This window comes from Pseudomonas sp. SDI (assembly GCF_003105155.1).
Lineage (GTDB): Bacteria > Pseudomonadota > Gammaproteobacteria > Pseudomonadales > Pseudomonadaceae > Aquipseudomonas.
Genome location: NZ_QETK01000032.1, coordinates 1 through 52,689 on the forward strand (window position 1 = coordinate 1; position 52,689 = coordinate 52,689).

The 52,689-nt window shown below is 64.7% G+C and carries 50 protein-coding genes and 1 pseudogene; 17 read left to right on the forward strand and 34 right to left on the reverse strand.

The genetic code is table 11. The features are described 5' to 3' along the window. The 4 genes from DCO48_RS18925 to DCO48_RS18940 form a co-directional block, all read right to left on the reverse strand. A partial coding sequence (locus tag DCO48_RS18925) for a protein-glutamate O-methyltransferase CheR (protein ID WP_133247621.1) occupies positions 1–872 on the reverse strand: 872 nt, incomplete at its 3' end. After that, on the reverse strand, positions 869–1,396 hold the full coding sequence (locus tag DCO48_RS18930) for a chemotaxis protein CheW (RefSeq protein ID WP_116552134.1): 528 nt from the start codon (positions 1,394–1,396) through the stop codon (positions 869–871). The genes DCO48_RS18930 and DCO48_RS18925, both read right to left, overlap by 4 nt. 7 nt (positions 1,397–1,403) lie before the next feature. Then, positions 1,404–3,026, reverse strand: coding sequence for a methyl-accepting chemotaxis protein (locus DCO48_RS18935; RefSeq protein WP_116552135.1), 1,623 nt, complete (start codon positions 3,024–3,026; stop codon positions 1,404–1,406). Positions 3,027–3,264: 238 nt separating this feature from the next. Then, positions 3,265–3,948: a tellurite resistance TerB family protein gene (locus tag DCO48_RS18940; RefSeq protein ID WP_116552136.1), complete on the reverse strand. Its 684-nt coding sequence runs from the start codon at positions 3,946–3,948 to the stop codon at positions 3,265–3,267. A 167-nt stretch (positions 3,949–4,115) separates the two neighbouring features. On the opposite strand from DCO48_RS18940, the gene DCO48_RS18945 reads away from it, so the two are divergent. The 8 genes from DCO48_RS18945 to DCO48_RS18980 all read left to right on the forward strand — a co-directional run bounded on the left by DCO48_RS18945 (position 4,116) and on the right by DCO48_RS18980 (position 14,101). Then, a complete protein-coding gene (locus DCO48_RS18945) occupies positions 4,116–5,030 on the forward strand; it encodes a LysR family transcriptional regulator (protein WP_116552137.1) in 915 nt (304 codons plus the stop codon). A gap of 89 nt (positions 5,031–5,119) precedes the next feature. Beyond that, a complete protein-coding gene (locus DCO48_RS18950) occupies positions 5,120–6,583 on the forward strand; it encodes a gamma-aminobutyraldehyde dehydrogenase (protein ID WP_116552138.1) in 1,464 nt (487 codons plus the stop codon). An 88-nt stretch (positions 6,584–6,671) separates the two neighbouring features. Next, positions 6,672–7,823 carry a putative ABC transporter substrate-binding protein YdcS gene (gene ydcS, locus DCO48_RS18955; protein ID WP_116552139.1) on the forward strand — a complete coding sequence of 384 codons (1,152 nt, stop codon included), beginning with the start codon at positions 6,672–6,674 and terminating at the stop codon, positions 7,821–7,823. 153 nt (positions 7,824–7,976) lie between these two features. Then, on the forward strand, positions 7,977–9,017 hold the full coding sequence (locus tag DCO48_RS18960) for an ABC transporter ATP-binding protein (RefSeq protein ID WP_116552140.1): 1,041 nt from the start codon (positions 7,977–7,979) through the stop codon (positions 9,015–9,017). Between the two features lies 1 nt (position 9,018). Then, positions 9,019–9,969 (forward strand): ABC transporter permease, encoded by a 951-nt coding sequence (locus DCO48_RS18965; RefSeq protein ID WP_116552141.1) that lies wholly within the window; start codon positions 9,019–9,021, stop codon positions 9,967–9,969. Continuing rightward, positions 9,959–10,765, forward strand: a complete 807-nt coding sequence (locus DCO48_RS18970; RefSeq protein ID WP_116552142.1) for an ABC transporter permease — start codon at positions 9,959–9,961, stop codon at positions 10,763–10,765. Before DCO48_RS18965 ends, DCO48_RS18970 begins: the two co-directional genes overlap by 11 nt. Positions 10,766–10,796: 31 nt before the next feature. Next, a complete protein-coding gene (locus DCO48_RS18975; protein WP_116552143.1) occupies positions 10,797–12,221 on the forward strand; it encodes a gamma-aminobutyraldehyde dehydrogenase in 1,425 nt (474 codons plus the stop codon). Positions 12,222–12,238: 17 nt separating this feature from the next. After that, a complete protein-coding gene (locus DCO48_RS18980) occupies positions 12,239–14,101 on the forward strand; it encodes an NAD(P)-binding protein (protein ID WP_116552144.1) in 1,863 nt (620 codons plus the stop codon). Between the two features lie 109 nt (positions 14,102–14,210). On the opposite strand, the gene DCO48_RS18985 is transcribed toward DCO48_RS18980, so the two are convergent. The 3 genes from DCO48_RS18985 to DCO48_RS18995 all read right to left on the reverse strand — a co-directional run bounded on the left by DCO48_RS18985 (position 14,211) and on the right by DCO48_RS18995 (position 17,782). Then, complete coding sequence (locus tag DCO48_RS18985) at positions 14,211–15,317, reverse strand: NADH:flavin oxidoreductase/NADH oxidase (protein WP_116552145.1); 1,107 nt, start codon at positions 15,315–15,317, stop codon at positions 14,211–14,213. Positions 15,318–15,423: 106 nt separating this feature from the next. Further along, complete coding sequence (gene recJ / locus DCO48_RS18990) at positions 15,424–17,133, reverse strand: single-stranded-DNA-specific exonuclease RecJ (RefSeq protein WP_116552146.1); 1,710 nt, start codon at positions 17,131–17,133, stop codon at positions 15,424–15,426. Between the two features lie 106 nt (positions 17,134–17,239). After that, positions 17,240–17,782: a YaeQ family protein gene (locus DCO48_RS18995; protein ID WP_116552147.1), complete on the reverse strand. Its 543-nt coding sequence runs from the start codon at positions 17,780–17,782 to the stop codon at positions 17,240–17,242. Positions 17,783–17,936: 154 nt separating this feature from the next. Here DCO48_RS18995 and DCO48_RS19000 point away from each other — a divergent pair, with 154 nt between their 5' ends. From DCO48_RS19000 to DCO48_RS19010, 3 genes are all read left to right on the forward strand, one after another. Beyond that, a complete protein-coding gene (locus DCO48_RS19000; protein ID WP_116552148.1) occupies positions 17,937–19,136 on the forward strand; it encodes a CaiB/BaiF CoA-transferase family protein in 1,200 nt (399 codons plus the stop codon). Between the two features lie 20 nt (positions 19,137–19,156). Beyond that, positions 19,157–20,014, forward strand: a complete 858-nt coding sequence (locus tag DCO48_RS19005; protein WP_256584101.1) for a TIGR02285 family protein — start codon at positions 19,157–19,159, stop codon at positions 20,012–20,014. Between the two features lie 261 nt (positions 20,015–20,275). Continuing rightward, a complete protein-coding gene (locus tag DCO48_RS19010; protein WP_256584102.1) occupies positions 20,276–20,938 on the forward strand; it encodes a response regulator transcription factor in 663 nt (220 codons plus the stop codon). A gap of 2 nt (positions 20,939–20,940) precedes the next feature. On the opposite strand, the gene DCO48_RS19015 is transcribed toward DCO48_RS19010, so the two are convergent. The 6 genes from DCO48_RS19015 to xerD all read right to left on the reverse strand — a co-directional run bounded on the left by DCO48_RS19015 (position 20,941) and on the right by xerD (position 30,793). Then, positions 20,941–22,161 carry an EAL domain-containing protein gene (locus DCO48_RS19015; protein WP_116552150.1) on the reverse strand — a complete coding sequence of 407 codons (1,221 nt, stop codon included), beginning with the start codon at positions 22,159–22,161 and terminating at the stop codon, positions 20,941–20,943. A gap of 88 nt (positions 22,162–22,249) precedes the next feature. Further along, positions 22,250–25,855 (reverse strand): ATP-binding protein, encoded by a 3,606-nt coding sequence (locus DCO48_RS19020; protein WP_371919527.1) that lies wholly within the window; start codon positions 25,853–25,855, stop codon positions 22,250–22,252. A 252-nt stretch (positions 25,856–26,107) separates the two neighbouring features. Then, a complete protein-coding gene (gene thrC / locus DCO48_RS19025) occupies positions 26,108–27,517 on the reverse strand; it encodes a threonine synthase (protein WP_116552151.1) in 1,410 nt (469 codons plus the stop codon). 105 nt (positions 27,518–27,622) lie between these two features. Next, positions 27,623–28,927, reverse strand: coding sequence for a homoserine dehydrogenase (locus tag DCO48_RS19030; protein WP_116552152.1), 1,305 nt, complete (start codon positions 28,925–28,927; stop codon positions 27,623–27,625). A gap of 81 nt (positions 28,928–29,008) precedes the next feature. Then, the gene (dsbC, locus tag DCO48_RS19035; RefSeq protein WP_116552153.1) at positions 29,009–29,746 is read right to left on the reverse strand and encodes a bifunctional protein-disulfide isomerase/oxidoreductase DsbC; all 738 of its coding nucleotides are present in this window, start codon (positions 29,744–29,746) and stop codon (positions 29,009–29,011) included. 150 nt (positions 29,747–29,896) lie between these two features. Continuing rightward, positions 29,897–30,793: a site-specific tyrosine recombinase XerD gene (gene xerD / locus DCO48_RS19040; RefSeq protein WP_116552154.1), complete on the reverse strand. Its 897-nt coding sequence runs from the start codon at positions 30,791–30,793 to the stop codon at positions 29,897–29,899. A gap of 68 nt (positions 30,794–30,861) precedes the next feature. Between xerD and DCO48_RS19045 the strand changes: the two genes are divergently transcribed. Next, positions 30,862–32,670 (forward strand): sodium:proton antiporter, encoded by a 1,809-nt coding sequence (locus tag DCO48_RS19045; RefSeq protein ID WP_116552155.1) that lies wholly within the window; start codon positions 30,862–30,864, stop codon positions 32,668–32,670. A gap of 45 nt (positions 32,671–32,715) precedes the next feature. On the opposite strand, the gene DCO48_RS19050 is transcribed toward DCO48_RS19045, so the two are convergent. The 6 genes from DCO48_RS19050 to ffh form a co-directional block, all read right to left on the reverse strand. Next, on the reverse strand, positions 32,716–33,123 hold the full coding sequence (locus DCO48_RS19050) for an acyl-CoA thioesterase (RefSeq protein ID WP_116552156.1): 408 nt from the start codon (positions 33,121–33,123) through the stop codon (positions 32,716–32,718). A gap of 94 nt (positions 33,124–33,217) precedes the next feature. Continuing rightward, positions 33,218–33,568, reverse strand: a complete 351-nt coding sequence (rplS, locus tag DCO48_RS19055) for a 50S ribosomal protein L19 (protein WP_010220244.1) — start codon at positions 33,566–33,568, stop codon at positions 33,218–33,220. 42 nt (positions 33,569–33,610) lie between these two features. Next, positions 33,611–34,363 (reverse strand): tRNA (guanosine(37)-N1)-methyltransferase TrmD, encoded by a 753-nt coding sequence (gene trmD, locus DCO48_RS19060; RefSeq protein WP_116552157.1) that lies wholly within the window; start codon positions 34,361–34,363, stop codon positions 33,611–33,613. Positions 34,364–34,366: 3 nt separating this feature from the next. Continuing rightward, positions 34,367–34,903 (reverse strand): ribosome maturation factor RimM, encoded by a 537-nt coding sequence (rimM, locus tag DCO48_RS19065; protein ID WP_116552158.1) that lies wholly within the window; start codon positions 34,901–34,903, stop codon positions 34,367–34,369. 5 nt (positions 34,904–34,908) lie between these two features. Further along, positions 34,909–35,160 carry a 30S ribosomal protein S16 gene (gene rpsP, locus DCO48_RS19070; RefSeq protein ID WP_116552159.1) on the reverse strand — a complete coding sequence of 84 codons (252 nt, stop codon included), beginning with the start codon at positions 35,158–35,160 and terminating at the stop codon, positions 34,909–34,911. A gap of 239 nt (positions 35,161–35,399) precedes the next feature. Then, positions 35,400–36,776, reverse strand: a complete 1,377-nt coding sequence (gene ffh, locus DCO48_RS19075) for a signal recognition particle protein (RefSeq protein WP_116552160.1) — start codon at positions 36,774–36,776, stop codon at positions 35,400–35,402. 195 nt (positions 36,777–36,971) lie between these two features. On the opposite strand from ffh, the gene DCO48_RS19080 reads away from it, so the two are divergent. The 3 genes and pseudogenes from DCO48_RS19080 to DCO48_RS23025 form a co-directional block, all read left to right on the forward strand. Next, complete coding sequence (locus tag DCO48_RS19080) at positions 36,972–37,784, forward strand: inner membrane protein YpjD (protein WP_116552161.1); 813 nt, start codon at positions 36,972–36,974, stop codon at positions 37,782–37,784. A gap of 10 nt (positions 37,785–37,794) precedes the next feature. Then, on the forward strand, positions 37,795–39,006 hold the full coding sequence (locus DCO48_RS19085; RefSeq protein WP_116552162.1) for a transporter associated domain-containing protein: 1,212 nt from the start codon (positions 37,795–37,797) through the stop codon (positions 39,004–39,006). Between the two features lie 24 nt (positions 39,007–39,030). Beyond that, positions 39,031–39,233, forward strand: a pseudogene (locus DCO48_RS23025) (MFS transporter); the annotation flags it as partial. Between the two features lie 152 nt (positions 39,234–39,385). Here DCO48_RS23025 and purT read toward each other — a convergent pair. The 5 genes from purT to DCO48_RS19115 form a co-directional block, all read right to left on the reverse strand. Next, positions 39,386–40,567 (reverse strand): formate-dependent phosphoribosylglycinamide formyltransferase, encoded by a 1,182-nt coding sequence (purT, locus tag DCO48_RS19095; protein ID WP_116552163.1) that lies wholly within the window; start codon positions 40,565–40,567, stop codon positions 39,386–39,388. 127 nt (positions 40,568–40,694) lie between these two features. Beyond that, positions 40,695–41,162 carry a VUT family protein gene (locus tag DCO48_RS19100; protein WP_116552164.1) on the reverse strand — a complete coding sequence of 156 codons (468 nt, stop codon included), beginning with the start codon at positions 41,160–41,162 and terminating at the stop codon, positions 40,695–40,697. 62 nt (positions 41,163–41,224) lie between these two features. After that, the gene (locus DCO48_RS19105; RefSeq protein WP_116552165.1) at positions 41,225–41,425 is read right to left on the reverse strand and encodes a DUF1289 domain-containing protein; all 201 of its coding nucleotides are present in this window, start codon (positions 41,423–41,425) and stop codon (positions 41,225–41,227) included. Then, positions 41,422–41,949 carry a gamma carbonic anhydrase family protein gene (locus tag DCO48_RS19110; RefSeq protein WP_116552166.1) on the reverse strand — a complete coding sequence of 176 codons (528 nt, stop codon included), beginning with the start codon at positions 41,947–41,949 and terminating at the stop codon, positions 41,422–41,424. Before DCO48_RS19110 ends, DCO48_RS19105 begins: the two co-directional genes overlap by 4 nt. Positions 41,950–41,988: 39 nt before the next feature. After that, positions 41,989–42,588, reverse strand: a complete 600-nt coding sequence (locus DCO48_RS19115) for a CoA pyrophosphatase (RefSeq protein ID WP_116552167.1) — start codon at positions 42,586–42,588, stop codon at positions 41,989–41,991. 130 nt (positions 42,589–42,718) lie between these two features. Between DCO48_RS19115 and DCO48_RS19120 the strand changes: the two genes are divergently transcribed. Beyond that, on the forward strand, positions 42,719–43,279 hold the full coding sequence (locus DCO48_RS19120) for an NUDIX hydrolase (protein WP_116552168.1): 561 nt from the start codon (positions 42,719–42,721) through the stop codon (positions 43,277–43,279). A gap of 29 nt (positions 43,280–43,308) precedes the next feature. Further along, positions 43,309–43,863, forward strand: a complete 555-nt coding sequence (locus DCO48_RS19125; protein ID WP_116552169.1) for a murein L,D-transpeptidase family protein — start codon at positions 43,309–43,311, stop codon at positions 43,861–43,863. Between the two features lie 9 nt (positions 43,864–43,872). On the opposite strand, the gene gspN is transcribed toward DCO48_RS19125, so the two are convergent. From gspN to gspD, 10 genes are read right to left on the reverse strand one after another with little or no spacing between them, the layout of a single operon-like run. Continuing rightward, positions 43,873–44,535, reverse strand: a complete 663-nt coding sequence (gene gspN, locus DCO48_RS19130; RefSeq protein WP_116552170.1) for a type II secretion system protein N — start codon at positions 44,533–44,535, stop codon at positions 43,873–43,875. After that, positions 44,532–44,918, reverse strand: coding sequence for a type II secretion system protein GspM (gene gspM, locus DCO48_RS19135; protein ID WP_256584107.1), 387 nt, complete (start codon positions 44,916–44,918; stop codon positions 44,532–44,534). Before gspM ends, gspN begins: the two co-directional genes overlap by 4 nt. After that, complete coding sequence (locus DCO48_RS19140) at positions 44,915–46,000, reverse strand: GspL/Epsl periplasmic domain-containing protein (protein WP_256584108.1); 1,086 nt, start codon at positions 45,998–46,000, stop codon at positions 44,915–44,917. The genes gspM and DCO48_RS19140 overlap by 4 nt, the downstream gene beginning before the upstream one ends. Next, positions 45,997–46,587, reverse strand: coding sequence for a prepilin-type N-terminal cleavage/methylation domain-containing protein (locus DCO48_RS19145; RefSeq protein WP_116552172.1), 591 nt, complete (start codon positions 46,585–46,587; stop codon positions 45,997–45,999). The genes DCO48_RS19140 and DCO48_RS19145 overlap by 4 nt, the downstream gene beginning before the upstream one ends. Then, positions 46,584–46,949: a type II secretion system protein GspI gene (locus DCO48_RS19150; protein ID WP_116552173.1), complete on the reverse strand. Its 366-nt coding sequence runs from the start codon at positions 46,947–46,949 to the stop codon at positions 46,584–46,586. Before DCO48_RS19150 ends, DCO48_RS19145 begins: the two co-directional genes overlap by 4 nt. Continuing rightward, complete coding sequence (gene gspH / locus DCO48_RS19155) at positions 46,946–47,383, reverse strand: type II secretion system minor pseudopilin GspH (protein ID WP_116552174.1); 438 nt, start codon at positions 47,381–47,383, stop codon at positions 46,946–46,948. The genes DCO48_RS19150 and gspH overlap by 4 nt, the downstream gene beginning before the upstream one ends. Before the next feature lie 2 nt (positions 47,384–47,385). Next, the gene (gene gspG, locus DCO48_RS19160) at positions 47,386–47,820 is read right to left on the reverse strand and encodes a type II secretion system major pseudopilin GspG (protein WP_116552175.1); all 435 of its coding nucleotides are present in this window, start codon (positions 47,818–47,820) and stop codon (positions 47,386–47,388) included. Positions 47,821–47,833: 13 nt separating this feature from the next. Then, positions 47,834–49,036 carry a type II secretion system inner membrane protein GspF gene (gspF, locus tag DCO48_RS19165; protein WP_116552176.1) on the reverse strand — a complete coding sequence of 401 codons (1,203 nt, stop codon included), beginning with the start codon at positions 49,034–49,036 and terminating at the stop codon, positions 47,834–47,836. A gap of 3 nt (positions 49,037–49,039) precedes the next feature. Then, positions 49,040–50,488 (reverse strand): GspE/PulE family protein, encoded by a 1,449-nt coding sequence (locus DCO48_RS19170; RefSeq protein WP_116552181.1) that lies wholly within the window; start codon positions 50,486–50,488, stop codon positions 49,040–49,042. Between the two features lie 5 nt (positions 50,489–50,493). Then, on the reverse strand, positions 50,494–52,455 hold the full coding sequence (gspD, locus tag DCO48_RS19175; RefSeq protein WP_116552177.1) for a type II secretion system secretin GspD: 1,962 nt from the start codon (positions 52,453–52,455) through the stop codon (positions 50,494–50,496). Positions 52,456–52,689 lie beyond the last annotated feature (234 nt).

The window sequence follows — 52,689 nt, forward strand, 5'->3', positions numbered from 1 at the left end:
TGCGGGGTACGCGGCAACGGCAGTGGCGCGGCCCAGGCCGGCAGGGTGGCTGGCGCAGGCGTGGTGACCGGTGCCGGCACATGGCGGACATAGGCAAACGACTGCGCGACCCCCAGCGGACGCATCCCCATGCGCGCCAGCAAGCTGCCTTCGGCCGGGCCGATGAACAGCACGCCACCTTCCTGGGTAAGGTGCTTCAGCACTTCGAACACCCGCTGCTGGGTAGGCACGTCGAAGTAGATCAGCAGGTTGCGACAGAAAACGAAATCGTAGCTGCCTTCACGGTTGAGCAAGGCCGGGTCGAGTATGTTGCCGGCCTGAAAGTCCACTTGTTTACGCACCCGCTCGGCCAGCCGGTGGGCGTCGCCCTCCTCGCTGAAATGCCGCTCGCGAAAAGCCAGGTCGCTGCCACGGAACGAGTTGCGCCCGTACAGGCCGGCCTCGGCACGGGCAATGGAGTTCGGGCTGATATCGATGGCGTCGACCCTGAACGCATGGCTGGCCAGTCCGGCGTCGAGCAGCGCCATGGCAATCGAATACGGCTCTTCGCCAGTCGAGCACGGCACACTGAGAATCCGCAGCGGGCGCGTCCCGGCCAGCTCGGCCAGACGTTTGAGGGCCAGGCCGACCAGCGCAGTGAACGACTCCGGGTAGCGGAAGAACCAGGTTTCCGGGACGATCACCGCCTCGATCAGCGCCTGTTGCTCGTCGCGCGATTGCTGCAGCCGCAGCCAGTAATCGTCGAGGTCGCGGGCGGCCAGCGCCGCGCAGCGCTGGCGCAGGGCACGCTCGATCATCGGCGCGCCGACCGAGGCGACGTCCAGGCCGATACGCTCCTGGAGGAACCGGAAGAAACGTTGCTCGCTGTTCATCGTTGCCCCTCGACGGCTGGCGTATCGAGCGGGAACAGCAGGTCGCGCACGGCGTCCGAGAGCAGGTCCTGCACACCGATCCACTGCATCAGCCCCAGCGCGTCCTCGCGCACCGGGCCCAGGTACGGCGCATTGCCGTTGTCGACGCCATACGGGCGAAACTCCGCCGGGTCGCAACGCAAGGTATCGCTGGCGCGTTCGAGGATCAGCCCGAGCAGCAACCCGGGGCGCGCCGGGTCGATGCGGTAATGCACCAGCACCAGCCGCGTACTGGTGCGCTCCGGGGCCGGCGTGGCAAAACTCAGCGCGCCGACATCGATCACCGGAATCAGTGCCCCGCGATGCGCCAGCACCCCGGCGACCCAGCGCGGCGCCTGCGCAATCGGCTTGAGCGGCAGGCGCGGCAGCACTTCGGCCACCTCATGGGTATCGAGGGCGAAGCGCTGTTCGCCAATGCGGAACACCAGGAACAGGCGGCCCTGGCTGGCCGCTTCCTGGCTGCGGCGTGGCTGAAGATCGTTCATCGGCGGCTCAGACTTTGAACCGCGACACGCCACCGCGCAGGCCAACGGCAACCTGGCTCAACTCGTCGATGGCAAAGCTGGCCTGACGCAGCGATTCCACCGTCTGACTGCTGGCATCGCCCAACTGCGCCAGCGCATGATTGATCTGCTCGGCGCCAGTGGCCTGGGCCTGCATGCCCTCGTTGACCATCAGCACGCGTGGCGCCAGGGCCTGCACCTGGTGAATGATCTGGGTGAGCTGCTCGCCGACCTGGGTCACCTCGAACATGCCGCGGCGCACTTCCTCGGAGAACTTGTCCATGCCCATGACCCCGGCAGAGACCGCCGACTGGATCTCGCGAACCATCTGCTCGATGTCGTAGGTGGCGACCGCAGTCTGGTCGGCCAGGCGCCGTACTTCGGTGGCGACGACGGCGAAGCCACGGCCATATTCACCGGCCTTCTCGGCTTCGATGGCGGCGTTCAGCGAGAGCAGGTTGGTCTGGTCGGCCACCTTGACGATGGTGACCACCACCTGGTTGATGTTGCCGGCCTTTTCGTTGAGGACCGCCAGCTTGTTGTTGACCAGGTCGGCCGCGCCCATGACCTGGTGCATGGTTTCCTCCATGCGCGCCAGGCCTTGCTGGCCGGAGCCGGCCAGCACCGAGGCCTGATCGGCCGCGGAGGTGACTTCGGTCATGGTTCGCACCAGGTCACGCGAGGTGGCAGCGATTTCCCGCGAGGTGGCGCCGATCTCGGTGGTGGTGGCGGCGGTTTCGGTGGCAGTCGCCTGTTGCTGCTTGGAAGTGGCGGCGATTTCGGTGACCGACGTGGTTACCTGCACCGACGAGCGCTGGGCCTGGGAGACCAGTGTGGTCAGCTCGGCCATCATGCCGTTGAAGCCGGTTTCGATGGCGTTGAACTCATCCTTGCGGTCGAGGTTCAGGCGCACACTGAGGTCGCCGCCGCTGAGTTTGTCGAGGGCATGCACGATGTGCTGCATCGGTGCGCTGATGGTGCGCATCAGCAGCAGGCCGCAGACGGTGGCGGCAATGATCGCCAGCAGCAGCGAAACGATCATGCTGACCTTGGCCGTGGAAACCGCTTCGACGATCTGGTTGGTGGCCGCGTCGGCCGACTTGCGATTGCCTTCGATCACGCTATTGAGGTGCTGGCGCCCTGCCAACCAGGCCGGCGTCAGATTTTCCTGCAACAGCTGCTGGGCCTGGGCGTAGTCCTTTTTGCGATAGGCATCCAGCACGTGGCCGACTTCGAGCAGGTACTTGTCTTCAAGCTGGCCGAAGGTGTCGAAGCTAATCTGATCCTCGTGCATGCGAATGGTGGACTGGTAGCTGGCCATGTGTTGCTTGAGACGGTCGTCGAAGCTCTTGTACAGCGCCATGTCGGCGTCGGTGAGCTCGCGATGGTTGCTCAGGCCGACAATCTGCTGGGTCAGCACGTAGCTGTCGACCCAGGCGCTGCGGATCATCGAGCTGTAGTAGACGCCGGGAATGCTGTCGGTACGGACGGCGTCCTCGCTGGACTCGATGGCGAGCAGCCGCGAATAGGCGGCGACGATCATCAACGACATGATGGCGATTATCACGGCGAAGCTCGCCAGGATCCGTTGGCGCAGTGTCCAGTTCTTCACAATCAGCCCTCAATCAGTCGATGCGACCAGGAAAAATGGGCTGATTATAGCCTACACGGCGTGCGGTTATAGGCGCTGGATCAAGGGTTGCTTGGGCAAAAGGGGCTGATTAATGGCCATTAGCCCGTAAATGTTGGCTGAAACTTTTAAAAAACATCGCGAGACGAGTCGGCTCGCCGCATCGCCGCTCTCACAGAGAGTTGCCCCCCTGTAGGAGCGGGCTCGTCCCGCGATAGCGTCAGGCCTGGCGAACCTGCTTCTCCAGCTCCAGTTTCAGCGATGGCTCCAGTCGCAGCTGCTTGGCCAGTTCATCCAGGTACGCGCGCTCCATGAAGTGCTCTTCATCCACCAGCATCACGCTGGCGATGTACATCTCCGCCGCCATCTCCGGGGTGCTTGCGGCGCGCGCTACGTCAGCCGGGTCGAGCGGTTTGTTCAACTCGGCATGCAGCCAGTGTTGCAGCTCGCGGTCGCTGGACAGCTTGACGAATTCGCCCTCGATCAACTGCCGCTCGCGCTCATCGACATGCCCGTCGGCCTTGGCCGCCGCCACCAGCGCCTTGAGGATCGCCTGGCTGTGCTGCTCGGCCTGCAGCTCGGGCACCCGGTCGAGGGTGCGCGGCTCGCCGAGCGGCGCCTTGCCCTGTTGCGCCTGCCAGTTGCCGTAGGCCTTGTAGGCCAGCACACCGAGCGCGGCCAGGCCGCCATAGGTCAGTGCCTTGCCGCCGTACTTGCGGGCCTTCTTGTTGCCCAGCAACAAGCCCATTGCCCCGGCAGCCAACGCCCCACCGCCAGCGCCAGACAGCAGGCTGCCAAGCCCGCCACCACCACTCGGCTTGGCGCCTGAGCTTTTACCGGCCTGGCTCTGCAGCAGGTCCTGGCCGGATTTGAGCAATTGATCGAGCAAGCCACGGGTGTTCATCGAGCGTCTCCAAGGGCAGGAAATGAACGCCCAGAGTACGACCGGACGACGCTCACGGCCCCAGGGATTTGCTTCCAGATGTTGCATGTGTCAGCGCAAGGCAGCCTTCGAAAAAAAAGATATACACTCAGCCTCACCAATAAAACTCATAAAAAGTCGCCTCCAGCATGATGACCCTGCGCCAGATTCGTCACTTCATCGCCGTCGCCGAAACCGGCTCGATTTCCGCCGCCGCCCAGGCCGTGTTCATTTCCCAGTCGACCCTGACCCTGGCCATCCAGCAACTGGAACAGGAAATCGGCGTAAACCTGTTCAACCGTCACGCCAAGGGCATGACCCTGACCCACCAGGGCCACCAGTTCCTGCGCCAGGCGCACTTGATCCTGGCCACGGTCGAGAATGCCAAACGCAGCCTGCAACAGAGCACCGATCAGGTCGCCGGGCAATTGACCATCGGCGTGACCAGCCTGGTTGCCGGCTATTACCTGGCCGACCTGCTCACCCGTTTCCAGCGCGCCTACCCGAACGTCGAGATCCGCGTGACCGAGGACGAACGGCCGTACATCGAGCACCTGCTGGTCAGCGGCGAAATCGATGTGGGGGTGCTGATCCTGTCCAACCTCGAAGATCGCCTGGCACTGCAAACCGAAGTGCTCACCCACTCGCCGTTCCGCCTCTGGCTGCCGGCCCAGCATCCGTTGCTGGAGCGCGACAGCATCAGCCTGGCCGAGGTGGCGCTGGAACCGCTGATCCAGCTCAACGTCGATGAAATGGAACAGAACGCCCGGCGCATCTGGGCCGGCGCCGGCCTGCAAGCGCAGATCAGCCTGCGTACCGCGTCCACCGAAGCGGTGCGTAGCCTGGTAGCGGCCGGCCTTGGCGTATCGATCCAGCCGGACATGACCTACCGGCCCTGGTCGCTGGAAGGCGACATCATCGAAGCGCGGCCACTGGCCGACCTCAGCCAGACCCTCGACGTCGGCCTGGCCTGGCGCCGCGGCACCGCCCGACCGGCGCTGGTCGACCCGTTCCTCAGCGTGGCGCGGGAACAACCCAACGGTGGACGCCGGCATTCGATTTAATCGAACGCAGCCTTCAGTATTTAGAATTTGTCGGCCCGCAACTTCGGCTCTAGTCTCAAGCAACAATAAAAACCAAGAGACTGCCCCCGATGTCCGGCACCCCGCCCTCCCCGCTGTGCACCGCCCTGCTGATCGACGGCGAACAAGTGCAAGGTCACGGCCTGGCCGAGCCGATCATCAACCCGGCCAACGGCGAAGTCCTCACGCGCATCGCCGAAGCCAGCAGCGAGCAGGTTGAAAGCGCCATCGGCGCCGCCCACCGGGCCTTCGCCAGCTGGTCGCGCACCACCCCGCAACACCGTTCGAACCTCCTGCTGGCCATCGCCGACGCGCTGCAGCAGCGCATCGATCTGCTCGCCCGCCTGGAAGCGCTGAACTGCGGCAAACCATTGCACCTGGCGCGCCAGGACGACCTGACAGCTGCCATCGACGTGTTCCGCTTCTTCGCCGGTGCGGTGCGCTGCCAGACCGGTCAGCTGGCCGGCGAATACCTGCCCGGCTACACCAGCATGGTGCGTCGCGACCCGCTCGGCGTGGTCGCCTCGATTGCGCCCTGGAACTACCCGATCATGATGGCCGCATGGAAGATCGCCCCGGCCCTGGCCGCCGGCAACACCCTGGTGTTCAAACCTTCCGAACATACCCCGCTGTCGATCCTGGCCCTCGCCCCGGTGCTGGCCGAGCTGCTGCCGCCGGGCGTGCTGAACATTATCTGCGGCGGTGGCGAAGGCGTCGGCGGGCATCTGGTGAGCCATCCGAAAGTGCGCATGGTGTCGCTGACCGGCGATATCGTCACCGGGCAGAAAATCCTCCAGGCTGCCTCGAAAACCCTCAAGCGTACTCACCTGGAACTGGGCGGCAAGGCGCCGGTGATCGTCTGCGACGATGCCGACATCGCCGCGGTGGTCGAAGGCGTGCGCAGCTACGGCTACTACAACGCCGGCCAGGACTGCACCGCCGCCTGCCGCCTCTACGCTCAGGCCGGGATCCACGACAAGTTGGTCGCCGAGCTGGGCGCGGCGGTGGCCAGCCTGCGCTTTGCCGGCAAGCGCGACGCCGACAACGAGATCGGCCCGCTGATCAGCACCCGCCAGCGCGACCGCGTGGCCAGCTTCGTCGAGCGTGCGCTAAGCCAGCCGCACATCGAACGGGTGACCGGCGCCGCCGTGCATTCCGGCCCCGGCTTCTATTACCAGCCAACCCTGCTCGCCGGTTGCAAGCAGAGCGACGAGATCGTCCAGCGCGAAGTGTTCGGCCCGGTGGTCACCGTGACCCGCTTCGACGAGTTGAGCCAGGCGGTGGACTGGGCCAACGACTCCGAATACGGCCTGGCCTCCTCGGTGTGGACACAGAACCTCGACAAGGCCATGCAGATCGCCGCGCGCCTGCAATACGGCTGCACCTGGATCAACAGCCATTTCATGCTGGTCAGCGAAATGCCCCACGGTGGCCTGAAGCGCTCGGGCTATGGCAAGGACCTGTCCAGCGATTCGCTGCAGGACTACAGCGTGGTACGCCACATCATGGCGCGCCACGGCGAGCAGCTCGGATAGACCGACGTTCCAGCACTACGCTTATAAGAAACCCGCTTCACCGCTTGCTATGACTGCCCCGACCATAATTTGAACAAGAGGGAACACCATGTTCGCGCACAAGACCGCATTGCTCAGCGCCCTGAGTACCGCCTTGCTGGCCAGCGCCGGCCTGCAAGCCGCCGAGCCACTCAAGGCCGTGGGTGCCGGCGAGGGCCAACTGGATATCGTCGCCTGGCCGGGCTACATCGAGCGAGGTGAAAGCGACAAAGCCTACGACTGGGTTACCGGCTTCGAGAAGGAAACCGGCTGCAAGGTGAGCGTGAAAACCGCCGCCACCTCCGACGAAATGGTCAGCCTGATGGCCAAGGGCGGCTACGACCTGGTGACCGCCTCCGGCGATGCCTCGCTGCGGCTGATTGCCGGCAAGCGCGTGCAGCCGATCAACACCGCGCTGATCCCGAACTGGAAGAACATCGACCCACGCCTGCAGGACGGCGCCTGGTACGTAGTCAACAAGCAGGTCTACGGCACGCCGTACCAGTGGGGGCCGAATGTACTGCTGTACAACACCAACGTGTTCAAGACCGCGCCCACCAGTTGGAACGTGGTGTTCGAGCCGCAGAACCTGCCCGACGGCAAGCCGAACAAGGGCCGCGTGCAGGCCTACGACGGCCCGATCTACATTGCCGACGCAGCGCTGTACCTGAAATCGGCCAAGCCCGAGCTGGGCATCCAGAACCCGTATGAACTCACTGAAACCCAATACAAGGCAGTGCTCGACCTGCTGCGCCAGCAACAGCCGCTGATCCACCGCTACTGGCACGACGCCACGGTGCAGATGAGCGACGTGAAGAACGAAGGTGTGGCCGCGTCCAGTTCCTGGGGCTACATGGTCAACGGGCTGAAGGCCGACAACCAGCCGGTGGCGTCCACCGTGCCGAAGGAAGGTGCGACCGGCTGGGCCGACACCACCATGCTGCACAGCGAGGCCAAGCACCCGAACTGTGCCTACAAGTGGATGGACTGGTCGTTGCAACCGAAAGTCCAGGGCGATGTGGCGGCCTGGTTCGGCTCGCTGCCGGCGGTGCCGGCGGCCTGTACCGGCAGCGAGCTGCTGGGTGCCGAGGGCTGCAAGACCAACGGCTTCGACCTGTTCGAGAAGATCGCCTTCTGGAAAACCCCGCAGGCTGAAGGCGGCAAGTTCGTGCCGTACAGCCGCTGGACCCAGGACTACATCGCGATCATGGGCGGCCGCTAGCCCCCAATCGCGGGACGAGCCCGCTCCCACATGGATTGAGGTGATCCTTGTGGGAGCGGGCTCGTCCCGCGATCCAGACACCACCGTTCACCGCTGTCAGTCGTCCAGGCCTGGGCCGCTGCGCATCCCCATGCCTATCCGGAGCATTTCACCATGACCCTTGCAGTCCAGTTCACCCAGGTCTCCCGTTTGTTCGGCGAGGTCAAAGCCGTCGACCGGGTCTCCATCGACATCCAGGACGGCGAGTTCTTCTCCATGCTCGGGCCCTCCGGCTCGGGCAAAACCACCTGCCTGCGGCTGATCGCCGGCTTCGAACAACCCAGCAGCGGCTCGATCCGCATCCACGGCGCCGAGGCCGCCGGCCTGCCGCCCTACCAGCGCGACGTCAACACGGTGTTCCAGGACTACGCACTGTTCCCGCACATGAACGTGCGCGACAACGTTGCCTACGGCCTCAAGGTCAAGGGCATCGGCAAGCAGGAGCGCCACGCCCGTGCCGAAGAGGCACTGGCCATGGTCGCCCTCGGCGGCTATGGCGAGCGCAAGCCGGTGCAACTCTCCGGCGGCCAACGCCAGCGGGTGGCGCTGGCCCGCGCGCTGGTCAACCGACCACGGGTGCTGCTGCTCGACGAGCCGCTCGGCGCCCTCGACCTGAAACTGCGCGAGCAGATGCAGAGCGAGCTGAAAAAACTCCAGCGCCAACTCGGCATCACTTTCATCTTCGTCACCCACGACCAGACCGAAGCGCTGTCGATGTCCGACCGCGTCGCGGTATTCAACCGGGGACGCATCGAGCAGGTCGATAGCCCGCGCAACCTCTACATGAAACCGGCAACCACCTTCGTCGCCGAGTTCGTCGGCACCTCCAACGTGGTCCGCGGCGAACTGGCCGCGCAACTCAATGGCAGCCAGTTGCCATTCTCGATTCGCCCGGAACATATCCGCCTCGGCGAGCAGGCCCCGGCCAGCCACGAGATCCAGGTCAGCGGCCTGCTCCACGACATCCAGTACCAGGGCAGCGCCACCCGCTACGAGCTCAAGCTGGACAACGGCCAACTGCTGGCGGTAAGCCAGGCCAACAACCAGTGGCAAGAGCACAGCCAGCCCTGGCAACCCGGCCAGCGCGTGCAGGCGCGCTGGGCCCGCGAGGCGATGACCGCGCTGCAGGAAACCGTGTTGAGCGAGGGCCGCTGAAATGAGCCTGGCCCTGGAAAAACCGGCCTTGCAGCCGATCCAATCGCCGTTGCGGCGCTTCTCCAACCTGCTTTACCGGCGGCCGAACCTGTACCTGCTGATGCTGCTGATCCCGCCACTGATCTGGTTCGGCGCGATCTACCTCGGCTCGCTGCTGAACCTGCTCTGGCAAGGCTTCTACACCTTCGACGACTTCACCATGGCGGTGACCCCGGACCTGACCCTGGCCAACTTCGCCGCGCTGTTCAACCCGTCGAACTTCGACATCATCCTGCGCACCCTGGGCATGGCCGTGGCCGTGTCGCTGGGCAGCGCCGCACTGGCGTTCCCGATTGCCTACTACATGGCGCGCTACACCAGCGGCAAGACCAAGGCGTTCTTCTACATCGCGGTGATGATGCCGATGTGGGCCAGCTACATCGTCAAGGCCTACGCCTGGACCCTGCTGCTGGCCAAGGGCGGCGTGGCCCAGTGGTTCGTCCAGCAACTGAACCTGGAGCCGCTGCTGCAATTCATCCTCGGCATTCCGGGGGTCGGCGGCAGCACCTTGTCGACCTCGCACCTGGGGCGTTTCCTGGTGTTCGTCTACATCTGGCTGCCGTTCATGATCCTGCCGATCCAGGCCTCGCTGGAGCGCCTGCCGCCGTCGCTGCTGCAAGCGTCCGCCGACCTCGGAGCGAAACCGCGACAAACCTTCATGCAGGTGATCCTGCCGCTGTCGGTGCCGGGGATCGCCGCCGGGTCGATCTTCACCTTCTCGCTGACCCTGGGCGACTTCATCGTGCCGCAACTGGTCGGCCCGCCCGGCTACTTCATCGGCAGCATGGTCTACGCCCAGCAGGGCGCGATCGGCAACATGCCGATGGCCGCCGCCTTCACCCTGGTGCCGATCGTGCTGATCGCCATCTACCTGTCCATCGTCAAACGCCTGGGGGCCTTCGATGCACTCTGAAAAAGCCTCGCTGGGCTTGCGCCTGGCTGCCTGGGGCGGGCTAGTGTTCCTGCACTTCCCGATCCTGATCATCTTCCTCTACGCCTTCAACACCGAAGACGCGGCGTTCAGCTTCCCACCGCAGGGCTTCACCCTGAAGTGGTTCAGCGTGGCCTTCTCGCGGCCCGACGTGCTCGAATCGATCAAGCTATCGCTACAGGTCGCCTGCCTGGCCACGCTGATCGCCCTGGTGCTCGGCACCCTGGCCTCGGCGGCGCTGTACCGGCGCAGCTTCTTTGGCAAGGAAGGCATCTCGCTGATGCTGATCCTGCCCATCGCCCTGCCCGGCATCATCACCGGTATCGCCCTGCTGTCGGCGTTCAAGAGCCTGGGTATCGAGCCGGGCATCTTCACCATCGTCGTCGGCCACGCCACGTTCTGCGTGGTGATCGTCTACAACAACGTCATCGCGCGCCTGCGGCGCACCTCGCACAGCCTGATCGAGGCATCGATGGACCTCGGTGCCGATGGCTGGCAGACCTTCCGCTACATCATCCTGCCCAACCTCGGCTCGGCGCTGCTGGCGGGCGGCATGCTGGCATTTGCCTTGTCGTTCGACGAGATCATCGTCACCACTTTCACCGCCGGGCATGAACGCACCCTGCCGATCTGGCTGCTCAACCAGCTCAGCCGGCCGCGCGACGTACCGGTCACCAACGTGGTCGCCATGCTGGTGATGCTGGTGACCATGCTGCCGATTCTCGGCGCCTATTACCTGACCCGCGGCGGCGAAAGCGTTGCCGGCAGCGGCAAATAATTCTCGAGGACATAGCGTGGAGGACGTAACGATGCACACCCGACTGCTGATCAATGGCCAACTGGTCGCCGGCGAAGGCGCCAGCTACGCGGTACTGAACCCGGCGCTGGGCGCCACCCTGGTGGAAATCAACGAGGCCAGCGAAGCCCAGGTGGATGCCGCCGTGCGCGCGGCCGACCTGGCCTTCGACAGTTGGTCGCAGACCACGCCGAAGGACCGCGCGACCCTGCTGCTGAAACTTGCCGACAGCATCGAGGCGCACGGCGAGGAGCTGGCCAGGCTGGAATCGGACAACTGCGGCAAACCCTACAGCGCCGCATTGAACGACGAGATCCCGGCGATTGCCGATGTGTTCCGCTTCTTTGCCGGGGCCACCCGCTGCCTGAGTGGCTCGGCCGCTGGCGAGTACCTGCCGGGGCACACCTCGATGATCCGTCGCGACCCGATTGGCGTGATCGCCTCGATTGCGCCGTGGAACTACCCTCTGATGATGGTCGCCTGGAAAATCGCCCCGGCGCTGGCCGCCGGCAACACCGTGGTGCTCAAGCCGTCCGAGCAAACCCCGCTGACCGCCCTGCGCCTGGCCGCGCTGGCCAACGAAATCTTCCCGGCCGGGGTACTGAACATCCTGTTTGGTCGCGGCCCGAGCGTCGGCTCGCCGCTGGTCAGCCACCCGAAAGTGCGCATGGTCTCGCTGACCGGCTCCATCCCCACCGGCACCAACATCATTGCCAGCACCGCCGACACGGTCAAACGCATGCACATGGAACTGGGTGGCAAGGCCCCGGTGATCATCTTCGACGACGCCGATATCGACGCAGCGGTCGACGGCATCCGCACCTTCGGCTTCTACAACGCCGGCCAGGACTGCACCGCCGCCTGCCGCATCTATGCGCACAGCGCCATCTACGATCGGTTCGTCGAGAAGCTCGGCGCAGCGGTCGCCAGCATCAAGTACGGCCTGCAGGACGACCCGGACACCGAGCTGGGTCCACTGATCACCGCCCAGCACCGCGACAAGGTCGCCGGCATGGTCGAACGGGCCATCGCCCAGCCGCATATCCGCCTGATCACTGGCGGCAAGGCGGTACCCGGCGACGGCTTCTTCTTCGAGCCGACCGTGCTCGCCGATGCCCAGCAGGATGACGAGATCGTCCGGCGCGAAGTCTTTGGCCCGGTGGTCTCAGTCACCCGCTTCGACAGCGAGGCGCAAGTGCTGGGCTGGGCCAACGATTCCGACTACGGCCTGGCCTCGTCACTCTGGACCCAGGATGTCGGCCGCGCCCACCGCCTTTCGGCACGCCTGCAATACGGCTGTACCTGGGTCAACACGCACTTTATGCTGGTCAGCGAAATGCCCCATGGCGGTCAGAAATTGTCCGGCTACGGCAAGGACATGTCGATGTACGGGCTGGAAGACTACACCTGCATTCGCCATGTGATGTTCAAGCATTGATCAGGTAAGGACACCGAATGAAGATCACGCGACGCGACTTCCTCAATGGGGTCGCCATCGGTATCGCGGCGGGGCTCACCCCGCTGCAGATTCTCCAGGCCGCCGCGCAAAACCGTGACTACCCGCCGGCGCTGACCGGCATGCGCGGCAGCCACGTCGGTGCGTTCGAGGTAGCGCACCAGATGGGCTGGGAAAAGAAAACCTTTGCCACGGATAACCTGCCGATCCACGAGCAGTACGACCTGATCGTCGTCGGCGGCGGCCTCAGCGGCTTGTCGGCGGCCTGGTTCTACCGCGAACAGCATCCCACCGCGCGCATCCTGATCATCGAGAACCATGACGACTTCGGCGGCCACGCCAAGCGCAACGAGTTCAGCGCCGACGGGCGGATGATCATCGGTTATGGCGGCAGCGAGGCCTTCCAGTCGCCGAACCACCTGTACAGTGCCGAAGTGAATGGCCTGCTGAAGAAGCTCGGGGTCGATATCAAGCGTTTCGAAACCGCCTTCGACCGCAACTTCTACCCGGACCTGGGGCTGTCGCGCGGGGTGTTCTTCGACAAGGAAACCTTCGGCGAAGACAAACTGGTGACCGGCGACCCGACGCCGATGGTTGCCGACGACATCGCCCCGGAGCGCCTCAACGCGCGCACCGTGCGCGAGTTCATCAACGACTTTCCGCTGCCGCTGGCCGACCGCCTGGCGCTGATCGACCTGCATGAAGCGCCGCGCGACTACCTCAAGGGGCAGTCGCTGGCCGACAAGACCCGGCACCTGGAAACCACCAGCTACCAGGACTTCCTGCTGCGCGACGTTGGCCTGTCGCCGACGGCGGTGAAGTACTTCCTCAGCCGCACCAACGACTTCTCGGCGTTGAGCATCGACGCGGTGCCGGCGCTGGACGCCTACAGCGTTGGCTTCCCCGGCTTTGCCGCAATGGGCCTGGAGCCGATCAGCGCAGAAGCCAAGGCGGAGATGGAAGAGCCGTACATCTATCACTTCCCGGATGGCAACGCGTCGCTGGCGCGGCTGCTGGTGCGCAGCCTGATTCCGGCGGTGGCCGGCGGGCACGGCATGGACAGTATCGTGCTGGCACCATTCGACTACAGCCAGCTGGACAAACCCGGCCAACCGGTGCGGATTCGCCTGAACAGCACGGCGGTGAGCGTGCGCAACGCCAAGGGCGGGGTGAATGTCGGCTACAGCACCAGCGGCCAGTTGGCGCAGGTGCGCGGCAAGCACTGCGTGATGGCCTGCTACAACATGATGATCCCGTACGTGCTGCGCGGCCTGCCACCGGAACAGGCGCATGCGCTGAGCCAGAACGTGAAGTTCCCGCTGGTGTACACCAAAGTCATCGTGCGCAACTGGCAGGCGTTCCAGCAGCTCGGCGTGCATGAGATCTATGCGGCGACGCTGCCGTACAGCCGGATCAAGCTGGATTATCCGGTAGACATTGGCGGCTATGAGCACCCGCGCGACCCGACACAGCCGATCTGCCTGCACATGGTTTACGTGCCGACCACGCCGAACAGCGGCATGAGCGCCCGCGACCAGGCGCGGGCCGGACGGGCGCGGTTGTATGCGGCGACGTTCGAGCAGATGGAGACGCAGATTCGCGAGCAGTTGCAGCGGATGCTCGGCCCGGGTGGCTTCGATCACCAGGAGGATATCCTGGCGATCACGGTGAACCGTTGGTCGCATGGCTATGCGTACTTCTCCAACAGCCTGTTCGACGATGCCGAACAGAGCGAGCAGTGGATGACGCTAGCGCGCAAACCGCTGGGCAAGGTCAGCATCGCCAACTCCGACGCCGGCTGGAGCGCGTATGCACATGCGGCGATCGACGAGGCATGGCGGGCGGTTGGCGAACTGAGCTGAGTTCGGCGCCCTATCGCCGGCCAGGCCCGCGCCCACAGGGTTCACACTTGCATTGCCTGTGGGAACGGGCCTGGCCGGCGATAGGGCCGCGCAGCGGGCGGCCGCAGGCTTATTCGCGCAAATCCGACTCATGGATCGGTTGTTCCCGGCTCGTCGCCCGTTGGTACTGCGCCGGCCATACCGCCTTGTATCCACCCAGATCGTCGTCGGCATGCAGCGGCCAGTACGGGTCGCGCAGCAGCTCCCGGGCCAGGAAAATGATGTCGGCCTGCGCCGTACGCAGAATATGTTCGGCCTGCGCCGGCTCGGTAATCATGCCCACCGTGCCGGTGGCAATCCCGGACTCCTCCCGCACCCGCGCGGCAAACTGCGTCTGGTAACCCGGCCCGGTCGGGATCTCGGCATGCACCGAGGTGCCGCCCGACGACACATCGATCAGATCGACACCCAGCGCACGCAAGCGCTTGGCCAGCGCCACCGTCTCGTCCGGGTTCCAGCCATCCTCTACCCAGTCGGTTGCCGACACCCGGACGAACACCGGCAACTCGTCCGGCCACACCGCCCGCACCGCTTCGCTCACCTGCAAGGTCAGCCGAATACGGTTTTCGAAGTTGCTGCCATAGTCGTCGCGCCGCTGGTTGCTCAACGGCGAAAGGAATTGATGCAACAGGTAGCCATGCGCCGCATGCACTTCGACCACCTTGAACCCGGCCTTCAAGGCCCGCCGCGCCGCCTCGACAAAAGCCTGGATCACTTCGTCGATCTGCGCCTGGGTGAGTTCCTGCGGGGCGGTGTGCTGCGGGTCGAAAGCGATCCTCGACGGCCCTACCGGCACCCAGCCACCGTCTTCCGGCTTCACGCTGCCATGCTTGCCCAGCCAGGGTCGATGGGTGCTGGCCTTGCGCCCGGCATGCGCCAGCTGAATCCCCGGCACGGCGCCCTGGGCAGTGATGAAACGGGTGATACGTTGCAACGGTGGGATCTGTGCGTCGTCCCACAGGCCAAGGTCCTGGGCGGTAATCCGCCCCTCGGCGGTGACCGCCGTCGCTTCGGTGAACACCAGGCCGGCACCCCCGACCGCGCGGCTCCCCAGGTGCACCAGGTGCCAGTCGTTGGCCAGGCCATCGACCGCCGAGTACTGGCACATTGGCGATACCGCGATACGGTTCGGCAGGGTCAGGTGACGCAGGGTGTAAGGCTCAAGCAGCAGGCTCATGAGGGCACCTCTCAGGTCGACTCCAATGGTTGACCGACCCGAGCGTTATGTCTCCCCTGGGCTCAGTGCCGGTTCCTTGAGCCTAGACCAGTTTGCCCGGCGCCGTTCAGCGTGGCTCGATGTGCGCAATCATCAACTGCACGCTTTCCTGACCACGGAACTCGTTGACGTCGAGCTTGTAGGCCAGTTCCACCCAGCGCACCGTGGGGTTCGGCCACACGTCGCGGTCCACGCCAAAGGCGATGCCGTCGAGTTTCACCGAACCGCATTCACTCTTGAGCACCACCTTCAGGTGCCGCTCGCCCACCACCCGCTGCTCGACCAGCTGGAACACCCCATGGAACAGCGGCTCGGGGAAATGCTGGCCCCACGGCCCGGCATGACGCAGTGCCCGCGCCAGCTCCAGGTGAAACTCCTCGACGGCCAGGGTGCCATCGGACAGCAGCCGCCCGGTCAGGTCCTCTTCGCGCAACTGCCGACGCACTTCTTCGTCGAAGGCGTCGGCAAAGGCCTGGAAGTTCTGCGCCGGCAACGACAGGCCGGCAGCCATGGCATGGCCGCCGAACTTGCTGATCAACTGCGGATGGCGCGCAGCCACCGCATCCAGCGCATCGCGGATATGGAAGCCCGGCACCGAACGCGCCGAGCCCTTGAGCATACCCTCGCCGGCATCGGCAAACGCGATGGTCGGGCGGTGGTAACGCTCCTTGAGCCGCGAGGCGAGAATACCGATCACGCCCTGGTGCCAGTCGGCCTCGAACAGGCACAGGCCAAACGGCATCGACTCCAGCGGCAGGTCCTTGAGCTGGGCCAGCGCTTCACGCTGCATGCCCTGCTCGATGGACTTGCGGTCCTGGTTCAGTTCGTCCAGCTGCACGGCCATTTCGCGGGCCAGGTTCGGCTCTTCGCAGAGCAGGCACTCGATGCCCAGGCTCATGTCGTCCAGGCGTCCGGCGGCGTTCAACCGTGGGCCGAGGATGAAGCCAAGGTCGGTGGAGGTGATGCGCCCGTGTTCGCGGCGCGCCACTTCGAGGATGGCCTTGAGCCCCGGTCGTGCGCGCCCGGCACGAATCCGCTCAAGCCCCTGGTGCACCAGGATGCGGTTGTTGGCGTCCAGCGGCACCACGTCGGCGACGCTGCCGAGGGCGACCAGGTCGAGCAACTCGCCGATGTTCGGTTGCGCCCGGTTTTCATAGTGGCCCAGGCTGCGCAGGCGGGCGCGCAGGGCCATCAGCACGTAGAAAATCACCCCGACACCGGCCAGGGCCTTGCTCGGGAAGCTGCAGCCGGGCTGGTTCGGGTTGACGATGGCATCGGCGGCCGGCAGTTCGTGGCCCGGCAGGTGGTGGTCGGTGACCAGCACCTTGAGCCCGGCCGCCTTGGCCGCCGCCACGCCGTCGACGCTGGAGATGCCGTTGTCCACGGTAATCAGCAGTTGCGGGCGGCGTTGCAAGGCCACCGCAACGATTTCCGGGGTCAGGCCGTAGCCGTATTCGAAGCGATTCGGCACCAGGTAGTCGACATGCGCGGCACCGAGCAAACGCAGGCCAAGCACGCCGACGGTGCTGGCGGTGGCGCCGTCGGCATCGAAGTCGCCGACGATCAGGATGCGCTGGCGCTGCTCCAGCGCCTCGACCAGCAGGTCGACCGCCGCATCGATGCCCTTGAGCTGCTGATAAGGCAGCAGGCGCGCCAGGCTTTTGTCCAGTTCATCGGCACGTTGCACGCCGCGGGCGGCGTACAGGCGCGTCAGCAGGGGCGGCAGGTCGCCGAGAAAGGGCAAGGTGGCTGGCAGGGGACGCGGTTCGATTCGCATGGGGCGGTTGGGGCTTCTCAGTTATTCGGTGGACTTTGGGTCTAGGGCTGCCTTGCAGCCCATCGCGGGACGAGCCCGCGCCCACAGGGCTCTGCGGGCTGTTGGATTAGCCGCGCTCGCCGAGCAGCCACTCAAGCTGGACTTCATGCTGACCGCGGTCGTCGGTGACGAACACCGTGCCTTCGCTGATCATTACGTCCCACTTGATCGACCGCGGCATATCCTGGGCCAGGGTTTCCAGCACGTCCTGTGGCACTGCCGCGATGTGCAGGTTCTTCAGGCCTTTCACCGCATCCACCACCTTGGTCTGCCACACCCGCAGGCTGCCGTAGGCCAGCAGGCTGGTGCGCTCGGTACGGCGCGAGCACCAGGTCAGGCGATCGGCATCCGGCTGGCCGACTTCGATCCAGTGCAGCACGCGGTCGTCCAGGCTCTTTTCCCACAATGCCGGCTCGTCGACATCCGACAGACCTCGACCGAACGCCAACTGCTCGTTGTAGAACAGGGCATAGGCCAGCAACCGCACCGCCATGCGCTCTTCGGTCTCCGACGGGTGACGGGCGATGGTCTGCTTGACGCTCTGGTACACATTGCGATCAAGGTCGGTAAGGTTCAGTTCGAATTTGTAGGTGGTGGACGGCTGGGCCATGGACGGGCTTCTGCTAACGGAAAATGTCGCCCAGTCTAACCGATGCCGCCGCGATCAACGAAGCGTCGCGGCCAATTCCCTGCGCTACAGCAGTATCTGTGGCAATCGGCCTGTGATAAAACCTAGCGCACTGTCCCGCCGTAACGGATGCCTTATGCCTTTGCCCAGCAAACCCCTCGACGGTCTGAAAGTCATCGAACTCGGCACCCTGATCGCCGGCCCGTTCGCCTCGCGAATCTGTGCCGAATTCGGTGCGCAAGTGGTCAAGATCGAGTCCCCCGACGGCGGCGACCCGCTGCGCAAATGGCGCAAACTGTACGAAGGCACCTCGCTGTGGTGGTTCGTCCAGGCCCGCAACAAGCAGTCGCTGACACTCAACCTCAAGCACCCGGATGGCGTCGAGATTCTCAAGAAGCTGCTCGCCGAGGCCGACATTCTCATCGAAAACTTCCGCCCCGGCGTGCTGGAAAAGCTCGGCCTGGGCTGGGACGTGCTGCACGCACTCAACCCGAAACTGGTCATGGTCCGCCTGTCCGGCTTCGGCCAGACCGGGCCGATGAAAGATCAGCCGGGCTTCGGCGCAGTCGGCGAGTCGATGGGGGGGTTGCGCTACATCACCGGTTTCGAAGACCGCCCACCGGTACGCACCGGGATTTCCATCGGCGACTCGATTGCCGCGCTGTGGGGCGTGATCGGCGCACTAATGGCGCTACGCCACCGCGAAGTCAACGGTGGCCAGGGCCAGGTGGTCGACGTGGCGCTGTACGAGGCCATCTTTGCCATGATGGAAAGCATGGTCCCGGAGTTCGACGTCTTCGGTTTCATCCGCGAGCGCACCGGCAACATCATGCCGGGCATCACCCCCTCCTCGATTCACACCAGCGCCGACGGCAAGCACGTGCAGATCGGCGCCAATGGCGATGCGATCTTCAAGCGCTTCATGCAGGCCATCGGCCGTCAGGACCTGGCAGACGACCCGAGCCTGGCCAGCAACGACGGCCGCGACCTGCGCCGCGACGAGCTGTACGGGGTGATCGACCGCTGGGCCGGCAGCGTGCCACTCGCGCAACTGATGCAGCAACTCAACGACGCCGGTGTGCCGGCCAGCCGCATCTACTCGGCCGAAGACATGTTCAGCGACCCGCAATTCCTGGCCCGGGAGATGTTCCTCCAGGCCAAGCTGCCGGACGGCAAAGCCTTCAAGATGCCGGGGATCGTGCCCAAGCTGTCGGAGACGCCGGGCTCCAGCGAATGGGTCGGCCCGGAACTGGGCGAGCACACCGAGCAGTTGCTCGGCGAACTGGGTTACGACGCGCCCGGCATCGCCCACCTGCGCGCCCAGGGCGCCATCTGAACCGCTCTCTGCACCGGGCGTTGCTCGGTCCGTCGCTCGGCCTGCTGCTGAGCCTGCTCCCAGCGGCGGCCTGGGCCAAGGAAACGCTTACCTGGCTGCTGCGCGACCTGCCACCGCTGACCATCTTCGAGGGGCCGGAACGCGGCCAGGGCGCCGTCGACCAGATGCTCGCGGTGCTGATCAAGAACATGCCCGAGTACGAGCACAGCATTACCCGGGTCAACCGCGCGCGGGCCTTGCAGGTGTTGCAGGGCAACAGCTTCGCCTGCGACCCGACCCTGCTCTGGACCCCGGAGCGCGCCCGCTACATCGTCTTTTCCATGCCGAGCATGGGCACCCTGAGCAATGGCTTGATCCTCGGCAGTGCCCAGCGGGGGCTGCTGGAGCCGTTCATGAAGGACGGCGAGGCCGACCTGAAGGCCCTGCTCGACAGCCGCACGATCAAGCTCGGGCTGGTTGCCGAGCGCAGCTACAGCACGCCAATCGACGACATCGTCAAGCAGGCGCCGGCCGAATCGCTGAGCCGGCATTACGGCGACAATGCGGTAGCCAGCCTATTGCAGATGCAGCAACTGGGGCGCTTGCAGATGGTGCTGGGCTACTGGCCGGAGATCCGCTACCTCGGCGCGCAACAAGGCCTCGCCGCGCAGACACTGAGCTATGTGCCGATCCGGGGAGTGGCGCGTTATCAGTTCGTGCACGTCGGCTGTTCCGACACCGAGCTGGGGCGCGAAGCGGTCAGGCACGTCAACCAGTTGTTGCAGGAGCTGCGTAAGGAAACGCTGCCACCGATGTATGCGCGCTGGCTGGATGCAGCATCGAAGGACGAGTACCTGCGTGACAGCCATGGGTTCTTTGTCGGGCATGAACGGCAGTAAAAAAGCATCGCGGGACGAGCCCTGAAACAGAAAAAAGAAACCCCGGAACGGTGGGGAGTCCGTCCGGGGTTAAACAAAGGCCTGTTCACCACGGCCTCAGACGACAGCGTCACGGCATCGGAGCTGTATGCCGATCGGCTGTGCTTAGGGAGTCTGATTGCCATCGAAGGCGAAGGTTCCATTAAAATCGTAGCGCCACTACGCTACCCTTTTGTGAACCTGACACACTGACTCCCTTTCAACGGATTGTGCGGAGCACCCGTGACCCCAGGCGTTGCCCCCAAACTGCGCGTCGTGCTCGCCGACGATCACCCGATCTTCCGCATCGGCCTGCGCGCCGTGCTCGAACGGATCGCCGGGTTGACCGTGCTCGCCGAAGCGGGCAGCCCGCTGGAACTGCTCAGCACCCTGCAAGCACACCCCTGCGATCTGCTGGTCACCGATTTCATGATGCCGGTGGACGAACAGAGCGACGGTCTGCAATTGCTCGAACAACTGCGCCGACATCACCCACAGTTGCCGATTCTGGTCGTGACCATGCTCAACAATGCCGGCCTGTTCCGCGCCATGCTCGGCCTGGGCGTCAGCGGTCTGCTGAGCAAAGGCAGCCTGGCCGACGAGTTGCCACTGGCCATTGCCCGCCTGCGCCAGGGCAAAACCTTCCTCGCCGACTCGGTACAGCAATTGCTGCTGCAGGACGGCGAAGTGCGCGCCGATCGCGCGCAACTCCAGGGCAGCCTGTCGCCGCGCGAACTGGAGGTGGTGCGCCTGCTGGCACGCGGGCAAACCGTCAGCGAGATTGCCGCGCAACTCAACCGCAGCACCAAGACCGTCAGCACGCAAAAGGTCAATGCCATGCGCAAACTGGGCGTGAGTAACGATGCGGCGCTGTTCCTTTACTTGCAGGAGCTTGGCCTGAGCTGAACTCAGGCCGCACCCAGCTGTTCGAAGCCACCCTGCTCGCGGGCAACGATCCAGCGGCGTAACTCGCTCTCCGGCATCGGCCGGGCAATGTAATAGCCCTGCATCACCGGCCGGCCAAGGTCACCCAGGGCCAGCAGGTCGTCGCGGGTTTCCACGCCCTCCACCACCACCCGCAGGTCGAGGCGCCGCGCCGTCATCATCGCCCCGGCCACGACTGCCGCCTTGCGCCCGTCCTGGCCCATGCCGCGGACGAACTCGCTGGGCAGCTTCAGCTCGCTGAACGGCAGGTCGAGCAGGCGTTGCAGGTTCGAGCCCCCGGTGCCGAAGTCGTCGATCGACAACTGGCAGCCGAGGATCCGCAAATGCAGCAAGGCTTCGAGCTGACGGTCGTCGAGCTGGCAGTCCTGGGTCTCGATGATTTCCAGGGTCAGCACCGTGGCCGGGACGCCATGCTTTTCCAGGGCCTGGATCACCCGCGGAGCGAAATCCTCCTGCAACAGCAAGTGCGGGGGAATGTTCACCGCCACCGGCAACGCCTGGCCGCTGGCCAGGCGCACGCTGGCGCTCAGCCCCAGGGCCTGGTCGAGCACATGCCAGCTGAGGCTGCCAAGCAGGCCGGCGCGCTCGATCAGCGGGAAAAACTGCGCCGGCGAGAGCAGGCCCATCGACGGGTGATACCAGCGCACCAGCGCCTCGACCCCACGGATGCGCCCGTCGAAACATACCTTGGGCTGGTAATGCGCGACCCACTGCGACTTGCACAAGGCCAGGCTGGAGGCCGACAAGGTCAGCAGCTCGGTCATATCGACGCTCGGCGGCGGTATGACGACCTGACTGCCCGGCTCCTTGTACAGCGTCAGCAGTCTGTGCAGCGCGGCACTGGAGGCCGGCTTCTGCACACAGCCGAGCAAACGCAGGCCGAGCTGCCGGGCCAGGGCGCCGACGCTGTCGATCACTGCACGTTCGGCGCTGCTGAGGATGATCAGCGACGAGGCCAGCCCGGACTCGGCCAGGTAACGGATCAACTCCAGGCCATCGCAGCCGTCCAGGTGCAAGTCGCAGATGGCGATATCCACCCGACCACGGCGCGCCAGCGATTGCCGCGCGACGTCCACCGACTCGGCGGTGAGCACGTCGAACACGCCGTTGGCGTTGAGCATCTGGTGCAACGCCATCAACTGGAATGAATGGTCTTCGAGGATCAGGACCTTGAGTTCGTGCATGGGTTCTCCGCCGGGTGGCCTGCGCTGGATCACGCGGTCGCCACTTTAGGAAAAAATCCGCACTCGCCCTATAGGATAAATCCTAAAGTCAGTCTTCCAGTTTCCTCACCTCGTGTTCAATCTGGCCATGTAGGACGGCCATGGTTGCCTGCAACCTCGCCCAAGCGCGGTCCAGGGCCTGCTCGGCGCTGTCGCGGCTGGCCTGTTCCAGGGCGACGCTGGCGCGCGCCAGCGGCTCGGCGTCGATCAGGCAGGCCACCCCCTTGAGCCGGTGCAACGAGGCGCCCAGAGCCTTGAGGTCCGGGCCGGCGACGGCGGCATCGAGCAGCGAACGCTCCTCATCGAGGTTCTTGCACAGCTCCAGCAGCATGCGCAGCAGGATCGCATCGTTGGCCTGGGTCATCTGCCGCAGGGTCTGCATCTTGAAGCTAGGCAATGGCGTCAGTTGCTCGATCAGCGCCGCCAGGTGCTCCAGCGACAGCGGTTTGATCAAGCACTCGTCCATGCCCGCGTCCAGACAACGACCGCGCTCCTCTTTCATGGCATTGGCGCTGCAACCGACAATTGGCGTGGCCGCCCGCCCTTCGTCGCGCTCGATGCGGCGGATGCTCCGGGCCAGGGCGTAGCCGCTGACCTGGGGCATATTGCAGTCGGTCAGCAGCAGGTCGAACGGCTCGGCCTGCCAGGCTTGCAACGCAGCCTGGCCGCCGTCGACGGCGACCACTTCATGGCCGAGGAAGGCCACCTGCTGGCTGAGTACCAGGCGGCTGGCCGACAGGTCGTCGACCACCAGCACCCGCCGCGGCTGCATCGGCGTCGGCCGCCAGGCCGGCTGGACCGGCGCCGTGCTCTCGTCAGCAAGCCGGCGCAGTGTCAGTGCTACCGACACGTCGGTGCCCTGCCCCGGCACGCTGTGCAGGGCAATGCTGCCGCCCATCAGCTCGACCAACTGCCGGCAGATGCTCAGGCCCAGGCCCGACCCGCCGTATTCCGCCGCCGAGCGCGCCGAAGCCTGAGCGAATGGCTGGAACAACTCGGTCTGTTGCTGAGCAGAAATGCCGATGCCGGTATCGCGCACGCTCAACTGCAGGCCGACCCTGTCTGCCGTTGTCTCGCGCAGCTCGACGCGCACCGTAACACCACCAGTGTGGGTGAACTTCATCGCATTGCCGAGCAGGTTCAGCAGAATCTGCCGCACGCGCAGCGGGTCGAACCAGTACACGCCCTGTGCCGCTGCGGCGATCTCCAGTTCCAGGGTCAGGCCCTTGGCCTGCGCCTGGGTGCGGAACTGCTCGACGAGGGCGCCGAGAAACGGCTTGAGCGCCCGTGCTTCCGGCGCCAGCTCCAGGCTGCCGGCTTCGATACGGGCCAGGTCGAGGCTGTCGCCGATCAGCTCGATCAGCTCGCGCGCCGACTGGTGCGCAGTTTCCAGTGCCGGAGCCGGTGTTTCGCCACGGGCCCGCGCGGTTTCCCGCTCAAGCTCCAGCAGGCCGATGATCACCGCAATCGGGGTACGGATCTCATGGCTCATGGTCGCCAAAAAGGCACTTTTCGCCTGGTTGGCCTGCTCGGCCTGCTGCCGCGCCTCAACCAACTCGCGCTCCAGGCGCTTGCGCTCGGTGATGTCGATCCAGCCACCGAGCAGGCCCTGCAACTGACCGTCGGCACGGTAGAACGGCACGGTCCACTGATAGGCGTCGATGCGCTGCCCCTCGAAGTTGATCTGCCGGTCGACGAACACCGGCTGCGGATCGTTGAGCAGGCGCAGGTAATCGTTGTGCATCGGCTCGGCGATCTCGGCGGGAATCACCTGGATATCGGTCAGTTTGAGCCCTTTGACCTCGGCAAAGCGGATCGAGAAGGCCTCCTCGTAGCTCTTGTTGCAGGAAATCAGCCGGCCCTCAAGGTCGCGCACGTAGATCGGATTGGGGATACCGTCGAGCAAGGCGCGCTTGAACGCCAACTGGTCGTTGAGCGCCTCCTCGGCTTTCTCGCGCTGGCGGATCTGCACCCGCAGGCGGTTGCTCCAGAGCATCGACAGCAGGCCGAACAGCACCGCCACCGCCACCGCCCAGTACACCCAGGGGGCGATCCGCCATTGCGGTGGCGGGGGGGCCACCGACCCCAGCCATTTCATGCGAACGGCGCGCATTTCCGCTACCGGGAAGGCTTCCAGCGCCTTGTTGAGGATCTGCACCAGCTCCGGCGCGCCTTGGCGCACGGCAAAACGGTCCGGGGCCCAGCGGCCGTCGACACTGCGCCCGACCTTCAGCAGCGGGTCATTGAGCACCCCACGGTAGGCCCCGACTTCGCTGTCGATGGTGGCGTCGGCGGCGCCGCTGCGAACCTTGTCGCGGGCCTCCTCCAGCGACGCGGTGCGCAGCAGACGAATCTGCGGGTAGTCCTGGCGGATGCTGCTTTCCAGCACATGCTCGGCCGGCAGTGCCAGGGTGCGTTCGTCCAGTTCGTCCAGCGAGTCGAGGGTGAGATCCTCGGGGCGCACGATGAACACCCAGCTCTGGCCGCCAAGCGGGTGGGTGAAATCGAGAAAGTCGCGGCGCTCCTGCGACTCACTGAGGGTGGTACTCATGTCGGCCTCGCCGCTCGCCAGCAGCGACAGGCTCCGACTGATCGAGTCGGACGGCCGGTAGACGAAGTTCAGCCCGGTCATCTGCGCGATGATCGCCAGCACATCGTTGTTCAGCCCTGCCCAGATCTGCTGCTCGTTGCGAAACAGGTACGGCGCGTACTGGCTACCGACCACCGTGACCTGCGGATGGCGGCGGATCCACGCTTGCTCCTGCGGGGTGAGTTCGACGCGCTGGTGGGCGACGTCGGAGCCCAGGCCGGAGGTCCAGCGACCGAGTATTTCACGTTGCAGCGGCTCGTCGATGCTGGCCAGCGCGCGGTCGAGCATGGCCCCCAACAGCGGTTCGCTGGCGCGGCTGGCAAAAGCGAAGCCGATCGGCGGCAGGTCACTGGGGCAGACGATCTTCAGGCCAAGGTACGGCCGCAGGGCCATGTACGAGCGGACGATCACGTCGTTGCCGATGAACGCATCGACCTCGCCCTGGCTCAGCGCTTCGAGGCCGCTGTAGAGGTTGGGCGCAATGATCACCTTGCTCTGCGGGTAGGCGCGATTCACTTCGCGGGTATCGGCGTAGCCATCGAGCAGGACGACGGACTTGCCGCTCAGGCTCGGGTCGATGGCCGCCGCTTCGCCGCGCATCACCACCACCGAGGTGTCGGGGATGTAGTCGCGGGAGAACGCCAGGCCAGGGACGCCGCGCTCGTAACCGTTAGCGCTGGTGAGGATGTCGATAGTGCCATTGCGCAGGGCGTCGATAGCCTCCTGGCGCTTGGTGAAGGCCAGCACCTTGGTGCCGACGCCAAGGCGCCGGGCGACCAGGCTCAGGTAGTCGGAGCTGATGCCCTGGTAGCGGTTGCGGTCGATGGTGATGTCGACCGGCTCGTAGTCGGCGATGGAAATCCCCACGCGCAGGGTGCGGGCCTTACCGAGCCATTTGGTTTCGTCGGCGCTAAGGCTCAGCGGGTCGAGGTCGGCGAACGGCGGGGCCAGGGTAAATGGCAGGCTTTGCGCAGCGTCGGCTTGGGGAAGGCAGAATAGCAGGCAGCACAGGGCGATGAGCCACGTGGTTGACCGCTTAAACACTGCCCCCTTCTCTCTCTGCATTTTGTGCACATCCATACCTTGCCCCCTTTGTAGGCGCTGGCTTGCCTGCGATCGAGCCGGGCCGCGTTCGGACGAAGCGGTCGTAAAACCTGCAAGCACGTTGTCCCTGACCCACCGCGTTTAGCTGATTTGCTGCCGCTTCACGGCAGATCGCAGGCAAGCCAGCGCCTACAGGGTTAGCGTCCAACCTATAGGACAGTAGAAATGAAAAAGCCCGTCAAGGACGGGCTTTTTCGGCGGCCGGCTACTCGCTCAGAGCGGCTTGCCGCGGTTGCCGTGCTGGCTGACAAACGCCTGAACCGCTTTCAGGTCGTTGGCCAAGACCGTGCACTTCTCTTCCCGCGAGAACAGGTCGGCCAGGTGCGCCGGCAACTCCAGTGCCTTGCCCACCCCGGCCTTCTCTACCGCTTCCGGGAATTTCACCGGGTGCGCAGTGCCCAGCACCACCATCGGCGTGTCCAGGCTGCGGCGGCACTCACGCGCGGCTTTCACGCCGATCGCGGTGTGCGGGTCGAGCACTTCGCCGGTCTGGGCGAACACCTCGGCAATCGTCTCGCAGGTTTGCGCGTCGTCGACCGCCAGCGAATCGAACAACTTGCGCGCTTCGGTCCAGCGGTCCTGTTCGACACTGAAACCGCCACCCTGCTTGAAGGTGGCCATCAGCTCGGCAATCGCCGCACCGTTGCGCCCGTGCAGATCGAACAGCAGGCGTTCGAAGTTCGACGAGACCATGATGTCCATCGATGGCGACAGGGTCGCGTGCAGGGTTTCCTTGACGTACTGGTTGCCGCTCATGAAGCGGTGCAGGATGTCGTTCTGGTTGGTCGCAACGATCAACTGGCTGATCGGCAGGCCCATGTTGCGCGCCAGGTAACCGGCGAAGATGTCGCCGAAGTTGCCGGTCGGTACCGAGAACGCCACCGAGCGCGCCGGCCCCCCCAGTTGCAGGGCCGCGTGGAAGTAGTAGACGATCTGGGCCATGATCCGCGCCCAGTTGATCGAGTTCACCGCCACCAGGCGGGTGCCCTTGAGGAAGCCCTGGTCGGCGAAGCTGGCCTTGACCATCTCCTGGCAGTCGTCGAAGTTGCCTTCGATGGCAATGTTATGGATGTTCTCGCCGAACAGGGTGGTCATCTGCCGACGCTGAACTTCCGACACGCGCTGGTGCGGATGGAGGATGAAGATGTCGACGTTGTCGCACCGACGGCAGCCTTCGATGGCCGCCGAGCCGGTGTCACCACTGGTCGCGCCGATGATCACCACGCGCTCGCCACGCTTGGCCAGCACATGGTCGAGCAGACGGCCGAGCAGTTGCAGGGCGAAGTCCTTGAACGCCAGGGTCGGGCCGTGGAACAGCTCCAGCACCCATTCGTTGCTGTTCAGCTGACGCAGCGGCGCGACTGCCGCATGGGCGAAGCCACCGTAGGTTTCTTCGAGGATCTTCTTGAAGTCGGCATCGGCAATGCTGCCGGTGACGAACGGGCGCATCACCCGGAAGGCCAACTCGTGGTACGGCAGGCCGGCCCAGGAAGCGATCTCTTCCTGGGTGAAACGCGGCAGGTTTTCCGGCACGTACAGGCCGCCGTCGCTGGCGAGGCCCGCCAGCAGGACGTCTTCGAAATTCAGGGCCGGTGCCTGGCCGCGGGTACTGATGTAACGCATATGGGCAAACCTTTGGTTTGAGCTTCAAGCTGCAAGCTGCAAGCTGCAAGTTAAAGCCGGAATGGGCTTAGCTTGCAGCTTGTGGCTTGTAACCTACAGCTGTTGTCAATTCAGTTGTTCGACGCGGATACGCACTACGCTGCCAACCACGTCCTGCAGGGCTTCCAGGGCGGTGATAGCGTCGTTCATGCGTTGTTCGAGCACCCGGTGGGTGAGCAGGATCATCGGCACCAGGCCGTCCTGTTCCTCGACTTCCTTCTGCATGATCGATTCGATGTTGATGCCGCGCTCGGAGAGGATGCTCGCCACCTGGGCCAGCACGCCAGGGTGATCCTTGGCCTGGATGCGCAGGTAGTAAGCACTTTCGCAGGCTTCGATCGGCAGGATCGGGTGTGCCGACAGCGAATCCGGCTGGAACGCCAGGTGCGGTACGCGATTTTCCGGATCGGCCGTCATGACCCGCACCACATCGACCAGGTCGGCCACCACCGACGAGGCGGTCGGCTCCATGCCGGCGCCAGCACCGTAGAACAGGGTCGAACCGGCAGCGTCGCCGTTGACCATGACCGCGTTCATCACGCCGTTGACGTTGGCCAGCAGGCGGTCGGCCGGGATCAACGTCGGGTGCACCCGCAGCTCGATGCCGGCAGCGGTGCTGCGGGCCACGCCGAGGTGCTTGATGCGATAACCCAGCGCTTCGGCATAGTTGACGTCGGCGGTGGTCAGCCGGGTGATGCCTTCGGTGTAGGCCTTGTCGAACTGCAACGGGATGCCAAAGGCGATGGACGCCAGGATGGTCAGCTTGTGCGCGGCATCGATGCCTTCGACATCGAAGGTCGGATCGGCTTCGGCATAACCCAGCGCCTGGGCTTCGGCCAGCACGTCGGGGAAGGCTCGGCCTTTTTCGCGCATTTCGGTAAGGATGAAGTTGCCGGTGCCGTTGATGATTCCGGCCACCCAGTTGATGCGGTTGGCCGAGAGGCCTTCGCGGATCGCCTTGATCACCGGAATGCCGCCGGCCACGGCGGCTTCGAAGGCGACGATAACGCCCTTCTCGCGCGCCTTGGCAAAGATCTCGTTGCCGTGCACGGCGATCAGCGCCTTGTTCGCGGTGACCACGTGCTTGCCGTTGTCGATGGCCTTGAGCACCAGCTCGCGGGCCACGGTGTAGCCACCGATCAGTTCGATGACAATGTCGATTTCCGGGTTGCTCGCAACGTCGAATACATCAGCGGTAATGGGGGTACCGGTAATCTGGCAATTCGGGTTTGGCGAACGCATGGCAATCTGGGCCACTTCGATTCCACGCCCGGCGCGGCGGGCAATCTCCTCGGCGTTTCGCTGAAGTACATTGAAGGTACCGCCACCGACGGTCCCCAACCCACAGATGCCTACTTTGACCGGTTTCACTGTGAACTCCCCATTGAACGACCGGCCTGATACCGGTCGTGAAATCGGTCGCCGCCCCGTGGTGACGACCGCTGTGTTGAATTACTTGCTGCCGGCGAGTGCCAGCTTGGCCACTTGCGCGGCCGGTTGATAACCCGGAATCACCTGACCGTCTTCCAGCACGATGGCCGGGGTGCCATTAACCCCGATCGACTGACCGATCTGGAATTGCTGGCTGACCGGGTTGGCGCACTTGGCGGCCTTGATTTCCTTGCCATCGATCATCTTGTCCAGCGCGCCTTTACGGTCGCTGGAGCACCACACCGCCTGCAACTGCTCGTCACCCGGCGAGCCGAGACCCTGGCGCGGGAAGGCCAGGTAGCGCACTTCGATACCGCGCTTGTTCAGCTCGGCCACTTCGGCGTGCAACTTGTGGCAGTACGGGCACGTGGTGTCGGTGAACACGGTGATGTGCGACTTGGTTTCACCCTTGGCAGGATAAACCACCATCTCGGCGGCAGGAATGCCGTTGATGGTCTTGGCGATGGCGACCCGCTCGGCTTTTTCGGTCAGGTTGATCGGCTTGCCGTCCTGTACCTGAAACAGGTAGCCCTGCACCAGGAACTGGCCGTCGGCACTGGCGTAGAGCACGCGGCCGCCCTTGAGCTTGACTTCGTACAGGCCGTTCAACGGGCTGGCGGCGATGCTTTCGACCGGCACCTGCGACTCCAGCGATTGCAGGGTCTTGCGAATAGCCTGCTCGGCCGGATCGGCCGCAGCGGCGACAAAGGTGCTAACCAACGCCAGAGCGGCGGCGGCGAAAATCTGGGTCACGCGCATGAGAACTCCTGGGGGCAGACAGTGGGCCGGAAACCTGCACGCCCGCGCTGAAAACGGGGTAACTCGACGGCCCAAGGTGCAAACCGGTCAAGCCTACCACATTCATTGACCGGCTTTGACAGCCGGCGACACGCCGCATGCAAACCGCACTCAGCCGCGCGGGTGGTGCCTGGCGTGCAGTTCTTGCAGGCGCGCGCGGGCGACGTGGGTGTAGATCTGGGTGGTCGACAGGTCGCTATGGCCCAGCAGCATCTGCACCACGCGCAGGTCGGCACCGTGGTTGAGCAGGTGAGTGGCGAAGGCATGGCGCAAGGTATGCGGCGACAGCGCCTTGCCGATTCCGGCCACCTGGGCCTGATGCTTGATGCGGTGCCAGAAGGTCTGGCGGGTCATCTGTTCACCGCGGTTGCTGGGGAACAGTACATCGCTGGGACGGCCGTTGAGCAGTTCGTTGCGGCCGTCGCGCAGGTAGCGCTCCAACCACACCACGGCCTCCTCGCCCATCGGCACCAGACGCTCCTTGCTGCCCTTGCCCATGACCCGCAACACGCCCTGGCGCAGGTTCAGCTGATCGAGGGTCAGGCTGACCAGCTCGGTGACCCGCAGGCCACAGGCATACAGCACTTCGAGCATGGCACGGTCGCGCTGGCCGATCGGCTCGCTGAGGTCCGGCGCCTGCAACAACGCTTCGACATCGGCCTCGGACAGCGACTTGGGCAACGGCCGGCCCAACTGCGGCATCTCCACCTGCAGGGTCGGATCGATCTCGATCAGCTTCTCGCGCAGCAGGTAGCGATAGAAACCGCGCAGCCCGGACAGAAAACGCGCCGTCGAACGCGGCTTGTAGGCCTGCTCCAGGCGCCAGGCCAGGTGGTCGAGGATCAACTCGCGGCCGGCGGCCGGCAGTTCGACGCCGAGCGCCTGAAGCCAGCCGTTGAACAGCGCCAGGTCGCTGCGATAGGACAGGCGGGTGTTGTCCGAGAGACCTTTTTCCAGCCACAGGGCATCGAGAAACTGGTCGATCAGGGGGTGGTCGATAGCGGGCATGACGGCTCGGTGGTAAGGCGAAGAAATGCCGCTAGTCTTCCATATCAGCGCCAGCTTAGGGAGCACGAATGAACGAACAGCAGATCCTTCTCGCCTTCGGTGGCATCGGCGCGGCGGCGCTGGGCTGCCAGTGGCTGGCCTGGCGGTTGAAATTGCCGGCCATCCTGTTCCTCTTGCTCAGTGGCATCCTCGCCGGGCCCCTGCTCGGCTGGCTCGACCCACAGCAATTGTTCGGCCCGCTGCTGATGCCGCTGGTGTCGCTGGCGGTGGCGCTGATCCTGTTCGAAGGCAGCCTGACCCTGCACCTGTCGCAATGGCAGGATATCGGCAGCGTGGTGCGCCGGCTGGTAACCCTCGGTGCACTCGCCACCTGGCTGGTAATTGCCGTGGCCACACACTGGCTGCTGGGCTTCGACTGGCCACTGGCGATCCTGTTCGGTACCCTGACCCTGGTCACCGGGCCGACGGTGATCGTACCGATGCTGCGGGTGGTGCGGCCGAAAGCGGCGATTGCCAACATCCTGCGCTGGGAAGGCATCGTCATCGACCCGATCGGCGCACTGCTGGCGGTGGTGGTGTACAGCTTCATCATTGCCGACGCCGAGGGCAACGGCATCAGCCAGAGCCTGATGACCTTTGCCGGTGTAATCGCCTGCGGCACCGCGTTCGGCGCGGTCGGCGGCTGGATCCTCGGCCAGGTGATACGTGAACAGTGGCTGCCGGAATACCTGCACAACCTGGCCTCGCTGGCGGCGGTACTGGGCATTTTCATCGCGGCCAACCAGGTGCTGCACGAGTCCGGCCTGCTCGCGGTGACGCTGATGGGCATGTGGCTGGCAAACATGAAAGGCGTGGACGTTCGGCAGATCCTGCACTTCAAGGAAAACCTCAGCGTGCTGCTGATCTCCGGGCTGTTCATTCTGCTGGCGGCGCGTCTCGACCTGCATGCCCTGCTCGGCCTCGGCCCGGCGGTACTGGCCCTGCTGCTGGTGATCCAGCTGATCGCGCGACCACTGAGCGTATGGCTGTCGACCTGGGGCTCGCCGCTGAAGTGGCGCGAGCGGATGCTGCTGGCCTGGATTGCACCGCGCGGCATCGTCGCGGCGGCGGTGTCGGCGATCTTCGCCAGTCGCCTGGACCAGGCCGGGCACGACAATGCCCTGCTGTTGGTGCCGCTGACGTTCGCCGTGATCATCGGCACGGTGCTGCTGCAAAGCGCCACGGCGCGGCCGCTGGCGCGGCTGCTGAACGTCGCGGAGCCGGCGCCCAGCGGTTTTCTGATCGTCGGCGCCAACCCGCCGGCGCGGGCCATCGGCAAGGCCTTGCAACAGCTCGACTGCCGGGTGCTGCTGACCGATTCGAGCTGGGAGAACATTCGCGCAGCGCGGATGGACGGCTTGCCGACCTACTTCGGCAACCCGGCGTCGCAGCATGCTGACGCACACCTGGACCTGGTCGGGCTCGGGCATTTGCTCGGGCTGTCGCCGGCGGGCGAGCTGAATACACTGGCCTGCGCGCGGTTCCGGCATGATTTCGGCAAGCAACGCCTGTTCGTGCTGGCCAGCGGGCTGGAGGCCCGGCGCAGCGACAAGCACCGCGCCAGCGACGAACATCGGGGGCAGGTGCTGGGCAGTCAGTCGCTGACCTATTTGCAGTTGGCCAATTTGCTGCATCAGGGCGCACAGCTGTACAGCACGCACCTGACCGAGGCGTTTGGCTGGGAAGAATACTGCGCCCTGCATGGCGAACGGGCGACGCTGCTGTTTGCCCGTGACGGGCATGACTGGGTGCACGTGTTCGGGCCGGCAAGCACACTCAAGCCGGGGCCGGGGTGGACGGTGGTGGCGTTGATTCAGCAGGCACTAGGGCCGACGTGAGCGCCCCAACTGTTTTTGTAGGGGCGGGTGTGTCCCGCGATGCTTTTAGAAGCCCGGCAGCACCGGCACCGGCCGCTTGTCTTCATCGATGGCCACAAAGCTGAACAAACCATGAATCGCCTTCTCCCGGCTGTCACAGCTCATGCTCTCGACAAACACTTCCACCTCGACCTTCAGGCTGGTATTGCCCACCTTTACCACCGTACCCACCAGCTCGACAATCGAACCGGCGGCAATCGGGTGCTTGAAGTCGATGCGGTCGGTCGACACCGTTACCAACGGCAAGCGGCAAAAGCGCGTCGCCGCAATGAACGACACTTCGTCCATCCACGCCAACGCGGTGCCGCCGAACAGGGTGTTGTGGTGGTTGGTGGTCGACGGGAATACCGCCTTGGTCACGCGGGTTACCGACAACTCGGTGCGGCGCTGGATTTCCTGCTCTCTCGGGGTCATGGCATCACTTGAAGGTACAAATTACAAACAATAAAAAAGCAGCCCGAAGGCTGCTTTTTTCGCATGGCGGTTGTAGCCGCCGGTCAAACTGTCATCAGGACAGTTTTTCCTTGATGCGAGCGGCTTTACCGGACAGGTCGCGCAGGTAGTACAGCTTGGCTTTACGCACGTCACCACGACGTTTCACGGCCAGGCTGTCGATTTGCGGGCTGTAGGTCTGGAAAGTACGCTCAACGCCAACACCGTTGGAGATCTTGCGAACAGTGAAAGCACTGTTCAGACCACGGTTACGCTTGGCGATTACAACGCCTTCAAAAGCCTGCAGACGCGAACGATCGCCTTCCTTCACTTTCACCTGAACGACGATGGTGTCGCCCGGGGCAAAGGTCGGGATCTCTTTGGACATCTGCTCAGCTTCGATCTGCTGAATGATTTTGTTGGTCATGCTGTGCTCCTAAGGTAAATCGTCAGATCTACCATCGATACGTTAACTATCGTTCCGCTCACGGAGATACTCCTCGAGCAGCTTCTTCTCTTCTCCAGAAAGTGAGCGACTTTCCAGAAGATCGGCGCGTCGTTCATAGGTCCGCCCAAGGGACTGCTGTAAACGCCATCGCCGGATGTGTGCATGGTTGCCACTGAGCAACACGTCGGGAACACGCTGATCCGCATATACCTCCGGTCGGGTGTAATGCGGGCAATCCAGCAGACCATCGGTAAAGGAGTCTTCCTCCGCCGAGGCCGCATGCCCTAAAGCTCCGGGCAGCAGTCGTGTAACCGCATCGATCAAGACCATCGCCGGCAGCTCGCCGCCAGACAATACATAGTCTCCAATCGACCACTCTTCATCGACATGAGCCTCAATAAAGCGCTCGTCAATGCCTTCATATCGACCGGCTATCAGAATCAACGATTCCTGCTTCGCCAGGTCTTGGACCGCCGACTGCGTCAGCTTGCGGCCTTGTGGCGACAGGTAAATAACCTTCGCCGTCCCCCCGGTTGCCTGCTTGGCGCTTGCCAGAGCATCTTCCAGAGGCTTGATCTTCATCACCATGCCCGGACCACCGCCAAACGGCCGATCATCTACCGTATGGTGACGATCTGTGGTGTAGTCCCGCGGGTTCCAGCAGTTGACGTGCATCAACCCCTGTTTGACCGCGCGGCTGGTAATGCCGTACTCAGTGATGGCCGAGAACATCTCGGGGAACAACGTAATGACATCTACACGAAGGCTCGCCATCGTTTAGAAGTCCGCGTCCCATTCAACCCTCATCTCGCCTGCACCCAGGTCGATTGCCAGCACGCATTGCTCCGTATAGGGCAACAGACGCTCGCGATCATCCAGGCTGCCTGCGCAAGGCTTGACCACCATTACATCGTTCGCGCCGGTCTCCAACAGGTGATCAACCTTGCCGAACAGATGTCCGTCCTGGTTGATGACTCGCAGACCTACCAACTGGTACCAGTAGTACTCGTCGACAGGCAGGTTGGGCAAAAGGCTACGCGAGATACAAATCTCATAACCGCTCAGAAGACGCGCTTCGTCACGATCATCGAGCCCTTTGAGCTTGGCGACCAGATCCTTTTGAGTGGAACGGCCACTGACCAGCTCGACCTGCTTGACCTTACCTTCATGCCGAAGCGTCCAGTGTCGGTACTGCAACAGGTTTTCAATCGGATCGGTAAAGGAATAGACCTTCACCTCGCCGCGAACGCCGTGAACCGAAAATATCTTGCCGACAACGATCAAGTCATCAGCGCTTTCTGGCGTCGCGTTCATATTGCTCAGGCAGCAGCCTTGGCAGCTTCCTTCAGCAGCTGAGCAACGCGCTCAGACGGCTGTGCGCCAACGCTCAACCAGTGAGCAACGCGGTCTTCCTTAACGGACAGACGAACTTCCTGGCCACGAGCGATAGGGTTGAAGAAACCAACCTGCTCGATGTGCGAACCGGTAACCGGGTTACGCGAGTCGGTCACGGTCAGGTGGTAGAATGGGCGCTTTTTAGAGCCGCCACGGGCAAGACGGATGGTTAGCATTGAACATCGTTCCTGTAGTCGGTGCTGCAAATCAAAATGCACAGCGGGCACGGGTGCCCGAAAGGCCGCATATTCTCAAGGAATACACGGACTTTTGCAAATGCCTTTTTCCGGCAAGCAAAAGCCTGCCTTACTGACTTGCACGTTACGCTGCCTTATATAGAGCAGCAGTGATCCCGCGCATGGCGGGAGTTCCGTCGGTCGGCTCGTTACAGCCAGGCCAACCGACTGGATTCGGATTACAGCTTCGGCATGCCGCCACCTGGCATCATGCCGCCCAGGCCGCGCATCATCTTGGCCATGCCGCCTTTGGCAGAGAACTTCTTCATCATCTTCTGCATCTGCTTGTGCTGCTTGATCAAGCGACCGATGTCCTGCACCTGGGTACCGGAACCGATGGCAATCCGGCGCTTGCGCGAACCGCTGATCAGATCAGGGTCACGGCGCTCGGCCGGGGTCATCGAGTTGATGATGGCTTCCATCTGCTTGAACTGCTTCTCGGCAGCGCCCTGGGCGTTGCCCATCTGCGCCAGGTTGACCCCGCCGATGCTGGGCAGCTTGTCCATCAGACCGCCAAGGCCGCCCATGTTCTTCATTTGTTGCAACTGGTCGCGGAAGTCTTCGAGGTCGAAGCCCTTGCCCTTCTTCAGCTTCTTGGCCAGTTTGTCGGCCTTTTCCTTGTCGAGGGTCTGTTCGGCCTGCTCGATCAGGCTGAGCACGTCGCCCATGCCGAGGATGCGCGAGGCGATCCGGTCGGGGTGGAACGGCTCGAGGGCTTCGGTTTTCTCGCCCATACCGATGAACTTGATCGGCTTGCCGGTGATCGCGCGCACCGACAGGGCGGCACCGCCACGGGCGTCGCCGTCGACCTTGGTCAGAATCACGCCGGTCAGCGGCAGCGCCTCACCGAAGGCCTTGGCGGTATTGGCCGCATCCTGGCCGGTCATGGCGTCGACCACGAACAGGGTTTCGATCGGCTTGACCGCAGCGTGCAGGTCCTTGATCTCGCCCATCATCTCGGCGTCGATGTGCAGACGACCGGCGGTGTCGACGATGACCACGTCGATGAATTTGAGTTTGGCTTCGCGGATCGCCGCTTCGGCAATGGCCACCGGCTTCTGGCTGATGTCCGACGGGAAGAAGGTCACACCGATGTCGTTGGCCAGGGTTTCCAGCTGCTTGATCGCCGCCGGGCGGTAGACGTCGGCCGACACCACCATCACGGTTTTCTTCTTGCGCTCTTTAAGGAAGCGCGCCAGCTTGCCGGCGGTGGTGGTTTTACCCGCACCCTGCAGACCGGCCATGAGCACCACCGCAGGCGGTGCGGCGTTGAGTGCCAGGTCTTCGTTGGCGGCGCCCATCAGGCCTTCGAGTTCGGCCTGGACGATCTTCACGAACGCCTGCCCCGGTGTCAGGCTGCGCGATACCTCGGTACCGACCGCACGCTCCTTGACCTTGTTGACGAAATCCTTGACCACCGGCAGGGCGACGTCGGCCTCGAGCAACGCCATGCGCACTTCGCGCAGGGTGTCTTTGATGTTGTCTTCGGTCAGCTTGGCCTTGCCGGTGACATGGCGCAGCGTCTGTGACAGACGGTCGGTCAGGTTTTCAAACATGGGGATCCTTTCAGGCTCTGTAGAACCGAGGTTTATCAGCTGCCATGGGCCTTTCGGCCAGCCTAGGGCAAGGGCAGGCCGGCGATTATAACGAAGACTCGCGCCAGCGCACACCATGCCGTCGGCAAGCAGTCTTCCTTGGTGGGCGCGTTCTATGCCAAACTCAACGACTTTCGGGCTTGCCTAACAGGACTTATGCTCCCCTTGTCACCCAGTTTGCTACCCAATCTGATCGCCGCCTGCCTTTATGCCGCCGCGATTATCTACCAAGGCACCCGCCTGGCCCAAGGCACCAAGGCCGACAAACGGCTGCTTGGCCTGCTCGGGGCGATCGCCGTCGTGGCCCAGGGCACCGCGTTGTTCTGGCAACTGCTGACGCCGCTGGGCCTGAGCCTGGACTTCTTCACCGCCGCCAGCCTGATCGCCACGGCAGTCATCGCCCTGACCCTGCTGGCGACGCTGAGCATCCCGGTGGAAAACCTGCTGCTCCTGCTGTTCCCGCTGGGCCTGGTCACAGCCTTGGCCGCACAGTTCGCCCCACCGGGCACCACGCCGCTGATCAACGAAGAGCCGGGCATCCTTGCGCATATATTGCTGTCGATCCTGGCGTACGGGCTGTTCACCATCGCGGTGTTCCAGTCGCTGTTGCTGCTGCTGCAGGATCACCAGCTCAAGCACAAACACCCGTCCGGGCTGATCCGCAATTTCCCGCCGCTGCAAACCATGGAAAGCCTGCTGTTCGGTTTCCTCTGGGCTGGCTGGATCTTCCTGTCGCTGTCGCTGCTGTCCGGCTGGCTGTTCCTCGACAACCTGTTCGCCCAGCACCTGGTGCACAAGACCCTGCTCGCCTGCCTGGCCTGGATCGTCTTCAGCGTGCTGCTGTGGGGCCGCAACCGCCTCGGCTGGCGTGGACACAAGGCGATTCGCTGGACCCTGGCCGGGTTCTGCCTGCTGATGCTGGCGTACTTCGGCAGCAAGCTGGTACGCGAATTCATTCTGCACATCTGACAGGCGGCCCATGGACACTCTGCCGTTAGGCCCGCTGCTGGCGATTCTGGCCCTGGCACTGCTCTGGTCGGCGCTGTTCAGCGCGGTGGACGCCGCGCAACAGCAGCTCAACGCCAGCCGGCGCAACGGCCAAACAGGCGAGCGCCCAAGCCTGGACGTCGCGCCCCAGGCGCTGGTGCTGTGTTCGACCCTGGGCAAGCTGCTGGTGCTGGCCTTGGCCTGCCTGATGGGCCAGCGCTGGCAAAACGAGCATGGCTTCTGGGTGGCCGGTCTCAGCGCCGCTGCCGTGCTGCTGATTGTCGCCGAATACCTGCCCCGCCAACTCGCCCGACGCAACCCCGAGGCCTTTATCGGCCTGGGCAACAGCCTGCTCAAAGCCCCGTTGAAAGTGCTGCAGCCGCTGGCCTGGCTGCTCGATGCCTGCGCCCGGCTGCTACTCAAGCCATTCACGATCAAGGCGGCGACGGTCAACCAGCACGACAGCAACGCGCTGCTGGAGGCCGACACAGCGAACGACACTGCGCAGCGCCACGACCTCCTCGACAGCCTGAAAAGCCTCGACAAGGTCACGGTCAACGATATTCTCGTGCCGCGCAACGACGTCGACGGGATCAACCTCGACGAGCCGATCGAGCAGATCATCGAACAGCTGATCCTCAGCCGCCACACGCGCCTGCCGGTGTTCCACAGCGACATCAACCAGGTGCAGGCCATCCTCAACACCCGGCAGATCGCCCACCTGCTGCCGCGCGCCGAGCTGACCATGGAAAGCCTGCTGGCCGCCTGCTACGAGCCGTACTTCGTGCCGGAAAGCACTCCGCTGCAATTGCAGTTGCTGAACTTCCACAAGCAGCAGCGGCGCCTCGGCGTGGTGGTCGATGAGTACGGCGAGGTGCAGGGCATCGTGACCCTGGAAGACATCCTCGAAGAAATCGTCGGCGAGTTCGAAGAAGAACACAACCTCGACAACCCGCACATCCATCCTCAGGCCGACGGACGCTTCGTCATCGAAGGCACCGTGTCGATCCGCGAACTGAACCGCAACCTCGGCTGGCACCTGCCCAGCGACGGCCCGAAGACCCTCAACGGGCTGGTCACCGAAGCGCTGGAAAGCATTCCGGAAAGCGCGGTGTGCCTGAAGATCGGTCGCTATCGCCTGGAAATCCTCGAAACCGAAGACAATTGCGCCAGCCGCATACTGGTCTGGATGGTCGCCCGCTAGCTATTCCGCCCTGCTCCCGGCTACGGCCTGAGTTATGGCGTGTCGACGCTGGGTTACAGCCGGGAAACCTTCCTTGGCCTGCTGTGCCTTGCCGTGGTCTTCATGGCCTTGGCGACGCCGTTATCGACCTGGCTGAGCGACCGTTATGGGCGCCGGTCGGCGGCGTGCTGGCGATTCTCTCGGGCTTTACCATGGAGCTGCTGCTGACTTCGAGGTCGACTGCGGGGGGTGGCGCTGCTCCGCGTGATTGCCGTGCTGTGCCTGAAGGAAACCCGCCACGCGGAGCTGCAAGCGGCTGCGGCGTTAGCGCAGATCGCCGGCAATACGTGCTCCCACCCAAGGAGCAAGCATTGCCGACGAAGCGACGTTCAGCCCAGCATCAAAGCTCGACGTTCACCGCCTGCGAAGCGCGGGTGGCCTTCGAACGCGCCGCTTCGATCGACTCGTCGCGCGCCAGGCACACGCCCATCCGCCGCTGACCATTGACCTCCGGCTTGCCAAACAAGCGAATCGCCGTGTCCGGCTCGCTCAAGGCGGCACCTAGGTTATCGAACGCGGTCTGCTGCGACTGCCCTTCCACCAGAATCACCGCCGACGCCGACGGCCCGAACTGGCGGATCAATGGAATCGGCAAGCCGAGGATCGCCCGCGCGTGCAGTGCGAACTGCGACAGGTCCTGGGAAATCAGCGTCACCAGCCCGGTGTCGTGCGGGCGCGGCGAGACTTCGCTGAACCACACCTGATCGCCCTTGACGAACAACTCCACGCCAAACAAGCCACGCCCGCCCAGCGCCTCGGTGACCGCCTTGGCAACCCGCTCCGACTCGGCCAGCGCCTTCGGACTCATTGCCTGCGGCTGCCAGGATTCCTGATAGTCACCCTTCTCCTGGCGATGGCCAACCGGCGCGCAGAAGGTGGTGCCGCCGACATGGCGTACGGTCAGCAAGGTAATTTCATACTCGAAGTCGATAAAGCCCTCGACGATCACCCGGCCCTTGCCGGCGCGGCCGCCTTCCTGAGCGTAGTCCCAGGCCTTCTGCAGATCGTCGGCGCTGCGCAGCAAGCTCTGGCCCTTGCCCGAGGAGCTCATCACCGGCTTGACCACGCACGGATAGCCGAGGTCGGCGACTGCCTTGCTGTAGTCCTCGAAGGTGTCGGCAAAGTGGTACGGCGAAGTCGGCAGGTCCAGCTCTTCGGCCGCCAGGCGGCGAATGCCTTCGCGGTTCATGGTCAACTGCGCGGCGCGCGCGGTCGGCACTACAGTGAAGCCTTCGTTTTCCAGCTCGACCAGGGTCGCGGTGGCGATGGCTTCGATTTCCGGAACGATGTAGTGCGGCTTCTCGGCTTCGATCACTGCACGCAGCGCGGCGCCGTCGAGCATGTTGATCACATGGCTGCGATGCGCCACCTGCATGGCCGGGGCATTCGCGTAACGGTCCACGGCAATCACTTCAACGCCCAGGCGCTGCAGTTCGATTACCACTTCCTTGCCCAGCTCGCCGCAGCCACACAACAGTACGCGGGTCGCGGTCGGCGACAATGGGGTTCCGATACGGGTCATTTCAGGTCCTCAGAGGGAAGGAATCCAGGGCCGCCCCGCACTCGGTGCAACCCGGTGGCTCGGCGCAGCCATAGGCTGCTGCCAGGTAAAAACGAGCGCCATTTTACATCAACCGGGCAACCAGGCCTCAGCCGGTAATGGCGTTTTTGCGCAGGCGCCAGGCCATCGCCAGCCACACCACGGTGACGCCGGCGAACTTCGACACCAACGCGGTGCCGACCACCGCCGGCGTCAACGCGCCGATCATGCCGAAGAAAATGAACGTATCCAGCGGAATGCTCAGCGCCGAACTCAGCCACAAGCGGTCGTGCAGCGGGCGCCGGGTGATGCTGAACACCAGCCAGTCGATGCATTCCGAAACGGCAAAGGCAGTGGCGCTGGCCAGGGCGATGGCCGGGTCTGAGGTGACATAGGACAACACCAGCGCCGCCAGCATGGCGACGATCGCGCCGTGGCCGAAGCGGGTTTGCACCATGTCGCGCAGGACGAATACCAACCCGCCCCAGGCAGACCAGATCACGTCCAGGTGCGGCGCACTGGAAAAGGCGTAGTTGATCAGCACCACACTGCTGATATAGGCAATCAGAAAGAGCATAGGAACACCGCAAGACTAGCCGTACAGGGTACTTGAGCGTCCCGGTACGGCCAAGCCCGGGATCAACCGGCGGGCAGGACCAGGCCGGCAGCTACCGCGCGTTCATGGCACAGCCCCAGCACCTGGCGCCGTTCGCTGTTGTCCATGCGCCCCCAGCGGGTGATTTCGGCGGCCGTGCGCTGGCAGCCGGTGCAGATGTCCTGTTCGTCCAGCGCGCAAATGTTGACGCAGGGCGACGTCACCGGACGCTCGGGGCTACTCATTCCGGCTCCTGCGGCGCCAGTTCGCGGGCGTAGCGCTGGGCGTTGTGCACGTAATGCGCAGCGCTGGCTTCGAGCATGTTCTTCTGCGCTTCGGTCAACTCGCGCACCACCTTGCCCGGCGAACCCATGACCAGCGATCCGTCGGGAATTTCCTTGCCTTCGGGGATCAGCGCATTGGCGCCGATGATGCAGTACTTGCCGATTTTGGCGCCATTGAGGATCACTGCGTTGATCCCGACCAGGCTGAAGTCGCCTACTGTGCAGCCATGCAGCATGGCGTTATGCCCGACGGTCACGCCCTTGCCCAAGGTCAGCGGCGAGCCCATGTCGGTGTGCATCACCGAACCGTCCTGGACGTTGCTGTTTTCGCCGATGTCGATCAGCTCGTTGTCACCACGCAGCACCGCGCCGAACCAGACGTTGGCGCCGGCCTGCAAACGCACCTTGCCGATCAGGGTGGCGTTCGGTGCAGCCCAGCTTTGCGGATGGGTCTCGACCCGATGGTCGCCCAGACGGTATTTCATGGGGGGTCCTCACGGTGAACAGCTGGCGGGTGATCGCGCTCAAATAGGGGTGAAGCGCTCAGGCGGCTGATGCAGGCTGATGCGCGCATCGTAAAGCAAGTTGACCAGCTCGACGATCATGATCGCCGACAGGCCCCAGATCTTGTACTCGCCATAGCGGTAACTGGGTACGTACCAACTGCGGCCCTGATAGTCGATGCGGTGAGTGTGGTCGCGCGGGTCCTGGCGGAAGAACGCCAGCGGCACAGTGAATACCGCGGCAATTTCGGCATCGTTGGCGCGGTATTCGACGTAATCCGGGATCAACCCGACAAACGGCGTTACCTTCAGGCCATGCAGCGACACCAGCGGGCTCAGCGGGCCGATGATTTCGACCAGGCCGGGCGGCAGGCCGATCTCCTCTTCGGCTTCGCGCAGCGCGGTGAACACCAGGTCGGGGTCTTCCGGGTCACGCCGCCCGCCCGGAAAGGCGACTTCGCCACCGTGGGTGGACAGGCCCTTGGCCCGCAGGGTGAGCACCAGCTCGGGTTCCTCACTGCGAGTGATGGGCAATAACACGGCGGCCTCGGGGAAACGACTGTCGGTCTCCAGGGTGCTTGGCACATGACTGCTCACTCGGCGAAGTAAGTCGTCCAGCATGGTCTCTCTCGTTCGGTAGGCTTCCTGCATCATGCACCAAAGCCGCAGCCTGCCCAAGCCCCTGCGACACTCCGCTTGCGGGCCTGGTTGCAGCGGCGCGAAGATAGGCGCAGCCAACAGGAAGATAAGCATGAAATTCTGCAGCGCGTGCGGCAAAACGGTAACCCAACGCATCCCCGAGGGCGACAATCGCCCGCGTTACGTGTGCGACCACTGCCAGACCATCCACTATCAAAACCCCAACATCGTCACCGGCGTTCTGCCCAGCCATGGCAGCCGGGTACTGTTATGCCGGCGTGCGATAGAGCCGCGCCGGGGCTACTGGACCCTGCCCGCAGGGTTCATGGAAAACGGCGAAACCCTGGAGCAGGCGGCCCGCCGCGAAACCGTCGAGGAAGCCTGCGCCCGCGTCGGGGCGATGAACCTGTATCACCTGTTCGATTTGCCGCATATCAATCAGGTGCACGTGTTCTTCCGGGCGGAGCTGACCGATCTCGATTTCGCCGTCGGGGTCGAGAGCCTGGAGGTGCGCCTGTTCGAGGAAAGCGAGATTCCCTGGGACGAGCTGGCTTTCAGGACCGTGAACCGTACCCTAGAATGCTATTATCGCGACCGCAAAACGCAGGCCTACCCGATTCGCAGCGAATGCCTGCCGCCGCTGTTCGCCACGCCACTCACGATCGCCCCCTAAGCGGGTATTACTTTCAGGGATACTGTTTCATGCGTTGGTTGCTTGCCCTCTTCTGCCTCAGTCTGGCTTCGGTGTCGCAGGCCGCGTTCACGGAAACCATCGTGACCAAGCCGTTCACCAAGACCGCGCCATCCCCCCTGATCCCCGCGCCGAAACCAACGACGATCGACAAGATCCTGGTGCTCAAGTCCGAGCGTCGCCTGCAACTGATCAGCGACGGCGCGCCGCTGAAAACCTACCGCATTTCCCTCGGCAAACAGCCCAAGGGCGCCAAGGTCCGCGAGGGCGACAAGCGCACCCCGGAAGGCTTCTACTGGATCGACTGGCGCAAGGTGTCCGAGCGCTACAACCTGGCGATGCACGTCTCCTACCCGAACATCAGCGATTCGGCCAAAGCCCGCAGCGAAGGTGTCAGCCCCGGCGGCATGATCATGATCCACGGCACGCCGCAGGGCGGCGAATACCCCGAGGAAGTCTTCCATACCCTGGACTGGACCGAAGGCTGCATCGCCATGACCAACCGCGACATGCGCGAGGTGTGGAACCTGGTGCCGGACGGCACGATGATCGAGATCCGCCCGTAACATCAGGCATTAGCGCCAGGTTAGCGTCCGCTCCAGCTCGGTCGATTCCGGCGCCAACCAGCGCGCACTGAGCAGCACCGGTTGCAGCGCCGCGCCCGGCTCGACCCGGCCACGCAACTGCGCGCGCCGGGCGAGCAGGTCGGCATCCAGTTCAGCCTGATGCTGGCCAGCCAGGCTCAGTTGCCCCAGCAGGTGCAGGCCGTTGCTGCAGTCGACGTGCAGGCTCGACTCGCCCAGCGCCAGGCTCCAGGGGGCGCTCAGGGCCAACTGGCTCACGCGCAATTGCCCTTGTGCCGCCGTGCAGGTACTGCCAGCACCCTGCAATTCGACCCGTCCCTGCCAGTCGCCACTCAGACGATAGCCGCTGGCGAGCGTACCGCGCAGCGGTTGCGGTTCCAGCGTTGCCCGCCAGTTCCACGGCCAGCCGCTCAAGCTCAGTTGCCAGTTCTGCCCCTGAAAACCGGCGTTGGCCTCGGCGTACAAACGCCACGGCTGCCACTGCCAGCTCAGCGGGCCGACATCGCCCAACTGGCGCGCCTGGCCATGCCACAGGCTTCCGCTCAGGCCCTGCACCTGGACCGGCAACAACCCGCCGAACCAGCGTGCCGGCAGTGCACCGAGCACGCTCAGGCCGAACACCGCGACCACCCACAACCAGCGCCGACGGCTCATGGTTGCACCGTCACATCGAAACGCAAACCGCCCTCGGCCTGTTCCAGCCCCCAGCGCAACGGCCGGCTGCCGTCGCGTTGCAGTTGCTGCAACCAGTCCTGAAACACCTGCTCGCTCGGCAGTTGGCCACGTACCTGCCAGCCCCCGTCCTGCGGTTGCAGGTGGTCGATGACAATCTGCCGGGCCTGGGCGCTCTGCTGCAGTTGTTCGGCATCGATCCGGGCACCGGCTTGCAGGCTGGCGGCCGACACCGCCAGCGCCTGCCATTGCGTCAGCGTCTGCCAGCGGCCGAGGCCTTCGCGTAGCGCCAACACCAGCAGCAGGGTGGCGAGGGTGGCCCAGGCCAACGGCATCAGCCAGCGCCGCTCAAGGTTGAGGTTCATGACGCTGCTCCCAGGTCGAAGACCAGACTGACCCCATCGTCCGCCTCGGCGACCGACACCGTTACCCCGGCCTCGCTGGCCAGGGTCTGCCATGGTCCGGTCGTGGCAGGCCCGTGCAAGCGGAGCGTCCAGCGCTGCCCGTCGAACTGCGCGGCGCTCAGCCGCCAGCCCGCCTGCGCACTCAGCCAGCCAGCCAGTTGCGTCTGCAACGCATCGAGCTGACGCAGCCGCAGTTGCCGCTCATCCTCGGCCTGACGCTGGCGCTTGAGCAATTGCGCCGCCTGTCGTGGCGTACTGACCGGCCCCACCGCCGCCGCCACCTGGGCCTGATAGAGCGCCGCCTGCCGCCACTGCTGGTTCAGCCACAGGCCGCCCCAGATCGCTGCCAGCAGCAGGCAGGCGGCCGCCACCTGCCACTGGCCCGGCGCCAACGCCAGCTTCAGACGGCGCGCACGGCGCTGCTCGAACAGGCTCGGCAGCCGGTCCAGCTCGGCCCATTGCACCGGCCAGTCACCGTCGATCACCTGTAGCGCCATATCGCCCCATGCACTCGGCAAGCCCTCCCCCAGCACCGCAGGCCAAGCCAACCAATGCTGACGCCCCTCGGCCGTGCAACCTTTGAACAGGCTCAGGTCGCCGCTGCGCCGCCAGCACCAGGCACTGCCCGGCGCCGTCGTCGGCAGCAGCTGAAACTCGGCCCAGCAACGCTCGACCCCCAACTGCCACTCGGCGCAGGTCTGCAACCAGTCGTCGAGCCGGGCCTGTGCGACGCTGACCAACGCCAGTTGGCCGCCGTCGCGGGACACGCAACCACACGCCAGCTCCTCGGCCGCCTGCAACAGTCGATCTTCGAGCAGCAGCGGCCATTCTTCGCGCTTGAGGCCTGGCGGCGCCGGCAGCTGGAAATGGCTGCACAGGCTGCCCGGCAGGATCAGCGCCACCTTCACCCCCGGCTCCTGCGGCGGCCGGCCAAGGCCGCTTGCCAGCAGCCGGCCCTGCTCCAGCCGCGACCAGCTCCACGGCTGCGGGCGCAGCAACAGCCAACGTTGCGGCGGGCGACGCGGCCAGCGTTCAACCTTCATGATCGGCCCCATGGCAGGGCAAAAGTACAGACATACGGTGCTCCATCACGCTGGAATTCCAGGCGTACGCCACGGTCCGGCTGGGACCGTTCGGCAGACGGCCAGGCCAGCCACTGGCTGCCCTGGCGAAATGACACGCTGGGAGCGCCAACCCGCTCCAGTTGCTCGCGCAGCGTCCACTGCGGCTTGCCGGCCGCATACAGGTCGGCCGAGGTTTCCAGCAGCAAGCGTTCGCTGCGCCGGTCGTAGCTCAGGCGCTGGCGCTGCAGGCGCGAACCGCCCTCCACCGCCGGCCAGGCGCTCAGCGCCACCCACTGCAATTGATTGCTGGCGGGTTGCCAGTCAAGCCAATCCATTTTCAGCGGCAGGCGGTGCTCGGACAGCTGGCGCAGCACCGTGCTGTCGAAACGCCGCTCCAGCGCCAGGCAGAAGTTGAGCACTTGCGACGCCTGGGGCTCCTGGCCGAGCCGCTCGCGCACGCCGAGCCAGCCGTTGACCAACGCCGATAGCAGCACGCCAAGCAGCGCGGTCAAGGCCAGGGCCACCAGTAGCTCGATCAGGGTCAGGCCCTGCTGCCGGCGCTTCACGGTCGCACCAGAAATACGCGGTACTGGCCCAGCGCTTCGCGCTGGTCGCGGTCGGCGAACAGGCTCAGCTCGCCGCGGCGCAGGTTGCGCACACCAGTGTTGCCCAGCTTCAGTTGCCAGTGACACCGTGCAGCGCCCTGCTGCAATTGACCATCGACCAGACTCTGCGCCGGCCAGAACTGCTCCACGGCAAAGCGCGCTTGCAGCTCGCGGGCGCAGAGCGCGCCGAGGCGATGCTGCTGCACACTCTGCTGCACCGCCAGGCGCTGGCGCAGTACCTGGCTGGTCATGATCGCCAGGGTGGCCGCGATGGCCAGGGCGACGGTGACTTCCAGCAAGGTGAAACCCCGTTGCCCGTTCATGGCGTGCGCGTCGTCAGCAGCCGGCCGCTGGCGTCCCAGCGCCACTGTTCGGCGCCCTCGGGCCAGTGCCAGCGCAGTGCGCGGGGCTGGGCCACACCGGAGGGGGTGAAGATCAGCTGCGGGGTCTGGCTCGGCACCCAGTCGGCGCGCAGGCTGCCCGGCCAATCGCCCAGGGCCACCGGCTCCAGCTGCCAGCGCTGGTTGACCATGCGCACGAACTCCGGCCGCGTGCCGGTCCAACGCAAGCCGCGCAGTTGCCCGGCATGCACGGCCTGGTCAGCCTGCTGGCGACTGAGCGCGGCCAACCGCTCCAGCGCTTGCCGAGCATGGGCCTTGCCGCTGTCGAGCCAAGCCACACCGAGGCTGGTCAGCAGCCCGGCGATAAACAGCACCACCAGCAGTTCAAGCAGACTGAACCCGCGCTCGCTCGACACCCTCAGAGTTCCCAGTTACCCAGGTCGGCGTCGATCCCCTCGCCGCCTTCCACGCCGTCGGCGCCCAGCGAATAGATGTCGACCCGGCCGTGCTCGCCCGGCAGGCGGTATTGATAGGCGGTGCCCCACGGGTCCTGCGGCAGGCGGCGGATGTAACCATCGGCACGCCAGGCACGCGGGATCGGCTCGACGCTCGGCTTGGCCACCAGCGCCGCCAGGCCCTGGTCGTTGCTCGGGAAGCGCAGGTTGTCCAGGCGGTACATGTCCAGTGCCTGTTCCAGGGTCGACAGGTCGGCCATGACTTTCTGTTTCATCGCCTTGTCCTGGCTACCGAGCACGCTGGGCGCGACCACCGCGATCAGCAGGCCCATGATGAAAATCACCACCATGATTTCCATCAGGGTGAAGCCGCCCTGGGCGGACCGGTTTCTGCGCATCGTCTTGCTCCTTTTAAAGTGTCAGGCCCTGGTTGAGCTGCATGATCGGCAACAGCACGGCGAGCACGATGAACAGCACCACCGCGCCCATCACCAGAATCATCAGCGGTTCGAACAACGCCATGGCCGTGTCGACCTGGCGGGCAAAACCGCGCTCTTGATTGTCGGCGACCCGTTCGAGCATGTCCGGCAAGGTGCCGCTGGCCTCGCCACTGGCAACCATGTTCAGTAGCAACGGTGGGAAGTGGCCGCTGGCATCCAGCGCGCGGTGCAGGCTGACGCCACTTTCCACATCGCTGCTCACCCGTTGCAGGGCCAGGCGAATGCGCCGGTTGTTGACCGTGGCCGTCGCCACCTGCAGCGCTTCCAGCAGCGGCACGCCGCTGCCGGCCAGAATCGCCAGGCTGCGCGACAGCCGCGCGCTCTCCAACACCGCGAGCAAGGCGCCGATACGCGGCAGGCGCAGCAGCAGATCGTCGCGGCGCAGGCACCAGTGCGGTTTGCGTAACAGCCAGGCGCCGCCCAGCATCAGCAGCATCGCGCCGCCAAACAGCCAGGGCCCGAGCAGGGTCAAGGTATCGCTGATGCCGATCAGCAGCGTGGTGACCCACGGCAGGCTCTGCCCGGCATGGGTAAACTGCTCGGTGAGTTTCGGCACCACGAAGGTCATCAGCCCGACCACCACCGCCAGCGACACGCCCATCAGCACGCAGGGATAGATCAGCGCGGTGCGCGCCTTGTGCTGCTGGCGCTGAACCTGCTCCAGGTGTTCGGCCAGGCGCTCCAGCACCTGGGCCAGGCGCCCGGAACGTTCGCCGGCCTCGACCAGCGCGCAATACAGGCCGGAGAACAAGCCGCCCTGACGGGCGAAACTGCGCGCCAGGCCAAGGCCTTCGGCCAGCGAACCACGCACCGCCACCAGCAGGTTGCGCAGCGCCGGCTGTACCAACTGGCGCTCCAGCGTGGCCAGGGCATCCACCAGCGGAATGCCGGCACCGGTCAGCGTCGCCAACTGCCGGGTCAGCTCGCACAACTGAGCGCGGTTGACCCGCTGCCGGCGCGGCGTCTGGCTGCCCGCCTGCTGACGCTGCAACTGCCGGGCAAACAGGCCCTGCTCGCGCAACAGTTGGCGCGCGTGGCGTTCGCTGTCAGCCTGCAGACTGGCCTTGTGGGTCTGGCCGGCGAGATCGACGGCCTGGTAACGGTAGGTCGGCATCGGTCAGCCCTGCACTGCGCGCAGCACTTCGGCGAGGGACGTGTCGCCGCGCGCCAGGCAGTCGCTGGCCATACCGGCCAGGCTCTGCCGACGGCCGTCGAGGTAGTCCTGCATGGCCACCTCGCTGGCACCGGCATAGAGCAAGGCGATCAGCCCGGCATCCAGTTCGATGAATTCGTAGAGCCCGAGGCGTCCGCGATAGCCGCTGCCCTGGCAATCCTCGCAACCGCGCGGGTGATAGCTGTGAGCGAGCCTGTCGAGTTCCGGCCACAGCGAGCACTCGGCCGCCTGCAAAGGCTGGCGCACCGCGCAACTGCACAGCCGCCGCACCAACCGCTGGGCCAGTACCCCGCGCAGGCACGAAGCGATCAGAAACGGTTCGATGCCCATGTCGCGCAAGCGTGTAACCGCGCCCACCGCGCTGTTGGTGTGCAGGGTCGACAGCACCAGATGACCGGTAAGGCTGGCCTGCACGGCGATCTGCGCGGTCTCCTGGTCACGGATCTCGCCGAGCATGATCACGTCCGGGTCCTGGCGCAGGATGGCGCGCAGGCCGCTGGCGAAGGTCAGGCCGGCGCGCGGGTTGATGGCGGTCTGGCCGATACCGGCGATGGCGTATTCCACCGGGTCCTCGACGGTGAGGATATTGCGGCTGCCGTCGTTCAGGCTGTTGAGGCTGGCGTACAGCGTGGTGGTCTTGCCCGAGCCGGTCGGGCCGGTGCTCAGGACAATCCCGTTGGGCCGCCCGAGGCAGCCGCGCAGGCCCTGCTCGACCGCCGCCGGCATGCCCAGGTTGGGCAGCGCGAGCAGGCTGGCCTGCTTGTCGAGCACCCGCATCACTACCCGTTCGCCATGAATGCCGGGCAGGGTCGAAACCCGCACGTCTACTTCACGCCCGCCCGAGCGCAAGGTGATACGGCCGTCCTGGGGTTGGCGTTTTTCGGCGATGTCGAGGCGGGCCATGACCTTGATCCGCGACACCAGCATCGCCGACAGCGCGCGTGGCGGGCGCAGCAGTTCACGCAGGTGGCCGTCGACGCGCAGGCGCACCACCAGGCTCTGCTCGAAGGTTTCGATATGGATGTCCGAGGCCTGGCTGCGCAGCGCCTCGGCGAACAGGCCATTGATCAGGCGGATCACCGGCGCCTCGTCGTCGCTTTCCAGCAAGTCTTCGATGTGCGGCATTTCGCTCATCAGGCCATCAAGGTCGACCTGCGCGCCAATACCTTCGATCAACGCCGCCGTGGCACCGTCGCCGGCCTGATAAAGCTGGCCGAGGCGCTCGTCGAACGCGCGGCTGTCGAGCCGGCACACGGCCTCAGGCTGGCCCTGCGCACGCAGCAGTTCCTGCAACTGATCGCTGTCGGCATCGTCGCGCAGCCACAGGCTCCAGCCGCTGGCACCGGGCACCAAGGCCAGGCCGGTTTGCCGCGCCAGCCGGTAAGGCAGCAGCGCCATCACCAGACGCCCTCGCCCATCCGCGCCCGGCTTGAGGGGAAGACCTTCTGCAGTTGGGCACCGTCGGCCAGGCTTGGCACCTTCAGCGGCGTGTCGCGTTGCAAGTGCTGGTATTTGTCAGCGCTGTAGTCGGCCAGGCTCGGGCCGTCGCGCAGGATCCGCGGGCGGATGAAGACCATCAGGTTCTGCTTCACCCCCTGATGACCGTTGGAACGAAACAGCGCGCCGAGCCCAGGAATATCGCCGAGGAACGGCACCTTCTGCTTGCTTTCGGTGAGCTGGTCGCTGATCAGCCCGCCGAGAATCACCAGGCCGTTGTCCTCGACCATGACCTTGGTCTTGATCTCGCGCTTGTTGGTGATCACGTCGCTGGCCTTGACGTTGTCGGCAATCGACGAGACCTCCTGAACGATGTCCAGGCGCACGGTGTTGTCGATGTTGATCTGCGGCTTGATGCGCAGCTTGACCCCGACCTCCTTACGCTCGATGGTCTGGTACGGGTTGGTGTTGTCCTGGGTTACCGAACCGGTCACGAACGGTACTTCCTGGCCAACCAGGATCGACGCCTCGGCGTTGTCCAGGGTCAGCAGGGTCGGCGAGGACAGCAGGTTGAAGCCGCTCTGGCTCTTCAGCGCATTGACCAGCACGGCGAAGTTGAAACCGCCGCCGAAGTTGCCCAGGCCGGCGGTGATGCCGTTGCTGGCCGAGAGCAACTTGCCCAGCGCGGCGTTATCGCCGGCGGCGGCCGCGCCGGCAATGCTGGCGATGTTCGGCCCGCCAGCACCGAAGTTGATCACCCCGGCGCCGAATTTCTCGTCGGCGAACAGCCACTGCACACCCAGCTCCTGGGCACGCGAATCCGACACCTCGGCAATGATCGCCTCGACCACCACCTGGGCGCGGCGAATATCCAACTGCTCGACGATGTTGCGGTAGGCCGCCAGTTCGCTGTCGGGGCCGACCATGACCACGGCGTTGGTGCCCTCTTCGTATTCCAGGCGAATGCCCGAGCTGCTGGTCGGCACCCGTGGTGCGTCGCCCTTGGCCGCTTCGCCCTCGCCGCCCGGCGCCGGCAGGGTGTCCTGGCTGAGACTGCGCAGCACCTTGACCACTTCGCTGGCGTTGGCATGACGCAGGTAGATGACCTGGGTGTTGGAACTGCGCAGGTCGTCGCGTGGACGGTCCAGCTGGCTGAGCAAGGCGCGCACGCGCTCGCGGCTGTCGGCGCTGCCGCGTACCAGCAAGGCGTTGCTGCGCGGGTCGGCGATCACCTGGGCGCTGTCGGCGCCGCCCTGCTCGCGCGCCAGCAGACGGCTGATCAGTTGGCTGGTGTCGGCGGCGCTGGCATGTTTCAGCGGCATCACTTGCAGCGGTTCCTCGCTGACCTGATCGAGCTGCTTGAGCAGGCTGTCGATGCGTTCCAGGTTGCTGCGCCAGTCGGTCACCACCAGCAGGTTGGCCGCTGGGTAAGGCGTGATCACGCCGACGCGGGGGTCGATCAGCGGCTTGAGAATGCCGAGCATCTGTTCGCTGGCCGCATTGCGTACGCTGAACACGCGGGTGGCCATGCCGTCGCTGCGGTCCTTGCGTTTGGCGCCATTTTCCACCGGCACCGGCTCCAGCCGAGCAGCCTCATCGGGGACGATCTTGACGTTGCCGTTGGGCAGGTCGACAGCAGCGAAGCCTTGCGCACGCAACTGCGCGAGAAAGATGTCGTAGATCGCCTCGCTGTCGTGGCGATCGACAGTGCGCACAGTGACCTTGCCTTTCACTCGCGGGTCGACGATGAACGTGGTGCCGGTGATCTGTGACACGCTGTCGATGAATTCGCCCAGGTCGGTGTCGACGAAATTCACTTCGTACAGCGGTGTTTCCTCATCGTCCGGCACCTGCGGCTCTTGCGCCAGGGCCAGGGGCGCGGCGAAGCTCAGCAGCGCGGCGAGGCAGTAAGTAGCGATCATCGTTCATCCTTGGCGCTGAGTTTGTCGGGGCGGAAGTTTGGGGAGGTTGTGTGACGGTTTGATGGCCGTTGGTTGACGACAAAACCCCTCGTAGGACTTTTCGCCATCTCGCGACAGACGCTTCCCAACCTTCCTAACCCACCGTTTCTACGCACTTTTCTCGCCTACCCTGCGCCTACTTCAGACGGTTCGCACGGATGCCTCGCCGTCTTTCTGCGGTTCGAGCACAGGGAG

What these genes read in the sequence shown, in the direction of transcription:
- DCO48_RS18930 (WP_116552134.1), bottom strand. Translation starts at nt 1,396, where the DNA reads ATGAACGATCTTCAGCCACGCCGCAGCCAGGAAGCGGCCAGCCAGGGC.
- DCO48_RS18940 (WP_116552136.1), bottom strand. Translation starts at nt 3,948, where the DNA reads ATGAACACCCGTGGCTTGCTCGATCAATTGCTCAAATCCGGCCAGGAC.
- DCO48_RS18945 (WP_116552137.1), top strand. Translation starts at nt 4,116, where the DNA reads ATGATGACCCTGCGCCAGATTCGTCACTTCATCGCCGTCGCCGAAACC.
- DCO48_RS18950 (WP_116552138.1), top strand. Translation starts at nt 5,120, where the DNA reads ATGTCCGGCACCCCGCCCTCCCCGCTGTGCACCGCCCTGCTGATCGAC.
- ydcS (WP_116552139.1), top strand. Translation starts at nt 6,672, where the DNA reads ATGTTCGCGCACAAGACCGCATTGCTCAGCGCCCTGAGTACCGCCTTG.
- DCO48_RS18960 (WP_116552140.1), top strand. Translation starts at nt 7,977, where the DNA reads ATGACCCTTGCAGTCCAGTTCACCCAGGTCTCCCGTTTGTTCGGCGAG.
- DCO48_RS18965 (WP_116552141.1), top strand. Translation starts at nt 9,019, where the DNA reads ATGAGCCTGGCCCTGGAAAAACCGGCCTTGCAGCCGATCCAATCGCCG.
- DCO48_RS18970 (WP_116552142.1), top strand. Translation starts at nt 9,959, where the DNA reads ATGCACTCTGAAAAAGCCTCGCTGGGCTTGCGCCTGGCTGCCTGGGGC.
- DCO48_RS18975 (WP_116552143.1), top strand. Translation starts at nt 10,797, where the DNA reads ATGCACACCCGACTGCTGATCAATGGCCAACTGGTCGCCGGCGAAGGC.
- DCO48_RS18980 (WP_116552144.1), top strand. Translation starts at nt 12,239, where the DNA reads ATGAAGATCACGCGACGCGACTTCCTCAATGGGGTCGCCATCGGTATC.
- DCO48_RS18985 (WP_116552145.1), bottom strand. Translation starts at nt 15,317, where the DNA reads ATGAGCCTGCTGCTTGAGCCTTACACCCTGCGTCACCTGACCCTGCCG.
- recJ (WP_116552146.1), bottom strand. Translation starts at nt 17,133, where the DNA reads ATGCGAATCGAACCGCGTCCCCTGCCAGCCACCTTGCCCTTTCTCGGC.
- DCO48_RS18995 (WP_116552147.1), bottom strand. Translation starts at nt 17,782, where the DNA reads ATGGCCCAGCCGTCCACCACCTACAAATTCGAACTGAACCTTACCGAC.
- DCO48_RS19000 (WP_116552148.1), top strand. Translation starts at nt 17,937, where the DNA reads ATGCCTTTGCCCAGCAAACCCCTCGACGGTCTGAAAGTCATCGAACTC.
- DCO48_RS19015 (WP_116552150.1), bottom strand. Translation starts at nt 22,161, where the DNA reads ATGCACGAACTCAAGGTCCTGATCCTCGAAGACCATTCATTCCAGTTG.
- DCO48_RS19020 (WP_371919527.1), bottom strand. Translation starts at nt 25,855, where the DNA reads ATGCAGAGAGAGAAGGGGGCAGTGTTTAAGCGGTCAACCACGTGGCTC.
- thrC (WP_116552151.1), bottom strand. Translation starts at nt 27,517, where the DNA reads ATGCGTTACATCAGTACCCGCGGCCAGGCACCGGCCCTGAATTTCGAA.
- dsbC (WP_116552153.1), bottom strand. Translation starts at nt 29,746, where the DNA reads ATGCGCGTGACCCAGATTTTCGCCGCCGCCGCTCTGGCGTTGGTTAGC.
- xerD (WP_116552154.1), bottom strand. Translation starts at nt 30,793, where the DNA reads ATGCCCGCTATCGACCACCCCCTGATCGACCAGTTTCTCGATGCCCTG.
- DCO48_RS19045 (WP_116552155.1), top strand. Translation starts at nt 30,862, where the DNA reads ATGAACGAACAGCAGATCCTTCTCGCCTTCGGTGGCATCGGCGCGGCG.
- DCO48_RS19050 (WP_116552156.1), bottom strand. Translation starts at nt 33,123, where the DNA reads ATGACCCCGAGAGAGCAGGAAATCCAGCGCCGCACCGAGTTGTCGGTA.
- rplS (WP_010220244.1), bottom strand. Translation starts at nt 33,568, where the DNA reads ATGACCAACAAAATCATTCAGCAGATCGAAGCTGAGCAGATGTCCAAA.
- trmD (WP_116552157.1), bottom strand. Translation starts at nt 34,363, where the DNA reads ATGGCGAGCCTTCGTGTAGATGTCATTACGTTGTTCCCCGAGATGTTC.
- rimM (WP_116552158.1), bottom strand. Translation starts at nt 34,903, where the DNA reads ATGAACGCGACGCCAGAAAGCGCTGATGACTTGATCGTTGTCGGCAAG.
- rpsP (WP_116552159.1), bottom strand. Translation starts at nt 35,160, where the DNA reads ATGCTAACCATCCGTCTTGCCCGTGGCGGCTCTAAAAAGCGCCCATTC.
- ffh (WP_116552160.1), bottom strand. Translation starts at nt 36,776, where the DNA reads ATGTTTGAAAACCTGACCGACCGTCTGTCACAGACGCTGCGCCATGTC.
- DCO48_RS19080 (WP_116552161.1), top strand. Translation starts at nt 36,972, where the DNA reads ATGCTCCCCTTGTCACCCAGTTTGCTACCCAATCTGATCGCCGCCTGC.
- DCO48_RS19085 (WP_116552162.1), top strand. Translation starts at nt 37,795, where the DNA reads ATGGACACTCTGCCGTTAGGCCCGCTGCTGGCGATTCTGGCCCTGGCA.
- purT (WP_116552163.1), bottom strand. Translation starts at nt 40,567, where the DNA reads ATGACCCGTATCGGAACCCCATTGTCGCCGACCGCGACCCGCGTACTG.
- DCO48_RS19100 (WP_116552164.1), bottom strand. Translation starts at nt 41,162, where the DNA reads ATGCTCTTTCTGATTGCCTATATCAGCAGTGTGGTGCTGATCAACTAC.
- DCO48_RS19105 (WP_116552165.1), bottom strand. Translation starts at nt 41,425, where the DNA reads ATGAGTAGCCCCGAGCGTCCGGTGACGTCGCCCTGCGTCAACATTTGC.
- DCO48_RS19110 (WP_116552166.1), bottom strand. Translation starts at nt 41,949, where the DNA reads ATGAAATACCGTCTGGGCGACCATCGGGTCGAGACCCATCCGCAAAGC.
- DCO48_RS19115 (WP_116552167.1), bottom strand. Translation starts at nt 42,588, where the DNA reads ATGCTGGACGACTTACTTCGCCGAGTGAGCAGTCATGTGCCAAGCACC.
- DCO48_RS19120 (WP_116552168.1), top strand. Translation starts at nt 42,719, where the DNA reads ATGAAATTCTGCAGCGCGTGCGGCAAAACGGTAACCCAACGCATCCCC.
- DCO48_RS19125 (WP_116552169.1), top strand. Translation starts at nt 43,309, where the DNA reads ATGCGTTGGTTGCTTGCCCTCTTCTGCCTCAGTCTGGCTTCGGTGTCG.
- gspN (WP_116552170.1), bottom strand. Translation starts at nt 44,535, where the DNA reads ATGAGCCGTCGGCGCTGGTTGTGGGTGGTCGCGGTGTTCGGCCTGAGC.
- gspM (WP_256584107.1), bottom strand. Translation starts at nt 44,918, where the DNA reads ATGAACCTCAACCTTGAGCGGCGCTGGCTGATGCCGTTGGCCTGGGCC.
- DCO48_RS19140 (WP_256584108.1), bottom strand. Translation starts at nt 46,000, where the DNA reads ATGAAGGTTGAACGCTGGCCGCGTCGCCCGCCGCAACGTTGGCTGTTG.
- DCO48_RS19150 (WP_116552173.1), bottom strand. Translation starts at nt 46,949, where the DNA reads ATGAACGGGCAACGGGGTTTCACCTTGCTGGAAGTCACCGTCGCCCTG.
- gspG (WP_116552175.1), bottom strand. Translation starts at nt 47,820, where the DNA reads ATGCGCAGAAACCGGTCCGCCCAGGGCGGCTTCACCCTGATGGAAATC.
- gspF (WP_116552176.1), bottom strand. Translation starts at nt 49,036, where the DNA reads ATGCCGACCTACCGTTACCAGGCCGTCGATCTCGCCGGCCAGACCCAC.
- gspD (WP_116552177.1), bottom strand. Translation starts at nt 52,455, where the DNA reads ATGATCGCTACTTACTGCCTCGCCGCGCTGCTGAGCTTCGCCGCGCCC.